The sequence below is a fragment of the Rhodoferax sp. genome (assembly GCF_025354435.1).
Classification (GTDB): Bacteria; Pseudomonadota; Gammaproteobacteria; order Burkholderiales; family Burkholderiaceae_C; genus Rhodoferax_B.
In genome coordinates this window covers 56,263-104,549 of record NZ_JANXMU010000038.1, presented here as the reverse complement: position 1 = coordinate 104,549, position 48,287 = coordinate 56,263, and the positions used below count along the sequence as shown (strand labels likewise).

38 protein-coding genes, 3 tRNA genes and 1 pseudogene (1 of these 42 running past the window's edge) are annotated in these 48,287 nt (G+C 63.6%); 14 read left to right on the top strand and 28 right to left on the bottom strand.

The window, feature by feature from the left end; all coding sequences use genetic code 11:
- From Q0T48_RS10190 to Q0T48_RS10140, 11 genes are all read right to left on the bottom strand, one after another.
- A partial coding sequence (locus tag Q0T48_RS10190; protein ID WP_295952948.1) for a GTP-binding protein occupies positions 1 to 120 on the bottom strand: 120 nt, incomplete at its 3' end.
- Between the two features lie 87 nt (positions 121 to 207).
- Positions 208 to 282, bottom strand: a tRNA-Thr gene (locus tag Q0T48_RS10185).
- 65 nt (positions 283 to 347) lie between these two features.
- Positions 348 to 421, bottom strand: a tRNA-Gly gene (locus Q0T48_RS10180).
- Between the two features lie 97 nt (positions 422 to 518).
- Positions 519 to 604 (bottom strand) — tRNA-Tyr (locus Q0T48_RS10175).
- A gap of 114 nt (positions 605 to 718) precedes the next feature.
- On the bottom strand, positions 719 to 1,459 hold the full coding sequence (locus Q0T48_RS10170; RefSeq protein WP_295955874.1) for a uracil-DNA glycosylase: 741 nt from the start codon (positions 1,457 to 1,459) through the stop codon (positions 719 to 721).
- A 10-nt stretch (positions 1,460 to 1,469) separates the two neighbouring features.
- Entirely contained in the window at positions 1,470 to 2,264 is a 795-nt protein-coding gene (trpC, locus tag Q0T48_RS10165) for an indole-3-glycerol phosphate synthase TrpC (RefSeq protein ID WP_295955871.1), read from the bottom strand.
- Positions 2,265 to 2,319: 55 nt separating this feature from the next.
- The gene (locus Q0T48_RS10160; RefSeq protein ID WP_295955869.1) at positions 2,320 to 3,075 is read right to left on the bottom strand and encodes a transglycosylase domain-containing protein; all 756 of its coding nucleotides are present in this window, start codon (positions 3,073 to 3,075) and stop codon (positions 2,320 to 2,322) included.
- Between the two features lie 4 nt (positions 3,076 to 3,079).
- Complete coding sequence (gene aroE, locus Q0T48_RS10155; RefSeq protein WP_295955868.1) at positions 3,080 to 3,907, bottom strand: shikimate dehydrogenase; 828 nt, start codon at positions 3,905 to 3,907, stop codon at positions 3,080 to 3,082.
- Between the two features lie 28 nt (positions 3,908 to 3,935).
- Positions 3,936 to 4,802 (bottom strand): energy transducer TonB, encoded by an 867-nt coding sequence (locus Q0T48_RS10150; protein WP_295955867.1) that lies wholly within the window; start codon positions 4,800 to 4,802, stop codon positions 3,936 to 3,938.
- Complete coding sequence (locus Q0T48_RS10145; RefSeq protein WP_295955865.1) at positions 4,799 to 6,862, bottom strand: RNB domain-containing ribonuclease; 2,064 nt, start codon at positions 6,860 to 6,862, stop codon at positions 4,799 to 4,801. Before Q0T48_RS10145 ends, Q0T48_RS10150 begins: the two co-directional genes overlap by 4 nt.
- A gap of 31 nt (positions 6,863 to 6,893) precedes the next feature.
- Positions 6,894 to 7,508 carry a YqiA/YcfP family alpha/beta fold hydrolase gene (locus Q0T48_RS10140; RefSeq protein WP_295955863.1) on the bottom strand — a complete coding sequence of 205 codons (615 nt, stop codon included), beginning with the start codon at positions 7,506 to 7,508 and terminating at the stop codon, positions 6,894 to 6,896.
- 111 nt (positions 7,509 to 7,619) lie between these two features.
- Here Q0T48_RS10140 and Q0T48_RS10135 point away from each other — a divergent pair, with 111 nt between their 5' ends.
- From Q0T48_RS10135 to Q0T48_RS10115, 5 genes are all read left to right on the top strand, one after another.
- The gene (locus Q0T48_RS10135; RefSeq protein WP_295955862.1) at positions 7,620 to 9,185 is read left to right on the top strand and encodes a GGDEF domain-containing protein; all 1,566 of its coding nucleotides are present in this window, start codon (positions 7,620 to 7,622) and stop codon (positions 9,183 to 9,185) included.
- 26 nt (positions 9,186 to 9,211) lie between these two features.
- Positions 9,212 to 10,366: a rod shape-determining protein RodA gene (gene rodA / locus Q0T48_RS10130; protein WP_295955860.1), complete on the top strand. Its 1,155-nt coding sequence runs from the start codon at positions 9,212 to 9,214 to the stop codon at positions 10,364 to 10,366.
- Between the two features lie 61 nt (positions 10,367 to 10,427).
- Positions 10,428 to 11,900 carry a metalloprotease TldD gene (tldD, locus tag Q0T48_RS10125; RefSeq protein ID WP_295955858.1) on the top strand — a complete coding sequence of 491 codons (1,473 nt, stop codon included), beginning with the start codon at positions 10,428 to 10,430 and terminating at the stop codon, positions 11,898 to 11,900.
- A gap of 193 nt (positions 11,901 to 12,093) precedes the next feature.
- The gene (locus tag Q0T48_RS10120) at positions 12,094 to 13,215 is read left to right on the top strand and encodes a 3-deoxy-7-phosphoheptulonate synthase (protein WP_295955856.1); all 1,122 of its coding nucleotides are present in this window, start codon (positions 12,094 to 12,096) and stop codon (positions 13,213 to 13,215) included.
- A gap of 66 nt (positions 13,216 to 13,281) precedes the next feature.
- A complete protein-coding gene (locus Q0T48_RS10115; RefSeq protein WP_295955854.1) occupies positions 13,282 to 14,196 on the top strand; it encodes a hypothetical protein in 915 nt (304 codons plus the stop codon).
- A gap of 63 nt (positions 14,197 to 14,259) precedes the next feature.
- On the opposite strand, the gene mpl is transcribed toward Q0T48_RS10115, so the two are convergent.
- Positions 14,260 to 15,633 (bottom strand): UDP-N-acetylmuramate:L-alanyl-gamma-D-glutamyl-meso-diaminopimelate ligase, encoded by a 1,374-nt coding sequence (gene mpl, locus Q0T48_RS10110; protein ID WP_295955852.1) that lies wholly within the window; start codon positions 15,631 to 15,633, stop codon positions 14,260 to 14,262.
- Positions 15,634 to 15,696: 63 nt separating this feature from the next.
- Here mpl and Q0T48_RS10105 point away from each other — a divergent pair, with 63 nt between their 5' ends.
- The 6 genes from Q0T48_RS10105 to Q0T48_RS10080 all read left to right on the top strand — a co-directional run bounded on the left by Q0T48_RS10105 (position 15,697) and on the right by Q0T48_RS10080 (position 20,643).
- Entirely contained in the window at positions 15,697 to 16,287 is a 591-nt protein-coding gene (locus tag Q0T48_RS10105) for a hypothetical protein (RefSeq protein ID WP_295955850.1), read from the top strand.
- Complete coding sequence (locus Q0T48_RS10100; RefSeq protein WP_295955848.1) at positions 16,284 to 16,811, top strand: TlpA disulfide reductase family protein; 528 nt, start codon at positions 16,284 to 16,286, stop codon at positions 16,809 to 16,811. Before Q0T48_RS10105 ends, Q0T48_RS10100 begins: the two co-directional genes overlap by 4 nt.
- A 138-nt stretch (positions 16,812 to 16,949) precedes the next feature.
- Positions 16,950 to 17,396 (top strand): acetyl-CoA carboxylase biotin carboxyl carrier protein, encoded by a 447-nt coding sequence (gene accB, locus Q0T48_RS10095; RefSeq protein ID WP_295955846.1) that lies wholly within the window; start codon positions 16,950 to 16,952, stop codon positions 17,394 to 17,396.
- A gap of 21 nt (positions 17,397 to 17,417) precedes the next feature.
- The gene (gene accC / locus Q0T48_RS10090) at positions 17,418 to 18,767 is read left to right on the top strand and encodes an acetyl-CoA carboxylase biotin carboxylase subunit (RefSeq protein ID WP_295955844.1); all 1,350 of its coding nucleotides are present in this window, start codon (positions 17,418 to 17,420) and stop codon (positions 18,765 to 18,767) included.
- A gap of 11 nt (positions 18,768 to 18,778) precedes the next feature.
- Positions 18,779 to 19,663, top strand: a complete 885-nt coding sequence (gene prmA, locus Q0T48_RS10085; RefSeq protein WP_295955842.1) for a 50S ribosomal protein L11 methyltransferase — start codon at positions 18,779 to 18,781, stop codon at positions 19,661 to 19,663.
- Positions 19,664 to 19,716: 53 nt separating this feature from the next.
- Positions 19,717 to 20,643: a DUF3426 domain-containing protein gene (locus Q0T48_RS10080; RefSeq protein ID WP_295955840.1), complete on the top strand. Its 927-nt coding sequence runs from the start codon at positions 19,717 to 19,719 to the stop codon at positions 20,641 to 20,643.
- 53 nt (positions 20,644 to 20,696) lie between these two features.
- Here the strand turns inward: Q0T48_RS10080 and Q0T48_RS10075 are convergent, their stop codons facing one another.
- The 8 genes from Q0T48_RS10075 to ccsA all read right to left on the bottom strand — a co-directional run bounded on the left by Q0T48_RS10075 (position 20,697) and on the right by ccsA (position 31,002).
- Positions 20,697 to 21,365, bottom strand: a complete 669-nt coding sequence (locus Q0T48_RS10075; protein ID WP_295955838.1) for a histone H1 — start codon at positions 21,363 to 21,365, stop codon at positions 20,697 to 20,699.
- A gap of 174 nt (positions 21,366 to 21,539) precedes the next feature.
- Positions 21,540 to 22,751: a ribonucleotide-diphosphate reductase subunit beta gene (locus tag Q0T48_RS10070; protein ID WP_295955835.1), complete on the bottom strand. Its 1,212-nt coding sequence runs from the start codon at positions 22,749 to 22,751 to the stop codon at positions 21,540 to 21,542.
- Between the two features lie 134 nt (positions 22,752 to 22,885).
- Positions 22,886 to 25,849 carry a ribonucleoside-diphosphate reductase subunit alpha gene (locus Q0T48_RS10065; RefSeq protein ID WP_295955833.1) on the bottom strand — a complete coding sequence of 988 codons (2,964 nt, stop codon included), beginning with the start codon at positions 25,847 to 25,849 and terminating at the stop codon, positions 22,886 to 22,888.
- Between the two features lie 387 nt (positions 25,850 to 26,236).
- Positions 26,237 to 26,836 (bottom strand): 1,6-anhydro-N-acetylmuramyl-L-alanine amidase AmpD, encoded by a 600-nt coding sequence (gene ampD / locus Q0T48_RS10060; RefSeq protein WP_295955831.1) that lies wholly within the window; start codon positions 26,834 to 26,836, stop codon positions 26,237 to 26,239.
- Complete coding sequence (locus Q0T48_RS10055; RefSeq protein WP_295955829.1) at positions 26,817 to 28,262, bottom strand: sigma-54 dependent transcriptional regulator; 1,446 nt, start codon at positions 28,260 to 28,262, stop codon at positions 26,817 to 26,819. Before Q0T48_RS10055 ends, ampD begins: the two co-directional genes overlap by 20 nt.
- A gap of 12 nt (positions 28,263 to 28,274) precedes the next feature.
- The gene (locus Q0T48_RS10050; protein ID WP_295955828.1) at positions 28,275 to 29,981 is read right to left on the bottom strand and encodes a HAMP domain-containing sensor histidine kinase; all 1,707 of its coding nucleotides are present in this window, start codon (positions 29,979 to 29,981) and stop codon (positions 28,275 to 28,277) included.
- Positions 29,978 to 30,205: a PP0621 family protein gene (locus Q0T48_RS10045; RefSeq protein WP_295955826.1), complete on the bottom strand. Its 228-nt coding sequence runs from the start codon at positions 30,203 to 30,205 to the stop codon at positions 29,978 to 29,980. The genes Q0T48_RS10050 and Q0T48_RS10045 overlap by 4 nt, the downstream gene beginning before the upstream one ends.
- Positions 30,202 to 31,002 (bottom strand): cytochrome c biogenesis protein CcsA, encoded by an 801-nt coding sequence (gene ccsA / locus Q0T48_RS10040; protein WP_295955824.1) that lies wholly within the window; start codon positions 31,000 to 31,002, stop codon positions 30,202 to 30,204. The genes Q0T48_RS10045 and ccsA overlap by 4 nt, the downstream gene beginning before the upstream one ends.
- Positions 31,003 to 31,069: 67 nt before the next feature.
- Between ccsA and ffh the strand changes: the two genes are divergently transcribed.
- Entirely contained in the window at positions 31,070 to 32,428 is a 1,359-nt protein-coding gene (gene ffh / locus Q0T48_RS10035; RefSeq protein ID WP_295955822.1) for a signal recognition particle protein, read from the top strand.
- Between the two features lie 199 nt (positions 32,429 to 32,627).
- Here the strand turns inward: ffh and Q0T48_RS10030 are convergent, their stop codons facing one another.
- Together Q0T48_RS10030 and Q0T48_RS10025 are read right to left on the bottom strand one after the other, a co-directional pair.
- Positions 32,628 to 34,820: a tetratricopeptide repeat protein gene (locus Q0T48_RS10030; protein ID WP_295955820.1), complete on the bottom strand. Its 2,193-nt coding sequence runs from the start codon at positions 34,818 to 34,820 to the stop codon at positions 32,628 to 32,630.
- Positions 34,817 to 35,113 (bottom strand): hypothetical protein, encoded by a 297-nt coding sequence (locus tag Q0T48_RS10025; protein ID WP_295955818.1) that lies wholly within the window; start codon positions 35,111 to 35,113, stop codon positions 34,817 to 34,819. Before Q0T48_RS10025 ends, Q0T48_RS10030 begins: the two co-directional genes overlap by 4 nt.
- Before the next feature lie 253 nt (positions 35,114 to 35,366).
- Here Q0T48_RS10025 and Q0T48_RS10020 point away from each other — a divergent pair, with 253 nt between their 5' ends.
- On the top strand, positions 35,367 to 36,935 hold the full coding sequence (locus Q0T48_RS10020; RefSeq protein WP_295955817.1) for a methyl-accepting chemotaxis protein: 1,569 nt from the start codon (positions 35,367 to 35,369) through the stop codon (positions 36,933 to 36,935).
- Positions 36,936 to 36,996: 61 nt separating this feature from the next.
- Here the strand turns inward: Q0T48_RS10020 and Q0T48_RS10015 are convergent, their stop codons facing one another.
- The 3 genes and pseudogenes from Q0T48_RS10015 to Q0T48_RS10005 all read right to left on the bottom strand — a co-directional run bounded on the left by Q0T48_RS10015 (position 36,997) and on the right by Q0T48_RS10005 (position 43,367).
- A complete protein-coding gene (locus Q0T48_RS10015) occupies positions 36,997 to 38,556 on the bottom strand; it encodes a methyl-accepting chemotaxis protein (RefSeq protein WP_295955815.1) in 1,560 nt (519 codons plus the stop codon).
- A gap of 186 nt (positions 38,557 to 38,742) precedes the next feature.
- Complete coding sequence (locus Q0T48_RS10010; RefSeq protein WP_295955813.1) at positions 38,743 to 41,418, bottom strand: zinc-dependent metalloprotease; 2,676 nt, start codon at positions 41,416 to 41,418, stop codon at positions 38,743 to 38,745.
- 107 nt (positions 41,419 to 41,525) lie between these two features.
- Positions 41,526 to 43,367, bottom strand: a pseudogene (locus Q0T48_RS10005) (adenylate/guanylate cyclase domain-containing protein).
- Between the two features lie 447 nt (positions 43,368 to 43,814).
- Here Q0T48_RS10005 and Q0T48_RS10000 point away from each other — a divergent pair.
- Positions 43,815 to 44,420 (top strand): tRNA-uridine aminocarboxypropyltransferase, encoded by a 606-nt coding sequence (locus Q0T48_RS10000; RefSeq protein ID WP_295955811.1) that lies wholly within the window; start codon positions 43,815 to 43,817, stop codon positions 44,418 to 44,420.
- Positions 44,421 to 44,481: 61 nt separating this feature from the next.
- Here Q0T48_RS10000 and priA read toward each other — a convergent pair whose 3' ends face one another.
- The 3 genes from priA to Q0T48_RS09985 form a co-directional block, all read right to left on the bottom strand.
- Positions 44,482 to 46,581, bottom strand: coding sequence for a primosomal protein N' (gene priA / locus Q0T48_RS09995; protein WP_295955809.1), 2,100 nt, complete (start codon positions 46,579 to 46,581; stop codon positions 44,482 to 44,484).
- A gap of 321 nt (positions 46,582 to 46,902) precedes the next feature.
- Positions 46,903 to 48,006 carry a uroporphyrinogen decarboxylase gene (gene hemE, locus Q0T48_RS09990; protein WP_295955807.1) on the bottom strand — a complete coding sequence of 368 codons (1,104 nt, stop codon included), beginning with the start codon at positions 48,004 to 48,006 and terminating at the stop codon, positions 46,903 to 46,905.
- A 129-nt stretch (positions 48,007 to 48,135) separates the two neighbouring features.
- Positions 48,136 to 48,287 carry the end of a CoA-binding protein gene (locus Q0T48_RS09985; protein ID WP_295955805.1) on the bottom strand. Its footprint extends 271 nt past the window's final position, so 152 of the gene's 423 nt are visible here — the last part of the coding sequence; its start codon lies beyond the right edge, outside the window — the gene reads right to left on this strand; the stop codon is at positions 48,136 to 48,138.

Here is a 48,287-nt window from a genome sequence, read left to right as displayed (position 1 = left end):
GAACTTGGCTGCCAGCACGGTGGTGATGGCGGCGGTCAGTGTGGTTTTGCCATGGTCAACGTGGCCGATCGTGCCCACATTGACGTGGGGCTTGGTACGTGTGAACTTTTCTTTTCCCATTTTTCAATTCTCCAAAGAGCTCCGAAAAAAATAAACCAAATTTACCCAACCGTCGCACCTACTGGATTCGGCGCGCCTTCAAAATACTGGTGCCCATTCCGGGAATCGGACCCGGGACCTCTCCCTTACCAAGGGAGTGCTCTGCCACTGAGCCAAATGGGCGTTTGTTTTGTTGCTGCGGAAGGCCCGAAGCAACAAAACCTTAACTTACTATTGACAAACGCCTTTGGAGCGGGAGACGGGAATCGAACCCGCGTCATTAGCTTGGAAGGCTAGGGTTCTACCATTAAACTACTCCCGCATTCAGGTGCCGTAGCACCCAAGACGAAACATTCACGCCAAACCCAAAACCCGCTTGTCAGTACTTTCAAAACTGGCTGTCATTGCTGACGTTTCGCTGGTGGAGAGGGCTGGATTCGAACCAGCGTACTCGTAAGAGGGCAGATTTACAGTCTGCTGCCATTAACCACTCGGCCACCTCTCCGGCGAAGCCTCAAATTATAGCACAGAGTTTTTCACTGACTAAACCTCTGTGTTGAATAGCTTTCAATCATACCGCGTTGTGGCGACCGATGGCTTGGGCTACTTAATTTTGTCTTCAGGCCGTGCGCGGCCAGTCGATAGCGGTTGCGCCCAACTGGGTCAAAAAACTATTGGCGCGCTGGAAGTGCCCGCAGCCTATGAACGGCGCGGGCGGACGCATTGCCGAGAGCGGAGACGGGTGGTTGGATTGCAACACCAGAATCTGATTGCCATAGTTTGCGGCGAGTTGCTGGACTAATGGCGCTTTGGTCTGGGCATGGGCTCCCCACAGCAGGTAGACGCACACTGGCGCGGTTTGTGCGACCTGCATGACCACCGCGTCCGTCAAGGCCTCCCAGCCGCGTTTGGCGTGGCTGGCGGGTAATCCGTCCTCGACCGTCAGGCAGGCATTGAGCAGCAAAACACCTTGTTCCGCCCAGGCGGCCAGAGATCCGCCCGGTGCACGGGGTGGCATGCCTTCTTGCTGGAGCTCTTTGAAGATGTTGCGCAGCGAGGGTGGTGGCTGGATGCCGGGCGCGACTGAAAATGCCAGTCCTTCGGCTTGGCCGGGGCCGTGGTAAGGATCTTGGCCCAGGATGACCACCTTGATAGCACTCAGCGGCGTGAGGGCTAGGGCGCGTAGGGGGTGTGGCGGGTAGATTGTGGCTTTCTGGGCCAGGCGCTGGTTTAGAAACTGGCCGAGCTGCTGGCCTCGCGCCGAGGCCAGAAAGTCCGCCACGCAAGGCTGCCAGTCGGGTGCGACGCAGGCCGCAGCCGGCGGCCAGCTTTGAAGGCAATCCTCTTGGAAAAGAGGCATTGCGGGCTCTTTATTGGGTGGTGAACAGGCCGGCCAACGCCACGCCAGGGTCGGCGGCGCGCATGAAGGCTTCGCCAACTAGGAAGGCATTGACTTTCGCGTCGCGCATGCGCTGCACATCGGCAGCGGTCAGAATGCCGCTTTCGGTGACCAGCAGGCGGTCGGCGGGCACGTCTTTTTGCAGGGCCAGCGTGGTGTCCAGGCTGACTTCAAAGGTACGCAGATTGCGGTTGTTGATGCCGATCAGCGGGGTTTTCAGCTTCAGGCTGCGCTGCAGTTCGGCCGCGTCGTGTACTTCCACCAGCACCGCCATGTCCAGCGAGCGGGCGATGGCCTCCAGCTCGGCCATGTGGCCATCGTCCAGGGCTGCGGCGATCAACAGGATGCAGTCGGCCCCCATGGCGCGGGATTCATAGACCTGGTAGGCATCAACGATGAAGTCTTTGCGCAGCACCGGCAATTGGCAAGAAGCGCGCGCTTGCTTTAGGTAATCCACCTGACCCTGGAAGAACTGTTTGTCTGTGAGCACAGACAAACAGGCCGCGCCATATTCGGCATAGCTTTGGGCGATGTCGGCGGGAATGAAGTCGGCGCGCAGCACACCTTTGGAGGGGCTGGCTTTTTTGATTTCGGCGATGACGGCGGCCTGCCCCGCAGCGATTTTCTTGCGCATGGCACCCACAAAGTCGCGGGTCAGCACGCGGGACTCTGCGTCGGCACGCATGTCTGCCAAGGAGGTGCGGCGCATTGCTGCGGTGATTTCTGTGCGCTTGACGGTGATGATTTGTTCGAGGATGTCAGACATGGAGGGGCTCAGGCAGTTTCAGCAGGAATGCCGCTGCATTATCCATCCCGGCCATTCAAGGCAGCTCGGCACTGGCCATGCGGGCCACGATGGTGGAGGCGCGGCTGCCCAGGTAGCCGGAATTGGGCAGTTTTTCAAAATACTTGGGCCGGGGCAACATCACGGCCAGCCGGGCGGCTTCAAATGCGCTGAGGCGGGAGGCCGGTTTGCGGAAATAGTGCTGGGCGGCGGCCTCGGCACCGAACACGCCTTCACCCCATTCCACGTTGTTCAGGTAGATCTCCAGGATGCGCTGCTTGTCCAGCAAGTGCTCCAGTAGCATGGTCAGCACGAACTCCTGGCCCTTGCGCAGCAGCGTGCGTTCGCCCGACAGCAGCAGGTTTTTTGCCAACTGCTGGGTGATGGTGGAGCCGCCGATGACCTTGGGCGGTTTGACCGGCTTGGCCGGGGCAGTCGTCTTGGCCTTGGCCGGGGCGGCCAGTTTGGCTGCGCGCTCCTGGGCTTTTTTGTTCTTGTCCCAGGCTTTTTCCAGCGCTTCCCAGTCCACGCCGTCGTGGTTGGTGAAGCTGCTGTCTTCCGAGGCGATGACGGCGCGTTTGAGGTTGTCCGAAATCTGGCTGTACGGCACCCATTCCTGCCGCCAGCGCAGCTGCGCGTCGGCACCGGTCAGCAGCCGCCAGGCCTCCGAGCGCTCAAACGCGGTGGATTGCGGATCCACGACCAGCATCAGGGCAATGCGGCCCACAAAGAACAGTTGCAGCGCCAGCGTGGCAAAAACCACCAGCACCAGCCAGCGCAGCAGGGGGCGCATCGCGTCAGCCCAGGGTGGCGCGCAGCTCGGCCAACACCTGTGCGGACGGCGGACGCACGCCGCGCCAGAGTAAAAAGCCCTCGGCGGCCTGCTCGACCAGCATGCCCAGGCCGTCGCGCGCAATGGCCTGGTACGCGCGGGCCCAGTCCATGAAGCCTGCGGCCGCCGGGCCGTACATCATGTCCAGCGCCAATGCACCGGGTTTGAGCACGCTGGGCGACACCGGTACGCCCGCGCCGCTCAAGCTGCTGGCGGTGGCGTTGACCACTACGTCATACGGCGTTTGTACGGCGGCCAGTTCGGCGCAGTCGACCTGCACACCGTGCGCCTGGGCCAGCGCCGCGTGGCGTGCCGCCAGCGCTTCGGCTTTGCCCAGGGTCCGGTTGGCCACGGTAATGCGGCGGGCCTGGGCGGCGATCAGCGGCCCCAGCACCCCGGCGGATGCGCCCCCGGCACCGATCAGCAGCACGTCGCGCCCGGCCAGGGCCACGCCGGCGTTGTTCTGGATGTCGTTGACCAGGCCTGCACCATCGGTGTTGTCGGCGTGGATACCGCCGTCGCGGAAATGCAGAAAGTTGCTGGCCCCGGCCAGTTGGGCGCGCGGCGACTGGTGGTCGGCGACTGCGGCGGCTTCAAATTTGAAGGGCACGGTGATGTTGCAGCCCAGCCCGCCCTCGGCGCGGAATGCGGCAATGGCCTGTGCAAAACCGTCCAGCGGCACCAGGCGCTTGTCGTATTGCAGGTTGTGGCCCATCAAGGCGGCAAACCGGCTTTGGATCCACGGCGACCGGCTGTGTTCTATCGGGTTGCCCATCACGCAATAGCGGTCCATACACGTACTTTCTGTCTAAAAAGGGGGATCAGGGCGTGGCGCCGACCTTGGTTTCCAGCGTCTGGTCGCGGGTGAAGCGAAAGCGTGACACCACCACCAGTTGGTCGACTTTAGCCCGCATCGCGTCGCTGAACAGGCCAAACGGCCCGGCATTGCGCACGATGGCCTCGGCGCGCCGGTCCAGCGTGCGGTTGCCCGAGCTTTCGGCGATCTGGGTGGCCAGCACCTGGCCGTCAAAGTTGACGGTGACGATCATGGTCAGCGCGCCATACAGCTTTTTGCCCGCTACTTCGGGGAAGTTCTCGGTGCCCCGGTCTTCCACCCGGCGGCGCAGGTTGTCGTAGTACACCGCGTACACCTCTTCGCGGGTGGCGGGGCTGACGTAGCGGCGCTTGGGGCGGGCGTTTTCCTGGTTGATGCGCCGCTCGATCTCGGCCAGCAGGTTCAGCAACTGGCGGCGCTTTTCTTCTTGTGCGGCGGCTTCGGGCGAGTTGCTGGCTTTTTTGGGGTCTGGAATGGGCAGGCTGGCCAGTTGCTGGGTTACCTGCGCCAGCAGCATGGTTTGCTGTTGCTGCATCGCGTCCATCTTGCGCTGCGTGGCCTCCATGGTTTCACCCAGGTCGGTGATGGCCGACGGCGGCAGCGGTGTGGTGGCCCGGCCTGCATCTGCCTCGCCGCCCCCGGCCAGTGATGCCTGGGCAATGGCCGTGGCGCGGTCGGGCGGGGTGGTGGATTTGGTGTTGACCAAAATCACCTCCAGCGGCGTGTCCTGGAACACCCGGTTGAAGGATTCGGGGTCGATGAAGCGCAGCGTCAGCAGCACCGCATGCAGGGTGATGGACACCCCCAGCGCCAGCTGCAGGGCGGTGAAGTTGCGTAAGAAGCGCCAGGTCACGGTGCAGGTTCGGCGGCGGATGCAGCGGCGGCTTCGGGCTCGTCCATATCGACGGCGATGGCGATCGGCCCGGCAGAGGTGTCTTCCTCGTCGTCCTCAGCTGCTTCGGCGGTTGCGTCAGATGCCATTTCGACCGGCGTGTCCAGCCGCTCGACCACGGTGCCGTGCACGTCCAGGGTGATTTCGTCGATATCACCCAGTTTGACCCGCACCTTGGCACCGCGTGGCGCATCGCCCATCACCGGCAACACCAGCGGCAGGCCGTCGGCGCGGACCATGCCGTCCTTGAATACGGTGCCGACGATCTCGGTGATGGCGTTTTGCTGCAGGTATTTCAGCGTCCAGAAGCGCTCCATCGCGCCCTGGTAGCCGTTGTAGGTGGCGTAGGCCGCGTCAAACATCGAAATGATGGAGAACAGATCGGCATCCTTGGGCTTGAACGGCGCGGCCAGGGCGGCGGTTTTTCCGTGCCGGGCGCAGGCAATGATCTGCCACTGGTTGACCAGGTCGGTGTAGCGGCGCAGGGGCGAGGTGCTCCAGGCGTAGCTTTTGACCCCGATGCCCGCGTGCGGCAGCGCCCTGGTGCCCATGCGCACCTTCACGCCGGGCAGCAGGCTGGCCTGGCTGCGGTAGATGCCGGGCACGCCGTTCTCGGCCATCCAGTTGCCCCAGGTGCTGTTGGCCAAAATCATGGCCTCGGCCACCATCAGATCCAGGGGCGCACCGCGCTGGCGGGTGGTGATCTGCACCTGCTCGTCGCCCACCGGTTCGTCGGCGGTTTTGCCGAGCAGCTTGAAGTTGTAGTCGGGCCGGTTGAAGTTCTCGGGCTTGCCGCGCACCACTTCCCGCTGGGCTTTCAGGTGTTTGGCGAGCTTATATAAAAATGATAGCTGCTCATGCTCAATGGATAAGCACGAGGTGCCAATTTCATGCTCAAAGTCTGGGTTCTCCAGCCACTCGGCCGTGACCAGCGTATCGAGCTGGTCGTGGCGCAGGTTGGCGGCAATGTGTACCCGCTCCAGCCGGGTCTCAGAAGCGGTGATCTCCAGCGTGTCCTCATCCAGCGTGACGTACAGCGATACGGCGGGGCAGTCGCGGCCCTCTTGCAAGGTGTAGTTTTGTACCACTGCGTCGGGCAGCATGGTCAGCTTGTAGCCGGGCATGTAGACGGTGGACAAGCGGGCGCGGCCCAGCTGGTCGATGGCGCTGCCCGGCGCAATGGCCAGGCCGGGCGCGGCAATGTGGATGCCCAGCGTCACCGTGCCCGTGCCCAGGCCTTGCACCGACAGCGCGTCGTCGATTTCGGTGGTTTGCGAATCGTCGATGGAAAACGCCTGCGCAGTGGACAGCGGCAGGTCGTCCAGGATCTGCGGCGCGTCCAGGGCCGGGAAGCCTGTGCCCTTGGGGAAGTTTTCCAGCAAAAAGCGCCGCCAGTGGAACTGGTAGGGCGAGTCGATGGCCCCGGCATGCTGCAGCAGCACCAGCGGGGCCTTGTGGGTGGCGCGGGATGCCTCGACCACGGCCTTGTATTCAGGGCCGTTTTTATCGGGTTTGAACAGTATTTTGTATAGCTGCTCACGCACGGCTGGCGGGCACGAGCCCTGGCTTAGCTCTTCTGCCCAGGCCGCAATTTGTATAGCAAGCTGCTGCTTTTTCTCGATGGCGGCCAGCGCCAGTTGCAGGATCTCGGCGGAGGCCTTGCGAAACCGCCCCTTGCCCGCGCGGCGGAAGTAGTGCGGCGCGTCGAACAGGCGCAGCAGCATGGCGGTTTGTTGCTCCAGCGTGGCTTTGTCGCTGAAATAGTCGCGCGCCAGGTCGGCAAAGCCAAAGTCGTCCTCGGGAGCGAACTCCCAGGCCATTTCCAGCTCAATGTCGGCGGCAACTAACTGGGCATCGCGCAACAGGATGGCGGGCGTGGGCTTGTCGAATTTCAACAGCAGGTTGGCGGCCTTGACCTTGACCCGCTTGCCACTGTCGAGCTCTACCTGCGCGGACGACTCCGCTTCGGACAAGATGCGGCCGGCCATGAATTTTCCGGCTTCTTCAAATAATGCAAACATGGGCTGAATTCTCCCATGCGCCGCGGCCGGTTTAGCCGGGCGGGGTTGCGGGCAGCAGATCGAGAAAGCGAAACACGCCGTCGATGTGCGCGTCAAAGTCGCTTAGCGCATGGTCGCCGCCCTCCAGCAGCATGGGCTGGGCGCTGGCGTAGCGGGTGTCCATTTCGCGCCAGTCCAGCACCTCGTCACCCTTGGCGACCAGTACGCGGTAGCGTTCGGGCGGGGGCTGGTTGTGCAGGGTCAGGGCCTGCAATTCGCCGATGAAGGCGGGTTCGAAATAGAAACGCTCTTTGGGGTTTTGCCAACTGGTTTGCTCGCCGATGTGCCGTGCCAGGTCCCGCTCTGGGTCTACGGCGGGGTTCAGCAGCACGGCCTTGCAGCCGGTGTGCTCGGCCACCCAGGTGGCGTAAAAACCACCCAGGGACGAGCCAACCACGGCCATCGTGGCCCATGGCCAGGCGGCGACGCCCTGGCGCAGCAGTTCGATGGCGGCCCGCGGCGAGGGCGGCAATTGCGGGCACCACCAGGTCACACCAGGGTGCTGCGCCTGCACGCGTGCGGCAACCTGGCGGGCCTTGGCCGACTGTGGCGACGAACGAAAGCCGTGGAGATACAGCAGATGGGTAGCAAAATGGGGCGTAAGCATGCGAAGATGCTATCAAAATCGTATGCACTCGCCGTTTGGATGCGGTGGGTGGAGCCATTACGATGGCCATTTTGGGGGGCGCAAGTCCCAACAGACTAACTACAGAGCTCCATGGCTGAACGATCCCCTGCTGAAATTGCGCGTGAAACCTTCAAGTTGCTCAGCGTCAAAAAGCTGCCCCCCACGCCCGAAAACTACCAGACGCTGTACCACGAGGTGGCCGGCACCATGGTGCCTGCGCATTTCCCGTTTGAACGTCTGCGTCTGATTGCGGCAGCCTTACCCGCGAAAAATCCCGGCCAGCAAAAACAATGCGGTCTGCTCGAATCGGCCATTACCCAGCGCAGCTGGGACGGCGTGCAAAACGCGCTGGTGGGCTATGCCGGTTTTGGCATGCTCGGTACCGCCTCCAATGGCCACTCGGGTTTTGGCGATAGCGGTTTTGCGCCGCCAGCCAGCTCGGCCAGTGCCCACAGCAACCCGGCGCTGACCCCCGAGTTCATGGAGCAAATTGCCCGACTGATCGACAACGCCCTGCCTGCATTGGGCTCCGACGATCCGCGTTTTGTGGAGCAGGCCCGCGAGCTGCTGGTGTTTATCCGCCAGCCGGTGCCGGATTTGCCACGCACCAAAACCATGCTGGCCAATTTCACGCACCGGCTGTCGTTCACGGCCGAAGACCAGTTCGAGATCAAAAACGCCTTGCTGCAGTTGTTGCACCTGCTGTTCACCAATATTGGCGAGCTGTGCCTAGACGACCAATGGCTGCGTGGCCAGATCGACGCGCTGGTGGTGGCATCCACCCCGCCCCTGAGCCTGCGCCGTCTGGACGATGTGCAGCGGCGGCTGGTGGATGTGATCGCCAAGCAATCCGAAGCCAAGGCCCGCGCCTTCGAAGCCCAGACGCAAATGCGCCAGCTGTTGGCCGCATTTGTGGACCGGTTGTCGCTGATGGGCGAGTCCAGCGGCGTGTACCACAGCAAAATTGAAGAATGCGCCCGCCAGATCGAGCAGGTGCAGACGATTGAAGAACTTGGCCCGGTGCTGCAAACCGCCCTCAGCGCCACCCGTAGCATGGCGCTGGACACGCAAAACTCGCGCGACCAGCTCCAGACCATGCGCGAAAAAACGGCCCAGGCCGAGGCCGAAATCAGCAAACTTCACTTGGAGCTGGACCGCGTCAGCGCCCAGGCCCGGCACGACCCGCTGACCGGTGCCCTCAACCGCCGCGGCATGGAGGAGGCCATCCAGCGCGAAATCGCCAACGCCCGGCGCAAGGGCACGCCGCTGTGTCTGGCGCTGCTGGACATCGACAACTTCAAAAAGCTCAATGACGACCTGGGCCATGAAGCCGGGGACGAGGCCTTGACCCACTTGGCCAACATCACCCGCGAATCCATGCGGCCACAAGACACCCTGGCCCGCTATGGCGGCGAAGAGTTTGTCATCGTGCTGCCTGACACTTTGCTGGAGCTGGGCGTGGTGGCCCTGACCCGGTTGCAGCGTGAGCTGACCAAGAAATTCTTTTTGCACGATAACCTGAAGGTCCTGATCACCTTCAGCGCCGGGGTAGCGCAGTTGGCCGAAGACGAATCGGGCAGCGACTGCATCAAGCGCGCCGACCAGGCCATGTACCTGGCCAAGCGCAACGGCAAGAATCGCGTCCTGGCGGGCTAGCCGCTGGCAGCCGCGATAATTGCGGCATGTCTGTTGTCTTTGAAAAACCTCCGCTGTGGCAGCGCGTTGGGCCGCTGTTTCGCGGCTTTGACGGTCCGCTGGCGTTTGCCGTCTTCATGCTGGTCTGTGCGGGCCTGCTGACCATGTACTCCTCGGGCTACGACCACGGCACGCGCTTTGTGGACCATGGCCGCAATATGTTGCTGGCGGGGGCTATTTTGTTCGTGGTGGCGCAAATTCCGCCGCAGCGGTTGATGGCGTTTGCCGTACCGCTGTACACCGTGGGTGTGGCCTTGCTGATTGCCGTGGCCATTTTTGGCGTGACCAAAAAGGGGGCCCGGCGTTGGCTCAACCTGGGCATCACCATCCAGCCCAGCGAAATTCTCAAAATCGCCATGCCCTTGATGCTGTCCTGGTGGTTCCAGCGGCGAGAGGGGCAGTTGCGGCCACTGGACTTTCTGGTCGGCGGCCTGCTGCTGGCGGTGCCGGTGGCGCTGATCGTCAAACAGCCGGACCTGGGTACCGCCATTCTGGTCATGACTACCGGGTTGTCGGTGCTGTTTTTTGCCGGGCTGAGCTGGAAGCTCATCGTGCCGCCGGTGTTGTTGGGGCTGGTGGCGATTGGTCTGGTGGTATGGAACGAACCCGCCCTGTGCGCCGACGGCGTGCGCTGGGTGGTGCTGCACGATTACCAGCAGCAGCGCATCTGCACCCTGATGGATCCCAGCCGCGACCCGCTGGGCAAGGGCTTTCACATCATCCAGGGCATGATTGCCATCGGCTCGGGCGGGGTGCTGGGCAAGGGCTTCATGCAGGGCACGCAAACCCATCTGGAATTTATTCCCGAGCGCACCACCGACTTTATTTTTGCGGCTTTTTCCGAAGAATTTGGCCTGATCGGCAACCTGCTGCTGATCACCGGTTTTTTGTTTCTAATCCTACGCGGGCTGGTGATCGCCATGGACGCGCCGACCCTGTTCTCGCGCCTGCTGGCGGGCAGCGTGACCCTGATCTTCTTCACCTACGCCTTCGTCAATATGGGCATGGTCAGTGGCATCTTGCCGGTGGTCGGCGTGCCCTTGCCCTTCATCAGCTACGGCGGCACGGCCATGGTGACGCTGGGGCTGGGGCTGGGCATTCTGATGTCGATCGCCAAGGCCCGGCGTTTGGTGCAGTCCTGACGCGGGCAGGGGGATCGCCGGGAGCCCGGCGGGCCCTGTGATCCGGGCCTAAAATGTCCCGATGATCTCTCGCGAACCCACCCTCGAACGTCTTGCCATTGCCCAATCGCTCCTGCTGGAGCCCTTTGGCCTGACACCCGCCCACCTGAGCCGCGCGCTGGCCGAAATCACCGCCCACAAGGTGGACGATGCCGATCTGTACTTCCAGTACACCCGCAGCGAGGGCTGGAGCCTGGAGGAGGGCATCGTCAAAACCGGTTCCTTCAGCATCGACCAGGGCGTGGGCGTGCGCGCCGTCAGCGGCGAGAAAACCGCCTTTGCCTACTCCGACGACATCTCGGAGGCGGCCCTGCTCGACGCGGCCCGCACGGTACGGTCTATTTCGGCTGCAGCGCAGAACAAGCGTGCGAAGGTTGCTACACAAAAAGTAGCAAAAAGCCGCAGCCTGTACCTCGGTGTGGACCCCATCGCTACGCTGGATAGCACCGCTAAGGTCAAACTGCTGGAGCGGGTGGAAAAGCTGGCCCGGGCCAAAGACCCGCGTGTGGCCCAGGTCATGGCCGGGTTGGCCGCTGAATACGACGTGGTGATGGTCGCACGTGCCGACGGCACCCTGGCTGCCGATGTGCGCCCGCTGGTGCGCTTGAGTGTCACCGTGATCGCTGAGGCCACTGTCAAAGGCGTGGTGCGCCGCGAAATGGGTTCGGGCGGCGGCGGCGGGCGCTTTGGCCTTGCCTACTTTGACGATGCCATGCTCAATGAATACGTGGATGCGGCCGTGCATGCCGCGCTGACCAACCTCGAATCCCGCCCGGCCCCGGCCGGTGTGATGACGGTAGTGCTGGGTTCCGGCTGGCCCGGCATCCTGCTGCACGAAGCCATTGGCCACGGGCTGGAAGGCGACTTCAACCGCAAGGGCTCCAGCGCCTTCAGTGGCCGCATCGGCCAGCGCGTGGCCGCCAAGGGCGTGACCGTGCTGGACGACGGCACCATCAGCGACCGCCGCGGCTCGCTGAATGTGGACGACGAAGGCTGTGCCAGCCAGCGCAATGTGCTGATCGAAGACGGCATCCTGAAGGGCTACATCCAGGACGCAATGAATGCCCGCCTGATGGGTGTCAAACCCACTGGCAATGGCCGCCGCGAGAGCTACGCCCACATCCCCATGCCGCGCATGACCAACACCTATATGCTGGGTGGCGACAAAGATCCGCAGGAAATCATTGGCAGCATCAAAAAAGGCCTGTACGCCAGCAACTTTGGCGGCGGCCAGGTGGATATCACCTCGGGCAAGTTTGTGTTTTCGGCCAGCGAAGCCTACTGGGTGGAAAACGGCAAGATCCAGTATCCGGTGAAGGGCGCGACCATCGTCGGCAGCGGCCCTGAGTGCCTGAAGAAGGTCAGCATGATCGGCAACGACATGAAGCTGGACCCCGGTGTCGGCACCTGTGGCAAAGAAGGCCAAAGCGTGCCCGTCGGCGTGGGCCAGCCCACCTTGCGCATCGACGGCCTGACCGTCGGCGGCACGGCTTGAGCGCTGTGGTACATTGAATCGCATGCATCAAAGCGTGTTTGCCTACTTTTACTTTTGGTTCTCGGTCCCCGGCGGATGAGAGGCTAAGTTGTAGACAAGCAAGCCCTTCATGAAAACCGCCGGAGCCTCAGCTCTCAGGCGGTTTTTTTTCGTCCCTTTTTTCCTTTTTATACAAAACCCACAGGAGCAGCCCATGAATGCCAAGACCCACCCCAGCAGCGACAACTGGTATGCGAGCGTCGAAAAAACCAGCAAAACCGACGACGAACGCATCAAGGACATCACCGTGCTACCTCCTCCAGAACACCTCATCCGCTTCTTCCCCATCAGCGGCACGCCGGTCGAGACGCTGATCTCTGACACCCGCAAAAACATCCACAACATCATGGCCGGCACCGACGACCGCCTGCTGGTGGTGATTGGCCCTTGCTCCATCCACGACCCCGCAGCGGCGCTCGAATATGCCCGCCGTCTCGTCGTGCAGCGCGAGAAATACGCCGACACGCTGGAGATCGTGATGCGTGTCTACTTCGAGAAGCCCCGCACCACCGTGGGCTGGAAGGGTCTGATCAACGACCCCTACCTCGATGAAACCTACCGCATCGATGAAGGCCTGCGCATCGCCCGCCAGCTGCTGATCGACATCAACCGCCTGGGCCTGCCCGCCGGTAGCGAGTTCTTGGACGTGATTTCGCCCCAGTACATCGGTGACCTGATCGCCTGGGGCGCGATTGGCGCACGCACCACCGAGAGCCAGGTGCACCGCGAACTGGCCTCCGGCCTGTCGGCCCCTATCGGCTTCAAGAACGGCACCGACGGCAATATCCGCATCGCCACCGATGCCATCCAGGCGGCCGCCCGCGGCCACCACTTCCTGTCGGTGCACAAAAACGGCCAGGTCGCCATCGTGCAGACCAACGGCAACAAGGACTGCCACGTCATCCTGCGCGGCGGCAAAGCGCCCAATTACGACGCCGCCAGCGTGACCGCAGCCTGCGCCGAGCTCAGCGCCGCCAAAATGCCCGCCACCCTGATGGTCGATTGCAGCCATGCCAACAGCAGCAAGCAGCATGAAAAGCAAATCGAGGTGGCCCGCGACATCGCTGGCCAGGTGGCCGGTGGTTCGCACCAGGTGTTCGGTCTGATGGTGGAAAGCCACCTGGTCGAAGGCGCACAAAAGTTCACCCCCGGCAAGACCGACCAGAAGTCTTTGGCCTACGGCCAGAGCATCACCGATGCCTGCCTGGGCTGGGACCAGTCTTTGCAGACCTTGGAAATTTTGTCTGCCGCAGTCCAGGCCCGTCGGGTAAGCTGAGTTGCACGCAGCGAATCTGCACCCTTTACGGTGCGGATTCGTTGACTTTGTGAACGGAGCAGCAGCATGGCACTAGATCGCCCTATTTTCTGGCTGGGTTTGGCGGGGCTGTCGCCGCAGCAGCGGGCCGCTTTGGTGGCCGTCTTGCCCAGCCAGCCGACCAGCTTGCCCGCCTGGCGGGTGGCCAAGTTTTCCGAAGCTGATGCTTGGTGCATCAGCGGCGCGGCCGCCCGGCTGCACGACGACGGCACCCTGGCCGTACCCGACAGCCGCAGTGCTGAATCCGACTTGCTGCTCCAACTGGACCAGGTGGACCGGCCACTGGCCTTTACCACCCCCTTGTCGGCCCCCGAAATTGAACCGCTGACCACTTTTGAGCCCGAATCCGAGCGCGCGGTGCGCATGGTGCTGAAAAAGTTCGAGGCTTGGCTGCAGCCTTTGCGGGCCCAGTATTTTTTAGGGGCCCTGCTGCACCAGCGGGTGGGCGGTCTGCCGCACGCGGTCTGCGAGCTGACACACCAGACGGTTTTGCTGGCGGTGGTGGATATCCCTAGGCGGCGGATCGATTATTTGGTGGATACCAGCCCGGTGCAGCTGGAGCAGGCTGTGTGGAACCAGCGTGCGTCCAGCCCCGACGCGCTGCCGCCCCGGTTCAGGCAAGCAAGTTTGCGGGCGGTGATGTGGCAGTTTGCCCAGCACTCGGCTGCCGACCTGTTGCCTGCGGCGTTCAAAACCGATGGCATCCGCCTGCTGCGCCCGCCCCAGGTGCCTGAGGCCTGGCTCAAGGACTCCCAGCGCACGGTGTTGCGCGTGCTGGAAACCGGCCCGGCCAGCCTGGCGCAGTTGCTGCAAAGCGGTGTGAACCCCGAGCAACTGGTGCGCGACCTGGGCAGCCTGTACTTTGATGGTGCGGTGTCTACTGTTTCGGGTGACGTGCCGTGGTTGTCATCGGCCAACCTGCGCCCATCGGATTTCGGTTGATCGTCCTTATTTAAGAATTTAAGCAAAAAGTGCCTGTAGCGTAGATTCCACCTGCGCAAGCTGCTATTTATTTTGTAGTGCGCTTAAAAGTTTGGCGTGGATGCCGCCAAAGCCGCCGTTGCTCATGCACAGGACGTGGTCGCCTGGCTGGGCCGCTGCCACCACCTGCGCTACCAGTGCGTCCACCGTGTCGGCCACCTGGGCCCGGGCACCCATGGGTTCCAGGGCGCTGCGGGCATCCCAGCCCAGGCCGCCACTGTGGCAAAACGCCAGGTCGGCATCTTCCAGGCTCCACGGCAACTGGGCTTTCATCGCCCCCAGTTTCATGGTGTTGCTGCGCGGCTCGAACACCGCCAGGATGCGCTGGCCCGGCCCGATGCGGCGGCGCAGGCCGTCCACCGTGGTGCGGATGGCGGTGGGGTGGTGGGCAAAGTCGTCGTACACGGTGATGCCGCGCACGCTGCCAATCACTTCCATGCGCCGCTTCACGTTCTGGAACGCGCCCAGCGCCCGTGCCGCCACATCGGCGGGCACGCCCACGTGGTCGGCGGCGGCAATGGCGGCCAGCGCATTGAGCTGGTTGTGCACGCCGCCCAGCGCCCATTCCACCGTGGCCACCGGTTGGCCCTGCTGCAGCACCTGGAAGTGGTGCGGTTCGCCCTGGGCGGTGAAGTCGCTCACCGCCGCGCCAAAGCTGCGCACTTCGCTCCAGCAGCCCTGGTGCAGCACGCGGGCCAGGCTTTCTTCCAGCCCGTTGGTGACCACCCGGCCGGTGCTGGGCACGGTGCGCAGCAGGTGGTGGAACTGGCGCTCGATGGCGGGCAGGTCGTCAAAAATATCCGCGTGGTCGAATTCCAGGTTGTTCAGCACCGCCGTGCGCGGGCGGTAATGCACAAACTTGCTGCGCTTGTCGAAAAAGGCGGTGTCGTACTCGTCGGCCTCGATCACAAAGGTCTTGCCCGCGCCCAAACGCGCGGACACCCCAAAGTTCAACGGCACGCCGCCGACCAGAAAGCCCGGTTGCAGCCCGGCGTGTTCCAAAATCCAGGCCAACATCGCGGTGGTGGTGGTTTTGCCGTGCGTACCGGCCACGGCCAGCACATGGCGGCCTTGCAACACGTGCTCGGCCAGCCACTGCGGGCCACTGGTGTAGGGCAGGCCCGCGTCCAGAATGGCTTCCATCAGCGGAAATTTGGGGCTGCCGTCGACCGTGCGGGCGCGCGACACCACGTTGCCAACCACGAACATGTCCGGCTCCAGCGCCAACTGGTCGGCCGAGAAACCTTCGATCAGCCCGATGTCCAGTGCGCGCAACTGGTCGCTCATGGGGGGGTAGACCCCCGCGTCGCAACCGGTAACCCGGTGCCCAGCCTCCCGCGCCAAAGCGGCCAAACCTCCCATGAAGGTGCCGCAAATACCCAAAATATGAATGTGCATGCGGGGATTTTAGGGGTGGCCCTGGTTCTAACTTGGATCGGCAAAAAGGGCAGAATCACGGACATGGATGCACTGACCTTAGAGATCGCCGAGACCGCCGCCCGTATGGTGGTCGAAGAAGGCCTGGAATACGGCCCGGCCAAGCGCCGCGCCGCCTCGCAACTGGGTGCAGGCCGCGCGCCTTTGCCTGGCAACGACACCGTGGAAGACGCGGTGCGGGCCTATATCGACCTGTTTTGCGGCGACACCCAGCCTGCCGAGCTGCGTGCTCTGCGGCAGTTGGCCCTGGTCTGGATGGAGCGTATGGCCCCGTTTCGTCCCCATTTGTGTGGCGCGGTGTGGCAGGGCACGGCGACACGCTTGTCGGATGTGGCGATCCAGCTGTTTTGTGATGACTCCAAATCCGCCGAAATTGCGCTAATCGACCACCGCGTGCCCTACACCCCGGCCACCGTCACCGGGTTCCGTGGTGAACCGGTCGAGGCGCTAAGCTTTGCTTGTCTGAGCCCCGAACTGGGCGAGACGGTGGGCGTGCATTTCATGGTCTACGACCTGGACGACCTGCGCGGTGCCTTGAAGCCCGACTCCAAAGGCCGCGCTCCCCGGGGCGACACCGCCGCCGTGCGCCGCTTGCTGGCGGAGGACGCGCCATGATGGCCGCTTCACGCCGTAAGTTGATGGCCGGGGTGGCGGCGGCTGCCGGGCTGGCGGGCGCAGGCGTGGCCTGGTGGAAATACCAGCCCGCGCCCTTGCTGTCGGGTGTGGAAGACGCGCTGTGGCGGCTCAGTTTTGACACCCCGCAGGGCACGCCGCTGGCAATGCAGGCTTTGCGCGGTCGGCCCGTGCTGTTGAATTTTTGGGCCACCTGGTGCCCGCCGTGTGTGGAGGAAATGCCCATGATCAACCGCTTCTTTCAAGAAAATGCGGCCAATGGCTGGCAAGTGTTGGGCTTGGCAGTGGACCAGCCCAGCTCGGTGCGCAGCTTTCTGCAAAAAACGCCGGTCAGTTATCCCATCGGCATGGCCGGTTTGGGCGGCACCGAGCTGGGGCGTTCACTGGGCAATCTGGCGGGGGGCTTGCCTTTTACCGTGGTGCTTGGGTCGGCTGGGACGGTGCTTCATCGTAAAATGGGCCGGGTTAGCCCTGCTGATTTACAAGTGTGGGCTGGGTTGAAATAGCGCATCCGGTGGCAGTTTGACCACCCTGTGGGCTGCTTTTTACGGCAGCCTGTCCACTGTAAATAAAAGAAATAAACGATCGTTGTGTGAAATTAAGGTAGATTCCACCCCTTTTCGTACATCGTAGCTGGAGGTTTTATGGATTTGCGCAAACTCAAAACGTTGATCGACTTGGTGTCTGATTCCAACGTGTCAGAACTTGAAATTACCGAAGCCGAGGGCAAGGTCCGTATCGTCAAGGGTGGCGGTGCGATGGTGTACCAAGCCGCCCAACCCACCATGGTGGCGGCGCCGGTGATGGCGGCCCCCCAGGCGGTGGATGTGGTTCCTGCCGCGCCTGCAGCCCCGGCAGGCCATGTGGTCAAGTCGCCGATGGTGGGTACTTTTTACCGCTCGTCCAGCCCTGGAGCCAAGTCCTTTGTGGAAGTGGGCAGCCAGGTCAAGGAAGGCGACACCATCTGCATCATTGAAGCGATGAAGATACTGAACGAAATCGAGGCCGACAAAGCGGGCACCGTGGTGCAAATGCTGTGCGAAAACGGCCAAGCCGTCGAATACGGCCAGCCTTTGTACGTGATCGAGTAAACCCACAGAGTTTGGTGGCGCATGTTTAAAAAAATATTGATTGCAAATCGGGGGGAGATCGCCCTTCGCATCCAGCGGGCTTGCCGTGAAATGGGCATCAAGGCCGTCATGGTGTATTCCGAGGCGGACCGGGATGCCAAATACGTAAAGCTAGCCGACGAAGCCGTGTGCATCGGGCCTGCGGCTTCGGCCTTGAGCTACCTGAACATGCCCGCGCTGATTTCGGCCGCCGAAGTGACCGATGCCGAGGCCATCCACCCCGGCTACGGTTTCCTCAGCGAAAACGCTGACTTTGCCGAGCGCGTGGAAAAAAGCGGCTTCCAGTTTATCGGGCCCACGCCTGAGAACATCCGCATGATGGGCGACAAGGTCTCGGCCAAGCAAGCCATGATCAAAGCTGGCGTGCCCTGCGTGCCCGGCTCCGAAGGCGAGCTATCGGACGACCCGGTGGTGATCAAGCGCACGGCCAAGGCGGTGGGCTACCCGGTCATCATCAAGGCGGCTGGCGGTGGTGGCGGGCGCGGCATGCGCGTGGTGCACACCGAAGCGGCGTTGATCAACGCGGTGCAAATGACCAAGGCGGAAGCCCTGGCGGCATTCAGCAATGGCGCGGTCTACATGGAGAAATATCTCCAGAACCCCCGCCACATCGAAATCCAGATCCTCGCCGATAAGTTCAAAAACGTGGTGTACCTGGGCGAACGTGATTGCTCTATGCAGCGTCGCCATCAGAAGGTACTGGAAGAAGCGCCTGCGCCCGGTATTCCCCGCAAACTGATCGAACGCATTGGTGAGCGCTGCGCGGCAGCCTGCAAGAAAATTGGCTACCGGGGTGCGGGTACGTTTGAGTTTCTGTACGAGAACGGGGAGTTTTATTTCATCGAAATGAACACCCGCGTGCAGGTTGAGCATCCCGTGACCGAGCTGATCACAGGGGTGGACATTGTGCGCACCCAGATCATGGTGGCGGCTGGTGAAAAACTGCCCTTTGCCCAGCGCCAGATCAGCATCCATGGCCATGCCATCGAATGCCGCATCAACGCCGAAGACGCGTATAAATTTACGCCGTCGCCCGGCCGCATCACCATGTGGCACCCGCCCGGTGGTCCGGGTGTGCGTGTGGATTCGCATGTCTACACCAATTACTACGTGCCCCCGAACTACGACTCGATGGTCGGCAAGATCATCGTGCACGGCGACACACGCGAACAAGCCATGGCGCGCATGCGCACGGCCTTGCTGGAAACCGTGATCGAAGGCATCAATACCAACATCCCGCTGCACCGTGAGCTGATGGTGGATGCCAAGTTCATGGCGGGCGGTACCAATATCCATTACCTGGAAGAGTGGCTCTCGCAGCACAAGCGCTAGATCTTTGAATCATGTTTGAAATCAGTTTGATGTGCCCGCAAGACCGGGTCGAGATGGTCAGCGATGCGCTGGATGCCCTGGATGCCCTGAGCGTGAGCGTGGAAGACGCGGACGCTCAGACCGATGCCGAGCAAGCCCTGTTTGGCGAACCCGGCATGCCGCCGCCCAAAGACGGTTGGCAGCGTTCGCGTATCCAGGCGCTGTTTGCCTCCGAAGCACTGGCGCGCGATGCCGCCGGCGTTTTGGCGGCGCAAGACTTTTTTGCGGGCTGTGACCTGCTGGGTATCGTTCCGGTGCCGGAGCAGGATTGGGTTCGTTTGACCCAGTCGCAGTTCACCCCGGTGGACATCACACCGGATTTCTGGATTGTGCCCACCTGGCACGAACCACCTGCCCAGGCGACGCGGGTGATCCGCCTCGACCCGGGCCTGGCCTTTGGTACCGGCACCCACCCCACCACCCGCATGTGCCTGCGCTGGATTGCCCGGCAGGATGCGGGAGCTTTGGCACGGGTGCTGGACTACGGCTGTGGTTCGGGCATTTTGGCGATTGGTGCGGCCAAGTTCGGCGCGATCGATATCGATGCAGTGGATATTGACGATGCGGCGGTGCAGTCCACCGTGCTCAATGCCCATGCCAACCATGTGCAGCTCAAAGCCGGTTTACCCGACCAAGCGCAAGGCCTTTACGGCACCGTGCTGGCCAATATTCTGGCCACGCCGCTGAAGGTGCTGGCCCCGCTGCTGTGCGCCCATGTGGCTCCTGGCGGTGCCTTGGTGCTGGCGGGTATTCTGGAGCGCCAGACTGACGAATTGAAAGAGGCCTACGCCCCCTACGCCGCGCTCGAAGTGTCGGAGACGCAAGACGGCTGGGTCTTGATGACCGCTCGGCTCTAGGCCGCGGCCTTTACGCGTCGTCTTTTCAGGCCCGTGCACGGAACCCGCAGACCATGGCATTGATCACGCGCTGCCCGGTATGTGGGACCCTGTTCAAGGTGGTTCCAGACCAGCTCCGTATCTCTGAAGGCTGGGTGCGTTGCGGCCATTGCGCTGAAATATTTGATGCTTCCGGGGATCTGCAGCAAAGCTTTGCTGAGCACCCGGAGGTCCAGCCGGCGGGCCCTTTGCCCGAGGTGCCGCCACTGCCGCCTGTTCCGGTACCCGTCGAGCTGCCGCCCGAGCCCATCCACCTACCTGAGCTGGAGCAGATCATCGCCGAGCCGATGCCGGCTCTGGAGGAGGAACCCAAACCTTCCGCGCAAATGGAGGCACCGATCTCTTTGCCCGCCCCTGTGGTCGAAGATGTTCTAGATAGTCCGATCGTGCTTCTGCCCGAACCTGTGGAGGACGACAGCTATTCTTTTACCCGTGAAACGCCTTCTCAGGCTGTGCTGCCGCGCCCTGTACTGCGGGGCCTGTGGACGGCAGCTGCGGCGGTGCTGGTCGTGGCCCTGGGCCTGCAAGGCGTTTTCCAGGGGCGTGACCGCCTAGCGGCGACCTGGCCCGAAATCCGGCCCTGGTTGCAGGCCGCCTGTGCCCGGCTGGGGTGCACGGTACAGGCTTTGCGGCAGATCGAAGCCATCGTCATCGACAGTTCCACACTGAGCGCCCTGCAGGACGAGGATGCTTACCGTCTGAGTCTGGTGCTCAAAAACCAGGCCACGCTGGATCTGGCAATGCCTGCAATCGAGTTTGTGCTGACCGATTCCGACGAGAAGGCGGTGTTTCGGCGGGTGCTGACCCCGGCCGAGCTGGGCGCGGCATCCCGGGTGCTGTTTGCAGGGCGCGAATGGGCCACCTCGGTTGATCTGCGGGTCATCGATAACCCCAACAAGGGACGCATCGTCGGCTACCGATTGTTAGCCTTTTACCCATAAAAAAGGCTCGGTACCTTGCGATACCGAGCCTGATGCGGATCAAACGTATCCGGTCAGGGCTTGTTGGCCGTAGGGAAAGGCCAAGCCGCTTGCGGGTTGAGGGTCGTTTGGGCCGACGCTGCAGCCGGCGCAGAGGCCGGCTTGGCGGCAGGTGCTTTGGCGGCCTTCTCGGCCGCGGCTTTAGGCGCCGCTGCTTTCGGGGCTGCTGCCTTTTTGGCGGGCTCTGCCTTGGCAACCACCGCGGCCTTCTTGGCTACAGCCGCTTTTTTGGCTGGTGCGGCGGCTTTGGCTGCGGCTTTGGGCGCAGGAGTTGCCGCTTTCTTGGTGACGGGAGCTGCTTTCACAGGTGCTGCTTTTGCCACAACGGCCTTGACGACCACAGCTTTTTTCACGGGAGCAACCTTCTTGGCAGCAGGCGCGGCCTTGGCTATAGCTTTGACTGGCGCTGCCTTCACGGGAGCTGCTTTGGCTGGAGCTGCTTTGACGGGGGCTGCCTTGGCTGCGACTACCTTTTTGGCGGGAGCTGCCTTTTTAGCAGGCGCAGCGGCTTTCTTGGCCGGTGCGGCCTTGACGGCAGCCGCTTTGACGGGAGCCGCCTTTACAGCGACAGGTTTTGCTACGGTTTTAGCGGGTGCTACTTTTTTCGCAGCGACGACCTTGGTAGGGGTTGCCGTCTTTGCGGGGGATGCCTTTTTTGCGGCCGGTTTTTTTGCAGTTGCCATTATTTTCTCCTTGATCTGTTTACAAAGAGCACTTTATGCCGATTGTTAGGCATAGAGCGATGCATGGTGTTGGGCGTTTGCCCAGCACCATGGACTCGGGGGCGCAAAGAGCGGCCCGCACCTGTGTGCAGGTCGGGGTTTGCGCGGTATTTAAAAGCATGGACGTGATGGCGTTCAATCCCAGGAAAGCGCACCGCCCGATTGGTACTCAATCACGCGGGTTTCAAAGAAATTGCGCTCTTTCTTCAGGTCAATCATTTCGCTCATCCAAGGGAATGGATTTTCTTCGTGCGGGAAGCAGGCTTCCAGGCCGATCTGGGTCGCACGGCGGTTGGCGATGTAGCGCAGATAGCCCTTGAACATGGAGGCGTTCATGCCCAGCACGCCACGCGGCATGGTGTCTTCGGCGTACTGGTATTCCAGTTCGACGGCACGAATGAACAGGTCTTTGATTTCCATTTTGAACTCGGCTGTCCACAGGTGTGGATTTTCCAGTTTGAGCTGGTTGATCAGGTCGATGCCGAAGTTGCAGTGCATGGACTCGTCGCGCAGGATGTACTGGTACTGCTCGGCGGCACCGGTCATCTTGTTCTGTCGGCCTAGTGCCAGGATCTGCGTGAAACCAACGTAGAAGAACAAGCCTTCCATCAGGCAGGCGAATACGATCAGCGACTTGAGCAGGGTCTGGTCGGTTTCGGTGGTGCCGGTGTGGAAGTTGGGGTCCATGATCGCTTCGATGAAGGGGATCAGGAACTGGTCTTTGTTGCGGATCGACGCGACTTCGTTGTATGCGTTGAAGATCTCGCTCTCGTCCAGGCCCAGCGACTCCACGATGTACTGGTAGGCGTGGGTGTGGATGGCTTCTTCAAACGCCTGACGCAGCAGGAATTGGCGGCACTCGGGGGCAGTGATGTGGCGGTAGGTGCCCAGCACGATGTTGTTGGCGGCCAGCGAGTCGGCGGTGACAAAGAAGCCGAGGTTGCGCTTGACGATGCGACGCTCGTCTTCGGTCAGACCGTTCGGGTCTTTCCACAGGGCAATGTCGCGGGTCATGTTGACCTCTTGCGGCATCCAGTGGTTGGCGCAGGAGGCCAGGTACTTTTCCCAGGCCCATTTGTACTTGAACGGCACCAACTGATTGACATCGGTCTGGCCGTTGATGATGCGCTTGTCGGCGGCATTGACGCGGCGTGCTGCGGTGGCTTGCACGGCGACGTGGGCGGTGGCAGTGTCCATGGCCGAAAGGGCGACAACGGGGGCAGCCGTAGGCGCTGCAGAAAGAATTTCGGCCGGAAAAACAGCGTGGGCTTCCACACGGCTGGTGGGTAAACCGAGGGGCGCTACAGATGGCGGAGAGGGCTTGACTTCTTCGTCCCAGGTCAACATAGATTTTCCAATGCTAGGATTATGAGAGCAGCACCGGAAAATGAAAAGTATTCATTTCCAATGCCGCTATTTTCAGGGGGTTTGTTGCTCAATCGCATCGTAAAAAACAGGCTTTTTACGATGCTTTGGCAGGCTTACTGGCAGGCTTCGCAGCCAGGGTCGTCAATTGCGCAAAACTTGATGTCGGTGGCGGGGTTGGCGCTGAGGGCATCGGCGTTCATTTGTTGGCGTGCGGCTACGGCGGCAGTGTCGATGGCGCTCATGGCTTGGCTGGGTGCCTGGCCCGAAGACACGGCATTCATGCGGCCTGCGGCCACGGTCGATTTCTCAACGTGGGTGGCGCTGCGGGTGCGCAGGTAGTAGGTGGTTTTCAGGCCACGCGTCCAGGCCAGTTTGTAGGTGTCGTCGAGTTTTTTGCCCGAGGCACCAGCCATGTAGATATTCAGCGACTGGGCCTGGTCAATCCACTTCTGGCGGCGCGATGCGGCCTCTACCAACCAGGTGGTTTCCACTTCGAACGCGGTGCGGTATAGCGTCTTGATTTCATGCGGCACGCGGTCGATGGATTGCAATGAACCGTCGAAGTGCTTCAGGTCCATCAGCATCACGTTGTCCCACAGGCCCAGGCGTTTCAGGTCGTGCACCAGGTAGCTGTTGATGACCGTGAATTCACCCGACAGATTCGATTTGACCGACAGGTTGCCGAAGCAGGGTTCGATCGACGCATCCACCCCAATGATGTTGGAGATGGTGGCGGTGGGCGCAATGGCGACGCAGTTGGAGTTGCGCATGCCGTCGGCCTGGATTTTCTGGCGCAGGCTGTTCCAGTCCAGGGTGGCGGAGCGGTCCACATCCACATAGCCGCCACGGGCCTTGGCCAGCAGGTCCAGGGTGTCCAGAGGCAGGATGCCCTGGTCCCACAGCGAACCCTTGTAGCTGGAGTACTGGCCGCGCTCTTTGGCCAGCTCGCTGGAAGCCCAGTAGGCGAAATAGCAGATGGCTTCCATCGAGGTGTCGGCAAAGGCCACGGCAGCTTCGCTGGCGTAGGGGATGCGCAGTTCGTACAGGCTGTCCTGGAAGCCCATCAGGCCCAGGCCGACCGGGCGGTGCAGCATGTTGGAGTTACGGGCTTTGGTAACAGCGTAGTAGTTGATGTCGATCACGTTGTCCAGCATGCGCATGGCCGTGGTGATGGTCTTTTGCAGCTTGGCGTGGTCCAGAACCTTGGATACAACACCATTGGCATCGGGTGCACCGTTGGTGATGTGTTGCAACAAGTTGACCGAGCCCAGGTTGCAGACAGCCGTTTCGGTGTCGCTGGTGTTCAGGGTGATTTCGGTGCACAGATTGCTGGAGTGCACTACACCAGCGTGCTGCTGGGGGCTACGCACATTGCAGGCATCCTTGAACGTGATCCAGGGATGGCCGGTTTCAAACAGCATGGTCAGCATCTTGCGCCACAGATCGCTGGCGGGCAGGGTGCGCGAAGGCATGATTTCACCGCGCAGGGCGCGGGCTTCGTAAGCCACATAGGCGGTCTCAAACTCGGAGCCGAACTTGTCGTGCAGATCGGGCACGTTGTTGGGCGAGAACAGGGTCCAGCTACCGCCTTCCATGACCCGGCGCATGAACAGATCGGGCACCCAGTTGGCGGTGTTCATGTCGTGGGTGCGGCGGCGGTCATCGCCGGTGTTCTTGCGCAGCTCCAGGAATTCCTCGATGTCCAGATGCCAGGTTTCCAGGTAGGTGCAGACCGCACCCTTGCGCTTGCCGCCCTGGTTCACCGCCACGGCGGTGTCGTTGACGACCTTCAGGAACGGCACTACGCCTTGGGATTCGCCGTTGGTGCCCTTGATGTGGCTGCCCAGGGCGCGCACACGGGTCCAGTCGTTGCCCAGGCCACCGGCAAACTTCGACAGCAGCGCGTTTTCCTTGATGGACTCGTAAATGCCGTCCAGATCGTCGGGCACGGTGGTCAGGTAGCAGCTGGAGAGTTGGGGCCGCAGCGTGCCGCTGTTGAACAGCGTGGGCGTGCTTGACATGAAGTCGAACGACGACATCACTTCGTAGAACTCGATGGCGCGGGCTTCGCGGTTCGTCTCATTGAGCGCCAGGCCCATGGCCACGCGCATGAAGAAAGCCTGGGGCAGCTCGATGCGGGTCTTGCGCACGTGCAGGAAGTAGCGGTCGTACAGGGTTTGCAGGCCCAGGTAGTCAAACTGCAGGTCGCGTTGGGGCTTCAGGGCCGCGGCCAACTGGGGCAGGTCGTAGGTCAGCAGGGCGGCATCCAGCAGCTCGTTATCCACGCCTTTCTGAATGTACTGGGGGAAGTAATCCACGTACTTTGCGGCCAGCTCGGCCTGCGTCAGGTCGGCACCCAGCACCTCTTTGGCAATGGTGTGCAGCAGCAGGCGGGCGGTGGCATAGGTGTAGTCGGGATCGGTCTCGATCAGGGTCCGGGCGGCCAGGATAGCGGCCTTGTAGACCTCTTCCATGGGCACGCCGTCGTACAGGTTGCGCATGGTCTCGGCCACGATAGGGGCAGCAGTGACTTCGCTGCCCAAACCGGCGCAGGCCTGTTCAATCAGCTGTTGCAGGCGGGCCGTGTCCAGGGCCACGCGCTGGCCTTCGTCCAGAACATGCAATACGGGGGCGGCTGGGGTCTGCTCGGCGACCTGCTTGGCGCGCTCTTGCGTGTGGCGCTCGCGGTACAGCACGTAGGCGCGGGCGATTTCGTGGTGGCCACCACGCATCAGGCCCAGTTCCACATTGTCTTGCACGTCTTCAATATGGAAGGTGCCGCCACCGGGGCGCGAGCGGACCAGCGCACGCACAACACCTTGCGTCAGCGTGTCCACCACTTCGCGCACGCTGGCCGAAGCCGCGCCTTGCGTGCCATGCACGGCCAAAAAGGCTTTCATCATGGCGATGGCGATCTTGCCCGGCTCGAAAGGCACCACCGCACCGTTGCGGCGGATGATCTGGTAGTGCGCCAGCATCTCGGGCGCGCTGGTGTCGCTGGTGTCGCTGCGGTCGCTAGGGCGCAGTGCAGATGGCAGCGGCTGGACGGCGGAGGGGGTGTTCAATGCAGTTTGCATGGTTTCCTTGGAGTCTGACAGTGAGAGTGGAATGGGCGGGCTAAAACAGGCGGGGATTTCCGCAAAAAACGGTAAAGAGCCCGTACGGGTCATGGAATTGGGGCGCTTTGTAATGCAAGTCAGACACTATATATAGGGTCTGGAATCAATTCAAGCCACTACCGGTAGTGTATCGCGACCTCGGTAGCGGCACTGGCCTGGGGGCTTTGCAGAGCCTGCGGCGGCAATCACCCGGCAAGCGTTGTCCCATCAGGCGGGCGGTATGCACACCCAGTAAACAAGCGGCTTTGCGGGGCATTTGCCCTGCAAAACGGCACAGTGCTTGGGTCTACGCCCTTCTCGGTGGCGGCTTGCCCAGCGCGGAAAGGGCACGCATTGTTACATTTTTTATATTTGAACCGCCGCTGGAAAGCAGCGCGCATCCCAGCCGGTGCCACGCTGCACCGCCTGCCAGTTAAATCCGGCCCCCGGATCGTGTTTGCGACCCGGTGCGATGTGCTCATGGCCTGCCACATGGAGAATGGGGTAGGCGGGCTTCAGCGCGGCCAGCAGGCTGACCAAGGTGTCGTACTGTTCAGGCTCAAAAGGCTGGCCCTCCAGGCCTTCGAGTTCGATGCCGATGGAGTCGTCGTTGCAGTTGCTGCGGCCCCGGTAGTGCGAGGCTCCAGCGTGCCAGGCCCGGTCGTCGGCGCTCACAAATTGCCACAACTCACCCTGGCGGCGGATATAGAAGTGGGCCGACACCTGCAAGCCGCGGATGCTTTCAAAGTACGGGTGGGCGCTCCAGTCCAGGGTGTTGCCAAACAGAGCCAGCACATGGTTGCCGCCGTACTCGCCCGGTGGCAGGCTGATGGAATGCACCACCACCAGGTCGGTACGCGCGCCTTCGGGCCGGGGGCCGAAGTTGGGGGACTTGTGCTGGTGCGCAAACCGGTACCAGCCATTGCGCCACAAAGGCGCTTGCGGTTCAGGAGTCTTGGGGTTCATTGTCTTGCGGGGTGGCGATGTTCAGGCGCTCGATGCGGTAGCGGATCTGGCGCAGGCTCAGGCCCAGGCGCTGGGCCGTGGCCGTGCGGTTAAAGCCGGTCTCGTGCAACACCTTGACCAGGATGTCGCGCTCCTGCTGGTCCAGAAAGGCCTGCAGGTCCGTGGGGATGGTGGTGCTGGCGCCTAGCTCCTGGGGCGAGGCCTGCAGCGGTGTCGGCTCGGTGGCGTCAAAGTCGGCATTGAAGTCGACGTGCAAAGCCTCGCCGTCGCCCATGGCCACGGCACGGTGCAGCAGGTTTTCCAGCTCGCGCACATTGCCGCTCAGCGGGTGGCTGGCCAGCTGTGCCAGCAGCTCGGGCGACAGCAGGGGCACCGGCATGCCGGATTCGGCTGCAATGCGCGCCAGCAGCGCTTCGCACAGCGCGGGCAGGTCGCCCCGACGCTCGCGCAGCGGCGGTACGGCGATTTCGATCACATTCAGCCGGTAGTACAAATCTTGCCGGAAGCGCCCGGCCTTGACATCGGCGGCCAGGTCTTTGTGGGTGGCGCTGACGATCCGCACGTCCACCGCATCCTCCTGGGTGGAGCCCAGCGAGCGCACGCTGCGCTCCTGGATGGCGCGCAGCAGTTTGGATTGCATGGCCAGCGGCAGATCGCCAATTTCGTCCAGAAACAGGGTGCCGTCGCGGGCCGCCTGGAAATAGCCTGGCCGGTCTTGCACCGCGCCGGTGTACGAGCCTTTCTTGGCACCAAAAAACTCGGCCTCCAGCAGGTTCTCGGGGATGGCGCTGCAGTTCACTGCCACCAGCGGCCCGGCGGCGCGGTGGCTGTTGGCGTGCAGGGCCTGGGCCACCAGCTCTTTGCCGGTGCCCGATTCGCCACGCACCAGCACCGGCGCCATGCTGCGCGCCACTTTCACGATGCGCTGTTTGACCAGTTGCATGGCCTCCGATGAGCCTACCAATTTTTGTAGCGCCCCTTGTCCACCTGATAAGCGCAAGGGGGCTTTTTCGTTAGGAGTCGCAGAACGTGAGGATTGGCTGGTGTCCTGGATGGCCGATGCCACTACGGCACGAAACTGCTTCAGATCCACCGGCTTGGTCAGGTAGTCAAAGGCCCCTGCTTTCAGGGCTTCGACCGCGTTCTCGGCCGAGCCGTAGGCGGTCATGACGATGACGCGCTCGGGCCGCTGCTGGGCCTTCAGGCTGTGTAGCAGGGCGATGCCCAACCCATCGGGCAGGCGCATGTCGGTGATCACCACGTCAAAGCGTTTGTCCTCCAGCAGCACGCGGGCCTCTTGCAGGTCGGCGGCGGTGTCGATGCGGTAGCCCTCGCGCAGCAAGGTCAGCTCGTACAGCGTGCGCAGGTCGGGCTCGTCGTCTACCACCAGGACGGATGCGGCAGGCAAAGAAGGGGGCTGGGCCATAGTGTGGGGAGATCAGACCGGTTGGATGTCAAAAGAGCGGGCCACCAGGGTACTGGGCTTGGGCGGGCGAAACTGCACAAAAAATTCATTGCCTTGCACCGCCAGACCGCCGCGCTCGCGGGTGGCGCGCTGGTAGCCGATGCTGGCGCGGTGCCGCTCGCACAGTTCCCGGCAAATATACAGACCCAAACCGCTGGATCGGCTTTCCGAGCTGAAAAAAGGTTCGAACAAATGCTGCTCCACCGCCTGCTCCATGGGCGGGCCGTCGCTCCACACCAGCAGGCTGGATTGCCGATTGGGCAGCAGCCGGGTGCCGACCTGGATGGCTCCGACCTGGCCGCTCTCGTAGCGCAAGGCATTGTCCAGCAGGTTGACCAGCACGCGGCGCAGGTGGTCGGGGTCAAAGTCCACCGGCAAACCCAGCGTGCCCAGCGATACCTGCACGTTGCGCCGGGTCGGGTCCTGCTGCGACCAGTCGCGGCAGACGGTGTCCACCGCCTCGTCCAGCTTGATCTGCGGTGGGGCGCTGCCGTGCCCGGAGTGCACCGGCACCCGGGCAATCTCCAGCACCTCATCGACAATTTTGGCCAGTCGCAGGGCGTTGTACCGCACCATGGTGGTCAGCCGCTGCTGGGCCGGGTCGGTCAGGTCCTCTTCCAGCAGGGCATTGGCTTGGGTGATGGCTGCCAGCGGGTTGCGGATTTCATGCGCCACGGCGGCCGACATGCGGCCCATGGCGGCCATCTTTTCGGTGCGCAGCCGGGCTTCCATCTCCCGCAGATCGTGCAAAAACATCACGCACAGGCTGTCGGTTTGCCCTGCCACGGCAGGCGTCATGCGGGTGCGCACCCGCACCCGGCGCGGGCTGCGGCCGTTGTGCTGGATACGGATATCGGCCTGCTGGGTGCTTTCTTCGGCAAAGGTCTTTTGCGCCAGGGCCAGCAGCGCCTGCCAGCCGGGCTGGCTGCCCAGTTGCAGCGGGGCCTGGCCGGTGCGGCTGTCGGTGCCCAGTAGCAGGCGGGCGGCGGGGTTGGCTGCGCGGGCGCTGCCGCGGGCGTCGACCACCAGCACGCCGTCGGTCAAGGTTTCAATCACCAGTTCGTTGACCCGGGTTTGCAACTGCACGTCCATCTGGCTGCGCAGCGCCAACTGTTCTTCGCGCTCCAGCCGGGCCGCCAACTGGTTGACCAGAAAAGCCACCACAAAATAGCCCATGCCGGTCAGGCCGCTTTGCATGAACAGCGCGGCTTCGTCGCCCGCCTGGCGGGTGTACAGCTTCCAGATGTCCAGTAGCAGCAGCAGCAGCGTCATGCCCGCCGCCGTGCCCAGGGCGATACCTCGCCGGCCCAGCACGGCCGCCAGCAGCACCGGCAAGCCCAGCAGCGGACTGTAGTTGATGCTGCCCCCTGACTGCATCAGCTGCAGAGTGGAAAACACCAACGCATCCACCCCCACCGTGCCAATCCAGAAGCGCTTGGAGGGGTGCTCGCTGTGGCTGGGCCGTCCGGTCAGGCGCAGCGCCAGGGCGCTGGCCAGGTAGCCGCTGCAAAACAGCAGCAGCCAGGGCGACACCGTCTGGCCCAGGGCCAGCAGCGCGCCGTGCCAGACCAGAATCGCCAGCGCAATCGTCACCCGGGCCGTCATAAACCCATACCAGACCCGCGCCAGGGCGAGCGGGTCAGGCTCTGCCAGATGCGCCGCGGGGCTGGTGGGTGTCACCGCGGGGCCTGCTCGGCCTGCTTGCGGTGGGCTGGGCCGCAGTACACGCCGTGCGGGGTGGTGACTGCCTCGTTTTGCGGCAAGAGCACGCCACACACCTGGCAGGGCACCATGTTTTGCAGTACTTTGGGCGGTGCCGTGGTGGGGCGCTTGTCCTGCACCCGCCGCGAGCGCCACAGCCACACGCCCAGCAATACCGCCAGCAAAACGATCAGCAGCTTCATGTGACCCGCCCCAGTACCACTTCCAGCACAAAGCGCGAGCCCACATAGCCCAGCAGCAGCAGTCCGGCCCCGGTGTACAGCACCCGCACGGCCTTGCGGCCGCGCCAGCCAAAGCGGCTACGGCCCACCAGCAGCACCGCAAAGGTCAGCCAGGACAGCACCGAAAACACGGTTTTGTGGCTCCATTTCCAGCCGTGGATGCCGTAGAGCTGTTCGCCAAACAGCCAGCCCACCAGCAGCGTGGCCGACAGCAGCACAAAGCCCGCACTCACCAGCCGAAAGGTCAGCCGCTCCAGCGTCAGCAGCGGGATGCCGCTGGTCGCATCGGCGGCTTGGCGCATCTGGCGTTCGGCCCGGGTCATCAGCCAGGCATGCACCACCGCTGCCGCAAACAGGCCATACGAGGCAATGCCCAGCGCCCAGTGCAGTGGCAGCCAGGGCGAGGCCATTTCGTGCAGTGGTGTGCCGGGGAACAGCAAGGCCAGCAGCACCGCCACCGCGCCCAGCCCGGCCAGCGCCCAGCGGGCCTGGAGCTGGGGGAACAAATGGCTTTCCACCGCGTACACCGTCAGTACCAGCCAGGCCGTGACCGACAGTGCGGGCGCAAAACCAAAACGCGGCGGCGTGCCAAACAGCCCCAGGCTCAGCACCAGGGCGTGCAGCAACCAGGCAAGCCACAGAGCCCCACGGCTGGCGCGCATGCTCAAGGTTCCGGCCCCCACCGCGGGCACGGCATAGGCCAGCGCCGTAGCGGCAAACAGCAGCACGGTGGCAAGGGGCGCGGTCGTTAAAATCATGGGCGAAGTTTAGCGTTTCACCCTATCCCCTTTTTTCGCCTGCACAACCCTCCCCGGACACTTCTTTATGGCCTCCGCTCTTACCGATAAACTCTCCCGCTTGGTCAAAGAAATCCGGGGCCAGGCCCGCATCACCGAGTCCAACGTGGCCGACATGCTGCGCGAAGTGCGCATGGCCCTGCTGGAGGCCGACGTGGCCCTGCCGGTGGTGCGCGACTTCATTGCGCGGGTGAAAGAAAAAGCCCTGGGCCAGGAGGTGATGGGCTCGCTGTCGCCCGGCCAGGCGCTGGTGGGCATCGTCAACCGCGAACTCAGCCGCACCATGGGCGAGGGCATCAGCGACATCAACCTGGCCACCCAGCCGCCCGCCGTGATTTTGATGGCCGGTTTGCAAGGCGCAGGTAAAACCACCACCACCGCCAAGCTGGCCAAGCACCTGATCGAAAAGCGCAAGAAGAAAGTGCTCACCGTGTCGGGCGACGTATACCGCCCAGCCGCCATCGAGCAGCTGAAGATGGTCACCAAGCAGGCCGGGGCCGAGTGGTTCCCCAGCACGCCCGACCAGAAGCCGCTGGACATTGCCGCCGCCGCCATCGACTACGCCCGCAAGCACTACTTTGACGTGCTGCTGGTCGATACCGCCGGTCGCCTGGCTATCGACGAAGTGCTGATGCGCGAAATCAAGGACCTGCACGCCTTCCTCAAACCCGTCGAAACCCTGTTCGTGGTCGATGCCATGCAGGGCCAGGACGCGATCAACACCGCCAAGGCCTTTGCCGATGCGCTGCCGCTGACCGGCATCATTCTCACCAAGACCGACGGCGATTCGCGCGGCGGCGCGGCCCTGTCGGTGCGCCACGTCACCGGCGTGCCGATCAAGTTTGCGGGTACCAGCGAAAAGATCGACGGCCTGGAGGTGTTCGATGCCGAACGCCACGCCGGGCGCGTGCTGGGCATGGGCGACATCCTGGCGCTGGTCGAGCAGGTCACGGCCGGCGTCGACATGGCCGCAGCGCAGAAGCTGGCCGCCAAGGTCAAAAGCGGCGAAAGCTTTGATTTGAACGACTTTCTGAGCCAGATCCAGCAGATGAAGCAAATGGGCGGCCTGTCCAGCCTGATGGACAAACTGCCCGCCCAGATGGCCGCCAAGGCCGGTTCCATGGACATGGACAAGGCCGAGCGCGACATCCGCCGCAAGGAAGGCATCATCTACAGCATGACCCCGCTGGAGCGCCGCAAGCCCGACCTGATCAAGGCCACCCGCAAACGCCGCATCGCCGCCGGTGCCGGGGTCCAGGTGCAAGAGGTGAACCGCATGCTCAACGAGTTCGGCCAGATGCAGGACATGATGAAGAAGATGAAGGGTGGCGGCATGATGAAGATGATCAAGCGCATGGGCGGCATGAAGGGTATGCCGAAGTTCTGAGTACACCCCCAGGCTTGCCCACTGCCCCGGAATCGGCTTGAAAAGCCGAGGACGCATGTGGCAGCGCCAACCCCCTTGCAGGGGGCGATTCCAGTGGCTTGGCGGAGCCAGTTCCACGGAATCTTTGGAAGGGGTGGTTATTGGGTTGGGTTTAAGCTTTTTAGGCCGCTAGCGCTTACGTAAGTTGCATAAGTTGCTACTAATTAAATAGCATTCCGGTTTTTTCTAACCAGCGCGCAAACATTGCCTGGTAGGCCTGCTCTACCGTTTTGGCAAAGCCTTCTTCGTCCATCAGCGGGCTGGCCTGCATATGTGCTCGCAGCGTGGCGCGGATCTGGGCTAGGGCGGGCAGGTCGCTGGCCAGGGCGACCACTTTTTCCATGTACTCGGCTTCGCTCTGGGTGATCCACTCGGGGTGACCTGCGCCTTGCAGGATGGCGCTGCCCAGGCGGCCCACGCTTGGGCGGCCAGCCAGGGTCACAAACGGAATGCCCATGTACAGGGTCTCGAACAAAGTGGTGCCGCTGTTGTGTGGAAAACAGTCCAGTCCGATGTCGATGCCGCGCAGCACGTCCCACGGGGGGCTGGTAAATCCCATCTGCAGCCGTTCGGGCGCGATGCCCAGCGCGGCAAACTGCTGCGCCAGCGTATTTTTGACGGCAGCGTCTTCAAACGAGCGGCTGTCGACCACCAGCCGGGCGGTGGGTAGGCGTTGCAGTATCTGCGCCCACACCCGCACGGTGTGGTGGTTGATGCGGATGCTGCGGGTCAATGTGCCCAAGGTCACATAGCCACGCTCCAGCGCGGGCAGGACGTTGACCTCGCCCATGGCCGCGCCGGGGCGGTAGCTGACAAAGCTGCCGGGCAAGCGCCAGGGCTCTTCGGAAAACAGGTGTTCACTGCCTTGCGGTGCGCTGGTGGCATCGGTCAGGTAGTAGTCGATGGCGCGCAAGCCGGTGGTGGTGCCATAGCCCATCCAGCTTAAAGAGACTGGCGCGGGCTTGCGGGCAAACACCCCCAGCCGGTTGCCCGCCGTGTGGCCCGCCATGTCCACCAGGACATCGATGCCGTCGGCGCGGATGCGCTGGGCCAGCTCGGCATCCGACAGGCCCCGGGTGGGCACCCAGTGGGCTGCACAACTTTTGTAGCGCTGGGTGAGGCTGTCCTCTTGGGCTAACTCGGCGTAGGCGTAGATTTCCACCACGCTGCGGTCGTGCCAGGCCAGCAGGGGCTCGATAAAGAAGCGGGCGGCGTGGTTTTTGAAGTCCGGTGACACATAGCCCACCTTCAGACGGCGCGCCGGGTTGCGGTCGTTGGGGTGCGGCTGCCAGTCCGCCCGGCGCGGCGCGCCAAACTGCTGCTCGAAGGCCTTGTAGTCCTCAAAAATGGCCTCTGCCGCCAGGTCCGGGTGGTAGTTCAGCGCAAACAGCAGGTTGGAAAAGCCGCCCGGGTTGCCGCTGTCGTCCAATGCGATGGCCTGGCGCAGGCTGGTCACGGCCTCTTCCAAGCGCCCTTGCAGCACCAGATTGCCACCCAGGTTGCTGTGGAACAAAGCCGTTTGGGGGGCCAGGGCCAGCGCGGCACGGAAAGCGGTTTCGGCCTCTTGCAGCCGGTCTTGGGCGGCCAGTGCGCTGCCCAGGTTGTTCTGCGCCGGGGCATCCTGGGGGCGCAGCGCCAGGGCTTGGCGGCTGTGCTGCTCGGACGCGGCGTAGTTTTCCGACTGCAGATCGGCGTAACCCAGCCGCCGGTGGGCCGCGGCCAAGCCTTCCGATGCCTCGGTCAAGGCCGGGTTCAGAGCCTGCGCTGTGCTGTAGCTGGCAATGGCGGCGGCCCATTCCTGCGCCAGGGTATGCAGGTTGCCCAGGAAAAAATGGAGCATGGCGTTTTGGGGAAAGCGCCGGAGGCCCTCGACCAGCAACTTGCGGGCCGCATCCAGCGCACCCGCCTGGATCAGGGCTTGGCACAGTTCGCCATACAGCGGCTCAAACGCCGGTTGCAGCGCCAGCGCCTGTTCGAAATACGCCATCGCACGCTCCGGCTGCTGCAAGCTGTTGTGGACCTGGCCCAGCAGGTAGGCGGCATCGAAATTGCCAGGCTGCAAGGCCAACGCCTGGGTCAGCGCGGTCTGGGCCGCCGCCAGCTGGCCGAGCTGCTGCAGCGCAAAACCCAGGCTGGTGTGGGCATCGGCCGAAGCGGGGTCCAGCGCCACGGCCTGGCGGTAGCAGGCCACGGCAGCCGAAAGATTACCTTGGTCCAGAAAGCGGTTGCCCTGCTGGCGCTGCGCGGTGCTGGCATCGACCGTGGGTGGCGTGGGGGCTGCCGCCGCAGGCGCTGCTACGGGCACCACCGGTGCCGGGCCAGTGCCGAAGAGTTTTTTGAGCCAGGACGTCACAGCCGTTTGACCAGCCATTCGGTCAACTGCTCGACGTAGGCGGCGTCATAGCCCGCGTCTTTCAGCGTCCACTTGAAGGTGGTGGCCAGCTTGGCGCGGGTGTAGATGTTCAGCGGGTGGCTGCGCTGAAACTGCTGGACCCGCAGCGCAATGGTGTCGAGCGCGCCCTGGGTTTTTTGTGCTACTTTTTTGTCTTTGCGCTGGGTGTCCAGCGGCATTTTGGCGATGAAAAACTGCGCCTGCTCGGCCCCAAATTGTTGGGCCTCTTTTGCGTTAAACCAGCCAAATAGCATGTGGGGTCCTGCGTGTCTGAAGTCGAAACGGATTGTAGGGGGCACACACAGGTGCATTTTTTTAAGCTTTTTAGGCCTCTGGCGCGTGCTCTACCTACACTGTATGCTATGTTTAGCATAGCTGTTCCGGGCTGCCGCATGCGTATCCGGTTAAACCCTAGCTGGGCTCATTTGTCTTTGTTCGACTGTAAGAATATGTAGATATTCGGGTATTCTGAACAATTACTTACATTTGGCGACAGAGACAGAGCGCATGAAAAACCTGAAGATTTCGACCCGGTTATTGGTGCTGGTGGGGGTGTTGTCGGCTTTGCTGGTGGCGATCGGGGCGGTGGGCTTGCTGGGCATTGCCAAGTCCAATGCGGCCATGGAGTCGATGTACCACAACCGCATGCAGACCCAAAGCTCGGTGGCCGAATTCCAGTACCTGACTATGCGCAACCGGCAGCTGATTTCCAACGCGCTGTTGTCGCCGGTGCCCGAGAAAATTGCCAAGGCCACGGCCGAGGTCGAGGCCAACATCCTCAAGGTCAACAAGGTCTGGGCCTCGCTGGAGGCCACTCCCATGAACCCGGATGGTGCCACCCTGGTCAAAGCCATCGCGGCCAAGCAGCAAAAAATCATGCAAGAAGGCCTGCGCCCCGCGCTGCAGGCCCTGGCCGACGAAGACGTGGCCACCGCGCGGGTACTGGCGGTGCGCAAGTTTGGCGATTTGTTCGACCCCATTTTTGACGACATCGGCGGCCTGCTGGTGCTGACCAAGGCCGACACCCAGCGCGACTTTGACGACGCCGTGGCCCGCTACACCGCCATCCGCACCACCGTCATTGCCTCCATCCTGGTCGGCATCGTGTTTGCGGCCCTGTTTGGCTACACCCTGGTGCGCGGCATCACCAGGCCCCTGCTGCGGGCGGGCGAAGTGGCCAACGCCGTGGCCCAGGGCGATTTGAACCAGACCATCGACACCTCGGGCCAAGACGAAGTGGCCGTGGTGATGCAGGCCTTGGCCGCCATGCAGTCCAGCCTGTCGCAGGTGGTGGCCACGGTGCGCCAGGGGTCAGAAAGCGTATCCACCGCCAGCGCCGAAATCGCCCAGGGCAACCACGACCTGAGCGCCCGCACCGAGCACCAGGCCAGCGCACTCGAAGAAACCGCCGCCAGCATGGAAGAGCTGGGTTCCACCGTGCGCCAAAACGCCGACAGTGCCGCCCAGGCTAACCAATTGGCCCGGCGTGCCAGCGAAGTGGCGGTGCAAGGTGGTGAGGTGGTGGCCCAGGTGGTGACCACCATGCAGGGCATCAATGCGAGTTCGAAAAAAATCGCCGACATCATCGGCGTGATCGACGGCATTTCCTTCCAGACGAATATTTTGGCCCTGAACGCGGCGGTGGAAGCCGCCCGGGCAGGCGAGCAAGGTCGGGGCTTTGCCGTGGTGGCCAGCGAAGTGCGCAGTCTGGCCGGGCGCAGCGCCGATGCCGCCAAGGAAATCAAACTGCTGATCAGCGCCAGCGTGGACCGCGTGGCCCAGGGCACCGCGCTGGTGGACAAAGCCGGCACCACCATGGCCGAGGTGGTGGCCGCCATCCGCAACGCCACCGACATCATGGGCGAGATCAGCGCCGCCAGCCGCGAGCAAAGCCTGGGCGTGTCCCAGGTCGGTGAGGCCGTGACCCAGATGGACCAAGCCACCCAGCAAAACGCCGCTTTGGTGGAGCAAATGGCCGCCGCCGCCAGCAGTATGAAGACCCAGGCGCAAGACCTGGTGGCCGCCGTGGCCGTGTTCACCCTGCCGCCTGCAAAACCGTCGATGGCGTATCGCTAGACTTTTGATGGCTAATGGTGCAGGTGGTGCATGCGCTAGAGGCTGATTTGGCGTGTAATTTCTAGAGTTTGAAGACGCTGACCTGTTCCGACAAGCGCTCGGCCTGGCTGCGCATGGATTCGGCCGCCGAAGCGGCTTCCTCCACCAGGGCGGCGTTTTGCTGGGTCACGCCGTCCATGGCGGTGATGGCACCATTGATCTGGTCGATGCCCTGCGATTGGTCTTGGCTGGCCACGGCGATCTCGTTGATGATGTCCGTCACCCGCTTCACGCTTTGCACCACCTCGGTCATGGTGGTGCCCGCGTCGTTGACCAGGCGGGTGCTGTGATCCACATTGCTGACCGACTCGTGGATCAGGGTCTTGATCTCTTTGGCCGCCGCCGCGCTGCGCTGGGCCAGGCTGCGCACCTCGCTGGCCACCACCGCAAAGCCCCGGCCCTGCTCCCCGGCACGGGCGGCTTCCACGGCGGCGTTCAGCGCCAAAATATTCGTCTGGAACGCAATGCCGTCGATCACGCCGATGATGTCCACGATCTTGTTGGAGCTGGCGTTGACCGTGCCCATGGTGCCCACAATTTGGGCCACCACCGCGCCGCCCTTCACGGCCACCGTACTGGCGGCCGCGGCCAGCTGGCTGGCGTGGCGGGCGTTGTCGGCGTTTTGCTTGACGGTGTGGGTCAGGTGCTCCATCGACGAGGCGGTTTTCTCCAGCTCGCTGGCCTGCTGCTCGGTGCGTACGCTCAGGTCGTTGTTGCCGGCGGCAATCTGGCTGGACGCGGCGGCGATGCTGTCGGTGCCGCTGCGCACCTCGCCCACGATGTTGGCAATGCTGTCGCGCATGCCGTGGATGGCGTGCAGCAGGCTGTGGGTGTCGCCCGGGCGCAAGGCAATCGGCACCGACAGGTCGCCGCGCGCCATGTGGCCGGTGATGCTGGCGGCGTAGTCGGGCTCACCGCCCAGCTGGCGCAGTAGGCCGCGCGCAATCAGCACGCCCAGGCCCAGCAGCAGGGCGATCAGCACCAGCGTGGCCAGGCCAAAGCTGACGATGCGGCCCTGGATGGTGGCATCCACCGTGTCCACGTACACGCCCGAGCCAATCACCCAGCCCCAGGGCGCAAAGCCTTGGACGTAAGACACCTTTTGCACCGGGTTTTCGCTGCCGGGCTTGGGCCACATGTAGTTGACAAAGCCGCCGCCGCTGGCGCGCACGGTGTTGGCAAATTCCACAAAGATGTGCTTGCCGGTGGGGTCCTTGGTCTCGCTAAGGTTCTTGCCGTCCAGCTCGGGCTTGATGGGGTGCATCAGCATCACCGGCTGCAGGTCGTTGATCCAGAAGTATTCGCTGCCGCTGTAGCGCAGGGCTTTCAGGGCGGTTTTGGCCAAGGCCTGGGCTTCGGCATCGGTGGCCTTGCCCTGCGCCACCAGGCCCTGGTAGCTGGCCACCAGGCTGTGCGCCACTTCTACCGCCTGGCGCACGCTGTTTTGCCGCTCTTCCATGATGAGGCGGCGCTCTGAGGTGAGGAACACCGCCGTCAGCACCACCAGCCCGATCAGCGCGCTGAAGTTCAGCAGCGCCAGACGGCGGGAGATGGTGAGATTGCGTAAGCCGTTAAAGATCATGTTGAGGCTCTCCAAAAGACGGTTTACAGAAAAGTTACAAAGCGTAGCATTTTCGGGTCGATTTGGATGCCGTATTACCGCCCACAGGCTGAAATTGACCGGTACACGGTAGCCCAATAATTGCTATTAAATAAATAGCTAATGGTGTATATGGAATATACGCTATAGCCTGTTTTTATCTGAAAATTAACTTGCGCGTACCAGCTTGGCCGACAGGGCGTTGCGCAGGGTCAGGGCGTTGTCGGCCAGGTGCTGGCGTGTTTCTGCGCTGTTGCCGCGCCGTTGCTGGGCGCTGGTGATGCGCGCCAGCAGGGCCGTGGCCTGGCCGCGCACTATGCTGCGGGCATCGGCGCGGGTGGCTCCGGCGGGGCGCAGCACCAGGGCGGCCAGGCGCTCGGTGTAGGCGTGTTGCAGCTCGCGCTGCTCGGCACTGGGAGCGATGGTGGGGGCGTTCAGGTCGGTCCAGACCTCGGCTTCCACGCGGCGCACTAGCTCGGGCAGGCGCAGCGCGTCTTCCAGGGGGGCCAGGCGGCTGTCGTTGTCCAGCAGCTTGCCCGCCAGTGCATCGCCCATCAGGCTGTTGAGCACCAGCAGGCGCAGGCCAAATACCTCGCGGGCCAGCGGCAGGTCGCCAGCGCTGGCCGGGGCTTCGGCACGGGCCAGGTAGTCGGGCACCAGACGGCGCTGCAGCGCGGGCGAGATGGCAAAGCGGTTGGCGGCCAGCACCTCGTGCAGCAGCAGGTCGAGCGCGGCGCGCTGGTCGGCGGCGGGCGTGGGCTGGGCCGGGTCGCGCCCGGTGTTGGCAAAGTCGCGCAGCATGCGCACGCCACCCAGTTGGCGCAGCAGGATGCCGGTGGCCGAGCCGGTGTCGTTCAGCGATTCGCGCAGCAGGCGGCGCACGCTGCTCCAGTCCTGGTCGGGCCGGGGCTGCAGGGTTTCCAGCCGCTGGAACACGCTGTGGGCAATGGCAAAGCGCTGCCGGGCAAAGGCCACCGGGTTGTCGCCCAGGTCGCGCTGCAGGGTTTCGGGGTCGGCTCCGAGGCTGAAGTCTTCGTCGGTGCCATAGGCCAGGGCCGGCTCGGCGCTGCGGCTGGCAATCTGCGCCAGCGTGGCGGCCTCTACCGCGGGTGGGATGGGCCGGTAGGCGTAGTCGATGGCCCAGTAGTCGTACGGGCCCAGCGTGGTCTGGAAGGCCGCCGGGCGCGGCTGGCCGGGCAGGCCCAGATTGACCGGCAGGTAGTCCATCACCGAGCCGCCCAGCCCCTGCGCCCGGGTGAAGGCCGGGTTGGCCAGTTGCACCTGGGTGAACAGCCGCGAGGCACGGAAGTTGTGCCGCAGGCCCAGGGTGTGGCCCACCTCGTGGATCGTCAGGCTGGTAATGTAGTCGCGCACGAACTGCTCGGCCTCCGGGCTGTCCGGGGCGATGTCGCCCTGGGATGCCAGCAGGTCGAGTGCGTAGGCCAGTTGCTCGCCTGCTTCGGCGCCGATGTCGCAGTCTTGGCCAGACTCTGGCAGGGCGTGGGCGGTGGTTTCGGCCACCGGCAGGCCCAGGCGGCGGGTGGCCGAGGCCCGGGTGGCGCGCACGCTTTGGCTTTCGATGCGGATGTCGGCATCCAGGATTTCGCCACTGCGCGGGTCCACGTGGCGCGGGCCGATGGCGGCAAAGCCGGTGCTGTTGTTGGTGGACCAGCGCACCGAGGCGCGGCCAAAGTCCAGGGTGTCGAAGTCGGCATCGTCGGGCTGCTGCTGTACCCGGATCGCGTCTTTGAAGCCGATGCGCTCGAACGCCGGGTTCCAGGCCAGGATGCCCGCGCGGATGGCCTCGCGGTATTTCAGCGGGACGCTGCGGTCGATCCAGTAGGTGATAGGTTTTACCGGCTCGGCCAGGTCGGCCAGCGGGTCTTGTTTGTCCAGCCGCCAGCGGGCGATGAAGCGCTGCCGGGCGGTGGGGGCCAGGTCGTCGCCAAAGTTGTCTACCGCCTCCACAAAATGGCCGATGCGCGGGTCGGCCAGGCGCGGGGCCATGGTTTGCGCGGGCAGGCGGGCCAGCGAGTAGTTGATCTGGATGAACATGCTGCGCGGGTCCACCAGGTTGTTGGGCGTGCCGGGCATGCTCATGCCGGGCATGGGCAGGGCGATACTGGCGGTGGCGTAGTGGTTCATCACCTCCAGCACCAGCAGGTCGGGCGTGCCGCGCACCTTCAGGATGGCCGAGTTGCGCATGTCCACGCCGTAGTTTTGCCGGTAGGTCTGGGCCAGCGCCTGGGCCACGCCGCCCATGTCGTTGATGAACAGCGCGCCTGCATCCACCAGCACGCTTTGGCGGTTCGGGTGTGGCTGGCTGGCCACGGGCGTGCTGCCCAGCAGGCTGGGGGCGTAGGCGGCGGCCACGGCCCGGGCCTCGGGCGTGCCGGGCGGGGCCACGAAGTCGGTGTTGCGCGCCACCAGCTGCACCAGGTTGTGCACGCGGCGAAATTCCACCAGGCGGGGGGCCAGCATGCGGCCGCCAAACAGCCCGCCTTCGCCAATCCCGCTGGCCATCTTGGGCGACAAAAAGAAGGGCTTGCCAAAGTCGTCCGGCCCCAGCTCCAGCCAAAAACGTTCGTCCCGCTGGTACACCGGAAACAGCCCGATGCTGCGCTGCGTGCCCTGCAGCACGGTGGCAAACAGCGGCAGGGGCGACGGCGGCGCGCCGGGGGCCCGCGGTGCGCTGGCGGCCGATTGCGCCACGATGGCCGCCGTGGTGGCCACGTTGGCGGCGGCCTGGGCCTCGTTCACCGCCTGGGCCACCTTGGTGGTGGTGGTGCAACTGGCCAGCAAAAAGACCAGGGGCAGCGAGATACGGAGAAGGAGCGTTGTCATTTCGCTTTTGTCTCAATTCTTAGGATAAAAAGGGCTGCTAGCGCATATTCTGCCTGCGCAAGCGGCTATCAAAACCATAGTATCCGTGCCTTCGCGGATGCGCGCGCTTATTTGCTTGTAAAGCGCAGTACGCCGTCCCAGTCGGGCGGGGGGCTGTCCATCCCAAAGGAGCGCACTGTGGCCAGAAACAGCGGTGCGGCCAGGTCGTGCGGGTGCTGCTGGGCATAGCGGCTGAATGCCTCTTCGGCCCTCGGCCAGTCGCGTGCCAGCCAGGCGTTGTGGGCCTGCATCCACAGCGCTAAACCGCCACTGTCCTCGCGCATTTCAAACACCGCCAGCGGCACTGTTGCCCCCGCCACCAGCACCGGACCAAAGGGGCGGAACACAAACTGCGCGCCCACGGCATCCACCACCGCCTGGGTCACCAGCAGCTCGGTGCCAAAGGCCTTGTTCAGCCCCTCCACGCGCGAGGCCAGGTTGACCATCGCGCCCATGGCGGTGTACTGCATGCGGTCGTTGGAGCCCACATTGCCGACCATGGCCATGCCGGTGTGCAGGCCGATGCGGGTGCGCAGCCGGGGGCCGTTGCCATCCACGCCCAGGATGCGCGATGCGGCGCGGCAGGCCAGGGCGGCACGGCAGGCGTTGGCCACGTGGTCGGCATCGGCCACCGGCGCGTTCTACAGGGCCATGACCGAGTCGCCGATGTATTTGTCGATGGTGCCCTGGTGGGCGTGCACCGCCTGGGTCAGGCGGTTGAAGTACTCGGACAGCCACAGCAGCACCTGCTCGGGCTCCATGCGTTCCGCGGCTTCGGTGAAGCCCTGCAGGTCGGTAAACATCACCGTCAGCGGCAGGCGCTGGCCGCCCACCCCGGTGCCCACGCCCGAGCGGATGATGTTGTGCACCAGGCTCTTGGGCACGTAGGCACCAAAGCTGGCCAGCCCGGTTTTCATCGACGCCACGGCGGCCACCAGGGCATCGATTTCCTGCACCGCGGAGTGCACCTTCAGCGGGGCTTGCAGTTGGAAGTCGCGGATGCGTTCGGTCTCGTCAATCAGCTGCTGCATGGGGTGCACCAGCACCCGCGACATCCACACCACACCGGCCGTCGACAGCAGGATGAAGACCAGCCCGACCAGCACAATCACCAGGCTGGCGCGCTTCACCGGGCCGACAAAATCGTCTTCGGCCACCACCACGCCCACCGTCCACTGGCGGCCCAGCGTGTTGGGCAGCGGGCTGAAGTGGGCCAGCCAGGTGGCACCCGCCGCCTGCACCGAGAACTGGCGCGCGGTGCCCGCAAAGTAGGCCGTGGTGGCGGCGGCCACCGCCGGGTTGGCCACGGCTTCGCCGGTGACCAGCGTGATCTGGCGGCTTTGGCGGATCAGCACCTGGGCCAGCTCCGGGTAGCCAATCAGGCGGTGCTGCTCGTCCAGCACAAAGGTGGTGCCGGATTGGCCGATGGCGCGGGCCTTTAAAAAGTCGGCCAGGGTGGCCAGCGACAGGTCGGCCCCAAACACGCCCAGCGCCACCCCGCTGTCGCTGCGCAACTGGCGCGACAGCGTCATGCCCGGCCGCCCGGTACCGGCAAACAGGTACACATCGGACACGGCCATGCGCGGCTGCTGCAGGGCGGCTTCAAACCAGGGGCGGGTGCGCGGATCAAAGCTGGCATCGGCCTGCTCGGTTTTCAGCACCTGGCCCCAGGCCGCCAGGTACTGGTAGCGGTCTACCCGCTGGCCGTTGTGGGTTTGGATACGCCGCAGCACCCAGCGCGCGCCCTCCGGTGGGGTGATGCCGTGGGGGCCAAACAGGCGCACGTTTTCGGACAGCCGCACCACCTGGTAGAAGTCGCCCGTGCCCCCGGTACCTTGTGCATTTGCGGGGCTGAAGTGCAGGCTGTAGGCCTGCGGCAGGCGTTGCAGCTCTTCCAGCAGCGCACGCATGGCAGCGGGCTGGCGCAGCGTGGTTTTTTCAACCCGGCTGAAGGCGGCAGACAGCTCGACCGCGCTGGAGAAGTCGTTCACCAGCCGCTGCACCTGGCCGACAGCTTCGCGCTCTGCCATGTCCATCGCCTGGTCGGCCATGGCGCGGGCCAGGCGGGCGTTTTGCTGGAACAACACGGCCACCATCGCCACCGTCAGCGGCAGCACCACCGCCAGAAACATCATGGCGATGCCGATGCGCAGGCGAATTTTGCGTTTCACCATCCAAAATGCCATGGGGTGGGGGTTTTACAGGTTGTTACAAGCGGCTATTGTAGGGATGCGCGGCGGGGGGTGTGTTTACGCATCAAAAAGGCTTTTTGCGCAATCAAATTCTGCACGTAATGCTACTTATTTAATAGCGTTCGAGGGGCGTGGCGGCCTGGGTACATTGCCTAGAATCCCGCCATGCTGTCTGCCCCCCACCGCCCCCTGTGCGCCACCTGCCTGCGCCCGCAAAGCACCTGTATCTGCCCATGGGTGACCCCAACCGCCCACGCGGTGGAGGTGCTGGTGCTGCAGCACCCGCTGGAAGTGCACCAGGCCAAAGGCAGCGCCCGCCTGCTGCACCTCAGCCTGCCGCACAGCCGCCTGGTGGTGGGCGAGGCGTTTGCCACACCGGCCTGGCCGGAGGACGGCCAGCACACGCTGCTGCTGTACCCGGACACCCCGTTGGATACGGCCCCGGACCTGCAGACCCCGCCCCCGCTACCCCCCGAATGGCTGCAAGACCCGTCGCGCCTGCGTTTGGTGGTGCTGGACGGCACCTGGCGCAAAAGCCGCAAGATGCTCTACCAGAGTCCGCCGCTGCAAGCTTTGCCCCGCCTGGCCCTGTGCGGCCTGCCGCCCTCGCAGTACCGCATCCGCAAGGCGCACCTGCGCGACCAACTGTCCACGCTGGAGGCGACCTGCGCGGCACTGGCGCAACTGGAGGGGGATGCCGACCGCTTCATGCCTTTGCTGGCCGCGTTCGACGGGTTTGTAGCGCAGCAGGCGGGTTATCTGTTGCGCTAGGTTTGCTATAAATTAAGTAGCTACTAGTGCATATTCCATATGCGCTAGAGCCTGATTTTCTTTAAATTCCCAGAGGATCCACGTCAATCGCCCAGCGGATCAGCCCCTTGGCCTCGGGCTGGCTACGGGTGGCACGTAGCACGGCTTGCCAGGCCAGCAGAAAGCGCTGCAGGGCCTGGCGGGACGGGCTTTCCACCAGCATCTGGGCGCGTTCAATGTTGGCCACGCGCTGCACGCCCATGGGCACGGCGGGGTAGAGGGTGACGCGGTCTACGTCCGGCACGTCGCAGGCGGCAGCGCTGGCCAGAGTGAGGAAGGCCTGGGCGGCTTCTTGCGTGCGGGCCTCGGCGCGCACCAGGGCCTGGAAGCTGAAGGGTGGCATCCCGGCGATGCGGCGCTCTTCGAGCTGGCTGGCGGCAAACGCCGGGTAGTCGTGCTGGCGCAGCGCGGCAAACAGCGGGTGCTGGGGGTGCTCGGTCTGCACCCACATTTCGCTGGCAGCGCTTTGGGCGGCATCGCGGCCTGCGCGTCCCCCCGCCTGCATCAGCAGGGCGAACAGGCGCTCGGGCGCGCGGAAGTCGCTGGAGAACAGCGCGCCGTCGGGCTGGATGGCGGCCACCAGGGTGATGCGCCGGAAGTCGTGGCCCTTGGCGATCATCTGCGTGCCCACCAGCACATCCACCGCGCCGGTGTGCACCTCGGCCAGCTGGGCTTCCAGCGCGCCTTTGGCCTTGGTGCTGTCGGCATCGATGCGGGCCACCACCACCGGGCCACCGTCGGGGCGGCGCAGGGGGGCGAGCAGCTCAGCCAGGTGTTCTTCCAGCCGCTCGGTGCCGCGGCCCACAGGGGCGATGTCGGGGTTGCCGCAGGTCGGGCAGGCGCGCGGCACGGGTTCTGCGTAGCCGCAGTGGTGGCAGCGCAGGCTGCGGTCGATTTTGTGGAACACGCGGTAGGCGCTGCAGTGCGGGCATTCGCTCTTCCATTCGCAGCTGCCGCAGGCCAGCACCGGGGCATAGCCGCGCCGGTTCAAAAACACCATGCTTTGCTCGCCGCGCGCAATGCGCTGCTGGATGGCGGCTAGGAGCTGGGGCGAGAACACGGTTTTCTTTTGTTGCAAGCCCATGTCCACCAGCCGCACTTTGGGCAGCGTGCCCGCGCCGATGCGGCTGGGCATGGCCAGCCGCACGTAGCGGCCGCCCTCGGCAGCGGGGCGGCTGTGGTGCCAGCTTTCCAGCGACGGGGTGGCGGAGCCGAGCAATACGCGGCAGGGTTCGGTATCTGTGGATAAACGGGTTTCGAGCTGGCTGCGGTAGACGGCCAAGTCGCGGGCCGAGTAGCGCGCGCCTTCTTGCTGCTTGTAGCTGGGGTCGTGCTCTTCATCGACCACGATGAGTTTGAGCCGAGGCATGGACGCAAACACCGCCATGCGCGTGCCCAGCACGATGCGCGCCGTGCCCCCGTGTGCGGCCAGCCAGCTTTTCAGGCGCTGCGGGGCGGTCATGCCGCTGTGCATGGACACCACCGCCGCCGCGCCGAAGCGGGGCTCGAAGCGTTCGCGAAAGCGGGCCTCCAACTGCGGGGTGAGGTTGATCTCGGGCACCATCACCAGCGCCTGGGCTGTGGGGTCGCGGGCCAGCAGGCTTTGCACCAGTTGCAGGTAGACCTCGGTCTTGCCGCTGCCGGTGGAGCCGAATAGCAGGAACGGGCCTTTTTGGGACTCAAATTCGGCGATAGCGCATATCTGCTCTTCGCTGAGTGCTACGGAATGTGTAGTGTCTGCCGCATTCGCATCCACGGCACCGCTGGGCCGTTTGAGCCGCCGGGTGAGCTGCGCCGCGCCCAGTTCGCGCAGCTGCGGGGGCAGGGCGGCCAGGGCCACTTCGCCCACCGCGCGCTGGTAGTACAGCGCGGCAAACTGCACCAGGCCGCGCCAGGCGGCGTTCAGCGGCGGCAGGCCGTCGAGCGCGGCGCTGAGGGGGCGAATCTCGAAAGTGGATTCTTCCGGCGTGCCATCCCACACCACACCCAGCGTCTCGCGCGTGCCCAGCGGCACCCGCACCAGGCTGCCGGGCGGCAGGGCGGCGGTGTGGCCATAGGTCAGCGGCCCGGCGATGGCGCTGTGGGCGGGGGTCTGGACGACGACGGAGAGCCGGTGCGGCATTTGTGTGTGTTATTTCACGTGAACTAGAGGGAAAGCGCCTAAGTGCTTGATTTGCAACTGATTTACAAGGTATCCCAAGAATCTGTGGATAACTTTGTTGATATCTCTGCGGGGCGGGCTGCGAAGCCCGGTAAATCAAGGCTTTCGACGGATTGCCTCTAAAAAAAGCAATTTCAGATGACTATATGAATCAAGGACTTACAAGCGCTATGGGTTTCATAGCGGGTGGTGCTGCCCTTGTGCTGCCATGCAGCTCTGCATCACAGATTTTGTGCATAAGTGGTGCATCGCAAAACTATTTTTGGGGCGATGGGGGCCGTTTCAGGCCCGAATCTGGCGCGAAGCCCGGTGCACAGCCTCGACCAGTGCGGCCACGTGCTCGGGCGGCGTGTGCTGGTTGATGCCATGGCCCAGGTTGAAGATGTGTGTGGGGCCGGTGCCTGGGCCCTGGTGGGGCACGCCAAAGCTGTTCACCACGCGCTCCACCTCGGTGGCGATCTGCGCGGGCGGGGCAAACAGCACGTTGGGGTCGATATTGCCCTGCAAAGCCTTCCCCGGCCCGTCGACTTTGCCGCCTACCTGGGCGCGGGCCTTGGCCAGGTTGACCGTCCAGTCCAGGCCCAGCACCTCGCAGTCCAACCCACCCATTTCGTCCAGCCACAGGCCACCGCCCTTGGTGAACACCAGGCGCGGAATGCGCACGCCGTTGTGCTCGGTTTTGAGCTTTTTCAGTACCTGCTGGGTGTAGGCCAGGCTGAACTGCTGGAACGCGCCATCGGCCAGCACGCCGCCCCAGCTGTCAAAAATCATCACCGCCTGCGCGCCCGCTTCGATCTGGGCGTTGAGGTAGGCGGCCACGGCATTGGCATTCACCTGCAGCATGCGGTGCATCAGGTCGGGGCGGCTGTACAGCATGCTTTTGACCAGGCGGTAGTCGTCCGAGCCTTTTCCCTCCACCATGTAGCAGGCCAGCGTCCAGGGGCTGCCCGAAAAGCCGATCAGCGGCACCCGGCCATTCAGGGCGCGGCGGATGGAGGTGACCGCATCGGTCACATAGCGCAGCTTGTCCATGTCGGGCACTTCCAGCTTGGCCACGGCAGCCTCGTCGCGCACCGGGTGGGCAAAGCGCGGGCCTTCGCCCTGGGCAAAGCTCAGGCCCAGGCCCATGGCATCGGGCACGGTGAGGATGTCGCTGAACAAAATGGCGGCATCCAGCGGGAAGCGCTCCAGCGGCTGCAGGGTGACTTCGGTGGCGTAGTCGGTGTTGGTGGCCAGCCCCATAAAGCTGCCCGCCTTGGCCCGCGTGGCCAGGTATTCCGGCAGGTAACGGCCCGCCTGGCGCATCAACCACACGGGGGTATGGTCTGTGGACTGGCGCAGACAGGCGCGCAGAAAGCTGTCGTTTTGGAGGGGGGCGAAGGACATAGCGGCGGGGGCGGGCAAACTGGTGAGCTTACCGCACCGACCTTTCGCCTGGGTGCGTGCAGATTCAGATGCTATGCATTCAGTAGCCGCTTACGCTCGCCAGATAAGCACAAACGGCCAATATGGGCCTCAGATCACGCCTCGGGCCGACAGCACGGCGTGCTCGGTCTTGATGCACTTGTTTTGCACCACCCGCAGCCCGCTCGTCTGGGCCTTCAGCGCCGCGGCGGCGTGCGAGATGCCCAGCTGCATCCACACCGCCTTGGCCTTGATGGCGATGG

What these genes read in the sequence shown, in the direction of transcription:
- mpl (WP_295955852.1), bottom strand. Translation starts at nt 15,633, where the DNA reads ATGCACATTCATATTTTGGGTATTTGCGGCACCTTCATGGGAGGTTTG.
- Q0T48_RS10100 (WP_295955848.1), top strand. Translation starts at nt 16,284, where the DNA reads ATGATGGCCGCTTCACGCCGTAAGTTGATGGCCGGGGTGGCGGCGGCT.
- Q0T48_RS10160 (WP_295955869.1), bottom strand. Translation starts at nt 3,075, where the DNA reads ATGCGCCCCCTGCTGCGCTGGCTGGTGCTGGTGGTTTTTGCCACGCTG.
- prmA (WP_295955842.1), top strand. Translation starts at nt 18,779, where the DNA reads ATGTTTGAAATCAGTTTGATGTGCCCGCAAGACCGGGTCGAGATGGTC.
- tldD (WP_295955858.1), top strand. Translation starts at nt 10,428, where the DNA reads ATGATCTCTCGCGAACCCACCCTCGAACGTCTTGCCATTGCCCAATCG.
- Q0T48_RS10170 (WP_295955874.1), bottom strand. Translation starts at nt 1,459, where the DNA reads ATGCCTCTTTTCCAAGAGGATTGCCTTCAAAGCTGGCCGCCGGCTGCG.
- Q0T48_RS10080 (WP_295955840.1), top strand. Translation starts at nt 19,717, where the DNA reads ATGGCATTGATCACGCGCTGCCCGGTATGTGGGACCCTGTTCAAGGTG.
- Q0T48_RS10055 (WP_295955829.1), bottom strand. Translation starts at nt 28,262, where the DNA reads ATGGCCCAGCCCCCTTCTTTGCCTGCCGCATCCGTCCTGGTGGTAGAC.
- hemE (WP_295955807.1), bottom strand. Translation starts at nt 48,006, where the DNA reads ATGTCCTTCGCCCCCCTCCAAAACGACAGCTTTCTGCGCGCCTGTCTG.
- ccsA (WP_295955824.1), bottom strand. Translation starts at nt 31,002, where the DNA reads ATGATTTTAACGACCGCGCCCCTTGCCACCGTGCTGCTGTTTGCCGCT.
- aroE (WP_295955868.1), bottom strand. Translation starts at nt 3,907, where the DNA reads ATGGACCGCTATTGCGTGATGGGCAACCCGATAGAACACAGCCGGTCG.
- ffh (WP_295955822.1), top strand. Translation starts at nt 31,070, where the DNA reads ATGGCCTCCGCTCTTACCGATAAACTCTCCCGCTTGGTCAAAGAAATC.
- Q0T48_RS10065 (WP_295955833.1), bottom strand. Translation starts at nt 25,849, where the DNA reads ATGCAAACTGCATTGAACACCCCCTCCGCCGTCCAGCCGCTGCCATCT.
- Q0T48_RS10015 (WP_295955815.1), bottom strand. Translation starts at nt 38,556, where the DNA reads ATGATCTTTAACGGCTTACGCAATCTCACCATCTCCCGCCGTCTGGCG.
- Q0T48_RS10115 (WP_295955854.1), top strand. Translation starts at nt 13,282, where the DNA reads ATGGCACTAGATCGCCCTATTTTCTGGCTGGGTTTGGCGGGGCTGTCG.
- Q0T48_RS10135 (WP_295955862.1), top strand. Translation starts at nt 7,620, where the DNA reads ATGGCTGAACGATCCCCTGCTGAAATTGCGCGTGAAACCTTCAAGTTG.
- Q0T48_RS10045 (WP_295955826.1), bottom strand. Translation starts at nt 30,205, where the DNA reads ATGAAGCTGCTGATCGTTTTGCTGGCGGTATTGCTGGGCGTGTGGCTG.
- Q0T48_RS10120 (WP_295955856.1), top strand. Translation starts at nt 12,094, where the DNA reads ATGAATGCCAAGACCCACCCCAGCAGCGACAACTGGTATGCGAGCGTC.
- Q0T48_RS10020 (WP_295955817.1), top strand. Translation starts at nt 35,367, where the DNA reads ATGAAAAACCTGAAGATTTCGACCCGGTTATTGGTGCTGGTGGGGGTG.
- Q0T48_RS10010 (WP_295955813.1), bottom strand. Translation starts at nt 41,418, where the DNA reads ATGACAACGCTCCTTCTCCGTATCTCGCTGCCCCTGGTCTTTTTGCTG.
- priA (WP_295955809.1), bottom strand. Translation starts at nt 46,581, where the DNA reads ATGCCGCACCGGCTCTCCGTCGTCGTCCAGACCCCCGCCCACAGCGCC.
- Q0T48_RS10140 (WP_295955863.1), bottom strand. Translation starts at nt 7,508, where the DNA reads ATGCTTACGCCCCATTTTGCTACCCATCTGCTGTATCTCCACGGCTTT.
- accC (WP_295955844.1), top strand. Translation starts at nt 17,418, where the DNA reads ATGTTTAAAAAAATATTGATTGCAAATCGGGGGGAGATCGCCCTTCGC.
- Q0T48_RS10105 (WP_295955850.1), top strand. Translation starts at nt 15,697, where the DNA reads ATGGATGCACTGACCTTAGAGATCGCCGAGACCGCCGCCCGTATGGTG.
- Q0T48_RS10000 (WP_295955811.1), top strand. Translation starts at nt 43,815, where the DNA reads ATGCTGTCTGCCCCCCACCGCCCCCTGTGCGCCACCTGCCTGCGCCCG.
- accB (WP_295955846.1), top strand. Translation starts at nt 16,950, where the DNA reads ATGGATTTGCGCAAACTCAAAACGTTGATCGACTTGGTGTCTGATTCC.
- Q0T48_RS10075 (WP_295955838.1), bottom strand. Translation starts at nt 21,365, where the DNA reads ATGGCAACTGCAAAAAAACCGGCCGCAAAAAAGGCATCCCCCGCAAAG.
- Q0T48_RS10145 (WP_295955865.1), bottom strand. Translation starts at nt 6,862, where the DNA reads ATGTTTGCATTATTTGAAGAAGCCGGAAAATTCATGGCCGGCCGCATC.
- trpC (WP_295955871.1), bottom strand. Translation starts at nt 2,264, where the DNA reads ATGTCTGACATCCTCGAACAAATCATCACCGTCAAGCGCACAGAAATC.
- Q0T48_RS10070 (WP_295955835.1), bottom strand. Translation starts at nt 22,751, where the DNA reads ATGTTGACCTGGGACGAAGAAGTCAAGCCCTCTCCGCCATCTGTAGCG.
- Q0T48_RS10025 (WP_295955818.1), bottom strand. Translation starts at nt 35,113, where the DNA reads ATGCTATTTGGCTGGTTTAACGCAAAAGAGGCCCAACAATTTGGGGCC.
- ampD (WP_295955831.1), bottom strand. Translation starts at nt 26,836, where the DNA reads ATGAACCCCAAGACTCCTGAACCGCAAGCGCCTTTGTGGCGCAATGGC.
- rodA (WP_295955860.1), top strand. Translation starts at nt 9,212, where the DNA reads ATGTCTGTTGTCTTTGAAAAACCTCCGCTGTGGCAGCGCGTTGGGCCG.